Origin of the sequence: Pseudomonas sp. CHM02 (assembly GCF_000612585.1) — a bacterium.
Lineage (GTDB): Bacteria > Pseudomonadota > Gammaproteobacteria > Pseudomonadales > Pseudomonadaceae > Aquipseudomonas.
Window position 1 is genome coordinate 1 of record NZ_JFCA01000023.1, and the last position, 57,671, is coordinate 57,671.

At 58.9% G+C, this 57,671-nt stretch carries 46 protein-coding genes and 2 pseudogenes (1 of these 48 running past the window's edge); 23 read left to right on the forward strand and 25 right to left on the reverse strand.

What is annotated here, in order from left to right; all coding sequences use genetic code 11:
• Positions 1 to 588: 588 nt before the first annotated feature.
• From BM70_RS0114770 to tssB, 13 genes are all read right to left on the reverse strand, one after another.
• Entirely contained in the window at positions 589 to 1,569 is a 981-nt protein-coding gene (locus BM70_RS0114770) for a hypothetical protein (protein ID WP_025856725.1), read from the reverse strand.
• A 12-nt stretch (positions 1,570 to 1,581) separates the two neighbouring features.
• Positions 1,582 to 2,217 (reverse strand): hypothetical protein, encoded by a 636-nt coding sequence (locus BM70_RS33090; RefSeq protein WP_155952161.1) that lies wholly within the window; start codon positions 2,215 to 2,217, stop codon positions 1,582 to 1,584.
• Positions 2,117 to 3,106: a type VI secretion system tip protein TssI/VgrG gene (gene tssI / locus BM70_RS0114775; protein ID WP_025856726.1), complete on the reverse strand. Its 990-nt coding sequence runs from the start codon at positions 3,104 to 3,106 to the stop codon at positions 2,117 to 2,119. The genes BM70_RS33090 and tssI overlap by 101 nt, the downstream gene beginning before the upstream one ends.
• 25 nt (positions 3,107 to 3,131) lie before the next feature.
• Positions 3,132 to 3,389 carry a PAAR domain-containing protein gene (locus BM70_RS0114780; protein WP_025856727.1) on the reverse strand — a complete coding sequence of 86 codons (258 nt, stop codon included), beginning with the start codon at positions 3,387 to 3,389 and terminating at the stop codon, positions 3,132 to 3,134.
• Positions 3,390 to 3,459: 70 nt separating this feature from the next.
• A complete protein-coding gene (locus tag BM70_RS0114785) occupies positions 3,460 to 3,972 on the reverse strand; it encodes an Hcp family type VI secretion system effector (RefSeq protein ID WP_025856728.1) in 513 nt (170 codons plus the stop codon).
• A gap of 103 nt (positions 3,973 to 4,075) precedes the next feature.
• Positions 4,076 to 4,924 carry a type IVB secretion system protein IcmH/DotU gene (icmH, locus tag BM70_RS0114790; protein ID WP_025856729.1) on the reverse strand — a complete coding sequence of 283 codons (849 nt, stop codon included), beginning with the start codon at positions 4,922 to 4,924 and terminating at the stop codon, positions 4,076 to 4,078.
• Positions 4,917 to 6,263: a type VI secretion system baseplate subunit TssK gene (gene tssK, locus BM70_RS0114795; protein ID WP_025856730.1), complete on the reverse strand. Its 1,347-nt coding sequence runs from the start codon at positions 6,261 to 6,263 to the stop codon at positions 4,917 to 4,919. Before tssK ends, icmH begins: the two co-directional genes overlap by 8 nt.
• A gap of 37 nt (positions 6,264 to 6,300) precedes the next feature.
• Positions 6,301 to 7,656, reverse strand: a complete 1,356-nt coding sequence (gene tssJ, locus BM70_RS31885; RefSeq protein ID WP_051556763.1) for a type VI secretion system lipoprotein TssJ — start codon at positions 7,654 to 7,656, stop codon at positions 6,301 to 6,303.
• Entirely contained in the window at positions 7,653 to 8,675 is a 1,023-nt protein-coding gene (tssG, locus tag BM70_RS0114805) for a type VI secretion system baseplate subunit TssG (protein ID WP_025856732.1), read from the reverse strand. The genes tssJ and tssG overlap by 4 nt, the downstream gene beginning before the upstream one ends.
• The gene (tssF, locus tag BM70_RS0114810; RefSeq protein WP_025856733.1) at positions 8,639 to 10,405 is read right to left on the reverse strand and encodes a type VI secretion system baseplate subunit TssF; all 1,767 of its coding nucleotides are present in this window, start codon (positions 10,403 to 10,405) and stop codon (positions 8,639 to 8,641) included. Before tssF ends, tssG begins: the two co-directional genes overlap by 37 nt.
• A gap of 7 nt (positions 10,406 to 10,412) precedes the next feature.
• Entirely contained in the window at positions 10,413 to 10,826 is a 414-nt protein-coding gene (tssE, locus tag BM70_RS0114815) for a type VI secretion system baseplate subunit TssE (protein ID WP_025856734.1), read from the reverse strand.
• A complete protein-coding gene (tssC, locus tag BM70_RS0114820; protein ID WP_025856735.1) occupies positions 10,827 to 12,299 on the reverse strand; it encodes a type VI secretion system contractile sheath large subunit in 1,473 nt (490 codons plus the stop codon). It lies immediately after the preceding gene.
• A 37-nt stretch (positions 12,300 to 12,336) separates the two neighbouring features.
• Positions 12,337 to 12,840, reverse strand: a complete 504-nt coding sequence (gene tssB / locus BM70_RS0114825) for a type VI secretion system contractile sheath small subunit (RefSeq protein ID WP_025856736.1) — start codon at positions 12,838 to 12,840, stop codon at positions 12,337 to 12,339.
• A gap of 288 nt (positions 12,841 to 13,128) precedes the next feature.
• Here tssB and vasI point away from each other — a divergent pair, with 288 nt between their 5' ends.
• From vasI to BM70_RS31310, 10 genes are all read left to right on the forward strand, one after another.
• Positions 13,129 to 13,839 (forward strand): type VI secretion system-associated protein VasI, encoded by a 711-nt coding sequence (gene vasI, locus BM70_RS0114830; RefSeq protein WP_256220910.1) that lies wholly within the window; start codon positions 13,129 to 13,131, stop codon positions 13,837 to 13,839.
• Positions 13,827 to 15,245 carry a type VI secretion system protein TssA gene (tssA, locus tag BM70_RS0114835; RefSeq protein WP_025856738.1) on the forward strand — a complete coding sequence of 473 codons (1,419 nt, stop codon included), beginning with the start codon at positions 13,827 to 13,829 and terminating at the stop codon, positions 15,243 to 15,245. The genes vasI and tssA overlap by 13 nt, the downstream gene beginning before the upstream one ends.
• A gap of 5 nt (positions 15,246 to 15,250) precedes the next feature.
• Positions 15,251 to 17,773: a type VI secretion system Vgr family protein gene (locus BM70_RS0114840; RefSeq protein ID WP_025856739.1), complete on the forward strand. Its 2,523-nt coding sequence runs from the start codon at positions 15,251 to 15,253 to the stop codon at positions 17,771 to 17,773.
• Complete coding sequence (locus tag BM70_RS0114845) at positions 17,770 to 19,566, forward strand: triacylglycerol lipase (RefSeq protein WP_025856740.1); 1,797 nt, start codon at positions 17,770 to 17,772, stop codon at positions 19,564 to 19,566. Before BM70_RS0114840 ends, BM70_RS0114845 begins: the two co-directional genes overlap by 4 nt.
• Positions 19,554 to 20,798, forward strand: coding sequence for a T6SS immunity protein Tli4 family protein (locus tag BM70_RS0114850; protein ID WP_025856741.1), 1,245 nt, complete (start codon positions 19,554 to 19,556; stop codon positions 20,796 to 20,798). Before BM70_RS0114845 ends, BM70_RS0114850 begins: the two co-directional genes overlap by 13 nt.
• Positions 20,799 to 20,887: 89 nt before the next feature.
• Positions 20,888 to 24,511 carry a type VI secretion system membrane subunit TssM gene (gene tssM / locus BM70_RS0114855; RefSeq protein WP_025856742.1) on the forward strand — a complete coding sequence of 1,208 codons (3,624 nt, stop codon included), beginning with the start codon at positions 20,888 to 20,890 and terminating at the stop codon, positions 24,509 to 24,511.
• A gap of 63 nt (positions 24,512 to 24,574) precedes the next feature.
• Positions 24,575 to 25,897 (forward strand): hypothetical protein, encoded by a 1,323-nt coding sequence (locus tag BM70_RS0114860; protein ID WP_025856743.1) that lies wholly within the window; start codon positions 24,575 to 24,577, stop codon positions 25,895 to 25,897.
• 216 nt (positions 25,898 to 26,113) lie between these two features.
• A complete protein-coding gene (locus BM70_RS0114865) occupies positions 26,114 to 26,791 on the forward strand; it encodes a VWA domain-containing protein (RefSeq protein WP_025856744.1) in 678 nt (225 codons plus the stop codon).
• Positions 26,781 to 27,539 (forward strand): PP2C family serine/threonine-protein phosphatase, encoded by a 759-nt coding sequence (locus BM70_RS0114870; protein WP_043274268.1) that lies wholly within the window; start codon positions 26,781 to 26,783, stop codon positions 27,537 to 27,539. The genes BM70_RS0114865 and BM70_RS0114870 overlap by 11 nt, the downstream gene beginning before the upstream one ends.
• Positions 27,536 to 29,716: a topoisomerase DNA-binding C4 zinc finger domain-containing protein gene (locus BM70_RS31310; RefSeq protein ID WP_025856746.1), complete on the forward strand. Its 2,181-nt coding sequence runs from the start codon at positions 27,536 to 27,538 to the stop codon at positions 29,714 to 29,716. The genes BM70_RS0114870 and BM70_RS31310 overlap by 4 nt, the downstream gene beginning before the upstream one ends.
• Before the next feature lie 342 nt (positions 29,717 to 30,058).
• On the opposite strand, the gene rarD is transcribed toward BM70_RS31310, so the two are convergent.
• The 3 genes from rarD to BM70_RS0114890 form a co-directional block, all read right to left on the reverse strand.
• The gene (gene rarD / locus BM70_RS0114880; protein WP_025856747.1) at positions 30,059 to 30,940 is read right to left on the reverse strand and encodes an EamA family transporter RarD; all 882 of its coding nucleotides are present in this window, start codon (positions 30,938 to 30,940) and stop codon (positions 30,059 to 30,061) included.
• Between the two features lie 215 nt (positions 30,941 to 31,155).
• Positions 31,156 to 32,166 carry an aldo/keto reductase gene (locus tag BM70_RS0114885; protein WP_025856748.1) on the reverse strand — a complete coding sequence of 337 codons (1,011 nt, stop codon included), beginning with the start codon at positions 32,164 to 32,166 and terminating at the stop codon, positions 31,156 to 31,158.
• Between the two features lie 81 nt (positions 32,167 to 32,247).
• Positions 32,248 to 33,150: a LysR family transcriptional regulator gene (locus BM70_RS0114890; RefSeq protein WP_025856749.1), complete on the reverse strand. Its 903-nt coding sequence runs from the start codon at positions 33,148 to 33,150 to the stop codon at positions 32,248 to 32,250.
• A gap of 101 nt (positions 33,151 to 33,251) precedes the next feature.
• Between BM70_RS0114890 and BM70_RS0114895 the strand changes: the two genes are divergently transcribed.
• Entirely contained in the window at positions 33,252 to 33,956 is a 705-nt protein-coding gene (locus BM70_RS0114895; RefSeq protein ID WP_025856750.1) for an SDR family oxidoreductase, read from the forward strand.
• A 43-nt stretch (positions 33,957 to 33,999) separates the two neighbouring features.
• Here BM70_RS0114895 and BM70_RS0114900 read toward each other — a convergent pair whose 3' ends face one another.
• Positions 34,000 to 35,310 (reverse strand): MFS transporter, encoded by a 1,311-nt coding sequence (locus BM70_RS0114900; protein ID WP_025856751.1) that lies wholly within the window; start codon positions 35,308 to 35,310, stop codon positions 34,000 to 34,002.
• Positions 35,311 to 35,472: 162 nt separating this feature from the next.
• Between BM70_RS0114900 and BM70_RS0114905 the strand changes: the two genes are divergently transcribed.
• The 4 genes and pseudogenes from BM70_RS0114905 to BM70_RS32400 all read left to right on the forward strand — a co-directional run.
• Positions 35,473 to 36,579, forward strand: coding sequence for a sugar diacid recognition domain-containing protein (locus tag BM70_RS0114905; RefSeq protein WP_025856752.1), 1,107 nt, complete (start codon positions 35,473 to 35,475; stop codon positions 36,577 to 36,579).
• 91 nt (positions 36,580 to 36,670) lie between these two features.
• Positions 36,671 to 37,807 (forward strand): glycerate kinase, encoded by a 1,137-nt coding sequence (locus BM70_RS0114910; RefSeq protein ID WP_025856753.1) that lies wholly within the window; start codon positions 36,671 to 36,673, stop codon positions 37,805 to 37,807.
• An 80-nt stretch (positions 37,808 to 37,887) separates the two neighbouring features.
• Positions 37,888 to 38,160 carry a fibronectin type III domain-containing protein gene (locus tag BM70_RS33950; RefSeq protein ID WP_371262153.1) on the forward strand — a complete coding sequence of 91 codons (273 nt, stop codon included), beginning with the start codon at positions 37,888 to 37,890 and terminating at the stop codon, positions 38,158 to 38,160.
• A gap of 113 nt (positions 38,161 to 38,273) precedes the next feature.
• Positions 38,274 to 38,402, forward strand: a pseudogene (locus tag BM70_RS32400) (GNAT family N-acetyltransferase); the annotation flags it as partial.
• Here BM70_RS32400 and BM70_RS0114920 read toward each other — a convergent pair.
• From BM70_RS0114920 to ccoN, 3 genes are all read right to left on the reverse strand, one after another.
• Positions 38,399 to 39,091 (reverse strand): aspartate/glutamate racemase family protein, encoded by a 693-nt coding sequence (locus tag BM70_RS0114920; protein WP_025856755.1) that lies wholly within the window; start codon positions 39,089 to 39,091, stop codon positions 38,399 to 38,401. The pseudogene BM70_RS32400 and the gene BM70_RS0114920 sit on opposite strands and share 4 nt — an antisense overlap.
• A gap of 90 nt (positions 39,092 to 39,181) precedes the next feature.
• Complete coding sequence (locus BM70_RS0114925; protein WP_025856756.1) at positions 39,182 to 39,391, reverse strand: cbb3-type cytochrome c oxidase subunit 3; 210 nt, start codon at positions 39,389 to 39,391, stop codon at positions 39,182 to 39,184.
• A gap of 1 nt (position 39,392) precedes the next feature.
• Positions 39,393 to 40,820 carry a cytochrome-c oxidase, cbb3-type subunit I gene (ccoN, locus tag BM70_RS0114930; RefSeq protein WP_025856757.1) on the reverse strand — a complete coding sequence of 476 codons (1,428 nt, stop codon included), beginning with the start codon at positions 40,818 to 40,820 and terminating at the stop codon, positions 39,393 to 39,395.
• Positions 40,821 to 41,058: 238 nt separating this feature from the next.
• On the opposite strand from ccoN, the gene BM70_RS0114935 reads away from it, so the two are divergent.
• The 3 genes from BM70_RS0114935 (at position 41,059) to BM70_RS0114945 (ending at position 44,080) form a co-directional block, all read left to right on the forward strand.
• Positions 41,059 to 42,723: a nitrite/sulfite reductase gene (locus BM70_RS0114935; protein ID WP_025856758.1), complete on the forward strand. Its 1,665-nt coding sequence runs from the start codon at positions 41,059 to 41,061 to the stop codon at positions 42,721 to 42,723.
• Between the two features lie 84 nt (positions 42,724 to 42,807).
• Complete coding sequence (locus BM70_RS0114940; protein ID WP_025856759.1) at positions 42,808 to 43,302, forward strand: hypothetical protein; 495 nt, start codon at positions 42,808 to 42,810, stop codon at positions 43,300 to 43,302.
• Between the two features lie 106 nt (positions 43,303 to 43,408).
• Positions 43,409 to 44,080 (forward strand): DUF3313 domain-containing protein, encoded by a 672-nt coding sequence (locus tag BM70_RS0114945; RefSeq protein ID WP_025856760.1) that lies wholly within the window; start codon positions 43,409 to 43,411, stop codon positions 44,078 to 44,080.
• 31 nt (positions 44,081 to 44,111) lie between these two features.
• Here BM70_RS0114945 and BM70_RS0114950 read toward each other — a convergent pair whose 3' ends face one another.
• The 4 genes and pseudogenes from BM70_RS0114950 to BM70_RS0114965 form a co-directional block, all read right to left on the reverse strand.
• Entirely contained in the window at positions 44,112 to 45,512 is a 1,401-nt protein-coding gene (locus tag BM70_RS0114950) for a DUF1254 domain-containing protein (protein WP_025856761.1), read from the reverse strand.
• A 63-nt stretch (positions 45,513 to 45,575) separates the two neighbouring features.
• Positions 45,576 to 45,842, reverse strand: a pseudogene (locus tag BM70_RS31315) (hypothetical protein); the annotation flags it as partial.
• Positions 45,843 to 45,906: 64 nt separating this feature from the next.
• Entirely contained in the window at positions 45,907 to 46,272 is a 366-nt protein-coding gene (locus tag BM70_RS0114960) for a response regulator (protein WP_025856762.1), read from the reverse strand.
• Between the two features lie 242 nt (positions 46,273 to 46,514).
• Complete coding sequence (locus BM70_RS0114965) at positions 46,515 to 50,396, reverse strand: hypothetical protein (RefSeq protein ID WP_025856763.1); 3,882 nt, start codon at positions 50,394 to 50,396, stop codon at positions 46,515 to 46,517.
• Positions 50,397 to 50,674: 278 nt separating this feature from the next.
• Between BM70_RS0114965 and BM70_RS0114970 the strand changes: the two genes are divergently transcribed.
• From BM70_RS0114970 to BM70_RS0114990, 5 genes are all read left to right on the forward strand, one after another.
• The gene (locus BM70_RS0114970; protein ID WP_025856764.1) at positions 50,675 to 54,172 is read left to right on the forward strand and encodes a response regulator; all 3,498 of its coding nucleotides are present in this window, start codon (positions 50,675 to 50,677) and stop codon (positions 54,170 to 54,172) included.
• Complete coding sequence (locus BM70_RS0114975; protein ID WP_371262154.1) at positions 54,173 to 55,003, forward strand: protein-glutamate O-methyltransferase CheR; 831 nt, start codon at positions 54,173 to 54,175, stop codon at positions 55,001 to 55,003.
• On the forward strand, positions 55,000 to 55,605 hold the full coding sequence (locus BM70_RS0114980; protein WP_025856766.1) for a chemotaxis protein CheB: 606 nt from the start codon (positions 55,000 to 55,002) through the stop codon (positions 55,603 to 55,605). The genes BM70_RS0114975 and BM70_RS0114980 overlap by 4 nt, the downstream gene beginning before the upstream one ends.
• Complete coding sequence (locus tag BM70_RS0114985) at positions 55,599 to 56,792, forward strand: hybrid sensor histidine kinase/response regulator (RefSeq protein WP_025856767.1); 1,194 nt, start codon at positions 55,599 to 55,601, stop codon at positions 56,790 to 56,792. Before BM70_RS0114980 ends, BM70_RS0114985 begins: the two co-directional genes overlap by 7 nt.
• A gap of 78 nt (positions 56,793 to 56,870) precedes the next feature.
• Positions 56,871 to 57,248, forward strand: coding sequence for a response regulator (locus BM70_RS0114990; protein ID WP_003217591.1), 378 nt, complete (start codon positions 56,871 to 56,873; stop codon positions 57,246 to 57,248).
• Positions 57,249 to 57,290: 42 nt separating this feature from the next.
• Here the strand turns inward: BM70_RS0114990 and BM70_RS0114995 are convergent, their stop codons facing one another.
• A protein-coding gene (locus BM70_RS0114995) for a YopT-type cysteine protease domain-containing protein (protein WP_025856768.1) crosses the window boundary here: on the reverse strand, positions 57,291 to 57,671 show its 3' end. Its footprint extends 4,413 nt past the window's final position; 381 of the gene's 4,794 nt are visible here — the last part of the coding sequence; the start codon falls outside the window, past its right edge; its stop codon occupies positions 57,291 to 57,293.

Genomic DNA, 57,671 nt, shown 5'->3' on the forward strand with positions numbered 1-57,671 from the left:
GGCCGAGGGATGCCCCGGCCGGGCTTTTTTAAAATGGCCCGGATCGTCTGGGCGCTGTTGACCAAAGGTGGCAACTATAACGGGCATTTCAGCGCGTAATCCAGTTTTACAACCGGCTTTTGCGACGTCAGTAAATGATGGCGATACACGACAGATACCCTGGCTGAGAACCTGATGAGCAAAAAAGCTTTCGAAGCTGTAGCGCTTTTAAGGACAGGCAGGAACGAATACTCATCAAGGGCCGAGTGCGTACCCGCGCTCACATGGCGCCCGGATACATTAGCGCAAGCCTGATTTACCGTTCATCGTGACTGGATAGCAGAAGGTGGGCTGACCATACATTTGCTTAGAGACTCTGGCTGGAGGTTTTTCCATTGCTGCCAAAACTCCCGGTTATTTCTAATGCCGCCATTTGAGTTTTTTGTCCCGCTAGTGAATGTTCGTGTATCTATTGAGAATTTTGGATCCGGTCGTCCTGGCGTCCTAGGGTCGAACCTAGTCTGATATGGGTTGTCGCCGCGACCGCTGCTATTTGTGTTTTGTTTGAGTTAGCCCGCATAAATTTTGCAATAAGAGTTATGGGTGCCATTAATTGTCTATGTGGGTGAGCACTTCCCAGCGACACCCATCAAAACGCAGTAATTTTTCAGATGAAAGTGCCCACATCACACCGTCTTTTGATTCGATAGAACTGACTTCTTTAGCCGTAATATTGACTTTCTTGATTTTATTATCGGTGATTATGTAAATCCCGTCACTGGCCCCTATATAAATGTGGTCTTGGAATTCAGCTGCTGAGTAAAAATCAGCATCTATATTTTTTCGTGAAAGCACTTTAAAGCCCAGTCGTGCGCTTCCACTAATGATTGTCCCTTGTGAACCTGCTATCCAGACAGTGCCGGAGGTTGAAATACATATACAATGAAGATCGGCGGCCGTGAGTCGGGGTAATTTATGCCATTGGGTTCCATCGTGATTTGCTAGAAAACCATCGGTTCCGACGACGTAGATATCGCCTCTTGAACCGTCTATATCAAACAAGTCGATTGTTTCATCTATGGAAAGCTTGACGCTTTCCATAAAACTCATGTCAGGGTCTTCTGTGATTAATTTGTTTTTTTGAAGTATGTGGTCGTCAAAATGCTCCCAGGTAGATTCATTTCGTCTATAGATCTGTCCCCTGTGGCCACAACTATACATCTGGCCATCTATGAATTTTAGTTTATTGACGTATCCATACATTTTGCTGGATGGATCTAGGCCTGCGTCTTGTATCTTTTCAACGCTAATTGCATCTCTGCTAAAGCATTCAATATAGCCTTCTTCGCTTAGTGCGTAGATTTTGCGTGTTGCTCCTAAAGTCGGAGGCGGGAAGCAGGTTGAGACCACATGCCAGTCTGGCCGGTCATGATAAAACCACTTGTCCTTATTTTTATCTTGGTAGAAAAAAAGGCGAGAATAAGGTTCATCCAGAGCGCGATCAGTGAATGAACATGACATGTAGTACATGTCCCTGTCGATTGCTGAACCCGTATTCATGATTAGGGTTTTTGATTGTTTTGAGGTCATCTCTGTCTTCCTTTAAAAGTTGCCGGCGCCGATTTTACCAAGCGAGCCTGGCGGGGTGGATTTTATAAGTTTGCCTGACTTATCAGCCCTGACTCTGAATTGTGAAGGTAGTCCTTTGGTTTCGTGATAAGCGCGTAGTTGAGCTGCCAGTAGTCCAGAGTTGCACCCAGTAACTCGTGCAGCTGCCAATGCACCCATTACTTCAAGCTTTAACAGGGTAGTGGTTCCGGGTGGTGTTTCAGATAGTCCAAGCGCCGTTTCAAGAGGGTCATAAATCTTATGTATTTTTCCGTGCTGATCCGTAAGTCCTTTTCCTCTTACACAAATAACTAATCCCTCTGACTCGGAAAGACCTCCAGGGATTTGTTTTCTGTTGGGGCCCTGGCGTGGGCCTTGTCTGAATGCGCGATCTGGTACGACATGATGTCCTGTTAAACCTTTCGCTTTGCATGTGTCTGGTTTGAAAGGGCGTAATAAACACTTTTCATTGCCTAAAAATTTCCCGCCATTTTTACCTTTGGATGAAGGTGGATCTATTGCTTTTGTTTCAACGGCACGTGCAGCTCTTTCGGATGCGCCAGCGGTCGTTGAAGTCTTCGCGGGGATGATCGTTAAGGTCGAACGCCAACCCCGGTTGTAGACGCTCATCGTCGCCTTCCAGATGGGCCAACTTGGCGTCGTTGCGCTGGGCCGCCAGTCGCGTTTTGGTAAAGGGCTTGCCAGCGATGTCGCGCTTGTAGCGGCCGGGGTAGTCGTAGCGTTCGTAGTCTTTGTGTTGGTTGTTCAGGTCCTGATCGCCCGTCGCGGTGTGCTGCTGGTTGTAGCGCGGGTGGGTGAAGGTGTAGTCGCGCTGCACCTGCACGGCGGTGCGCACCTGCTCGGTGTAGTGGAACCGGTTCAACGCCGGTTCCAGGGCGTCGCCGCCACTCATGGGCTGGTAGATCACCGGGCAATCGGTGTGTGTGCCAATAGTGCCCAGCCCGCCGACGCGGTCGGTGAGGACAAGGGTGTGGCCGTCGACGCGGTGTTCGAAGGTGTAGAGCAGGCCTTCTTCGGCGGCGAGGCGGGCGATGAAATCGAGGTCGGTTTCGCCAGCCTGCACGCAGTATTCGCGCGGTTGGTGCTCGAAGCAGATTTCGCTGCGGATGTCTGTCAGCTTTTGCTCGGCCAGCACGCTGGTAATGATGTCGGGCACGGTCTGGGCCTGGAAGATGCGCCAGTTGGAGCGCAGCCGGAAGCGCGCCAAGGTGGGTTCGACCACGGCGGTGTAGCGGGTGCGGCGGAAGCCGGTGTCGCCCTGCTGGAACAGGCTGACCAAACCGTGGACGTAGCGCACTGGGGTGTCATTGCGCCAAATGGTGAATACGGCAGCCAGGTCGAGCATGCGGTAAAAATCGATAGCCGGGTGATGGCTGACCAGCTCCAGCTCAAGTTTGAAAGGCTGGGAGAGGCCTTCTTTAAGGGTGAACGAGACCACTTCGAAGGGATCGCCCCGCAGCGGTTCGAAGGTGTAACGCAGGTCGCTTTGACGGGGCATGAAACCTCCTTGTGGTGAGTCCGGATCAGTTGATCAGCCAGCTGGCATCGCCGTTTTCCAGCACGCCTTCGTGGTCGGTGGTGTCACCGACACGGGCCACGGCTTTGCCGTTGATGACCATTGAGGGCGAGCCGCTGATGATCACGGCACCGCAGCCAAGGGTGTCGCCGACGCGGGCAATTGCGCGGCCGTTGACGGTGACGTTTCGCGTACCGCTTTTGACGGTAGTAGGGCCGCATAAAGGGCAATCATGGTCGTGTCCGACCAGAACGACGGCAGGCATAGAGCCTCCTGATAACTATCAAGTCAGTGAACGTTCCACCGCCTGTGCGACGGAACGTGCTGGTTGGCGATTAAGCCGGTTTGCGCCAGTCATCCGAGGCTTCGGTACCGGCCACGACATGGCTCCAGCTGACCTTGCGGTAGGCCAGGCTGGTCTTGATTAACTGGGTGTAGTTGGCGTTGTCGCTGTCCTGAGCGTGGGGCAGCACGGTGTCGATCTCGACGACAGTGGCGTCCTCCAGTTTGGTGGTGAAAAAGTGCTCCTGTTTGCCGTCCCCAGAGGTACGAAACCACTTGACCTCGACGGTCGGCAGCATTTCGCCGGTGGCCAGCGCCTGGTAGAGCATGGGCGAGGCTTTGCTCAGAGCGCTGGTGAAGATCAGTGGCTTATGCACGCGCTGGCCGGCGGGCTGACCGCTTTGCGGGTCGGTAGGCGTGGTGATCTGATGGTCGATTGCCTGTGCAAGGATTTCGTCCTCGTGGCCTTCGACATAAACGTTGCCCACCGAATCAGCGGTGAACGCGCCCTGGGTGATATGGCCTTGGTTTTGGCCGTGGATGCTGATGTACGCGGGTGTTGGCATGACAAACTCCTTGTCGCGATGATTAAACGACCCTGAGGTCGTGGGTTATGGCCCAAGAGGCCATGGCTTTGCAGGCGCTCGGGAGGAGCACGCTGAAAATCGGTTACAGGTTGAGAATCCGCTCCAGGGAGGCGAGTACTTCTTGGGTAATGCTGTTCAGGCGCATCGAGTAGATCGTGTAGGCGCAGGTCAGCACGACAGCGGCCAATGCCCATGGCGTCCACAATGGCCAGGCGCGCTTGATGCGGTAGTTGCGCGGCGCGACGTTTTTCAGCGGATCGGTCAGGCGTTTGGGCGTCTCGCCACGCAATGGACGCAGCAGGCCGTGCAGTTGGTCGATGATCTTCTGTATTTCGTCATCGCCCTTGCTATGGGCGCCGTATTTGCCCTTGAGGCCGGAGATCAGGCACTGGTACATGAACTCCAGCACATGCTGGTACCGCGCCGCTTCGGGGATCATGTTGTTCATGATGGTGAAGAACCGCTCACCGCCTCGGGTTTCCCCATGGAACTGGCTGAGCAATGAGCGGGCGCTCCATGTGGAGAGCCTGCCCCAGGTGGTGCGCATGACCACCTCGTCGATCAGCAGGCACAGGCTGTAGGAGTAGGCCTTGAGCATGCCGGCGTCGTAGTCGAGTTGGCTGACTTCTTCCATGATCGTGGTGATCTGGTTGCTGACGCTTTTGTACAGCGTGGTCACATCATCGTGATGGTCCAGGCGGCGCAGACGGATGACCAGGCCGATCAGGGGCGTGGCGGCGTCGCAGAGCGGGTTCCAGGCCAGGCCACGCATGTCGAATTCAGGGTCTGCGAGCAGCGGTTCGGGTTTGGGCTTGGCCGGTTCCTCTATGGCATCGGCCTCCTTACTGCTGGTGGCCTGTTGCAGATAGCTGAATATCAGGTTGCCGTCATCTGCTGGGGGCGTGGTTTTGGTGGGCATGGACTCACTCATCTTTCTCACTCCTGATCGCCCAGAACTGCAACTCCAGCTCCGGGAATTCACCGGCAATATGGAAACCAAACCCGCTGCCACTGCTCAGGCCTTGCCAAGCAGGGTGATGGCGGTCGAGTTCGAAGTAGCTGAAGCCGGCATGGAACGGCAGGTGCCGTGGCGCCACCGGTAGCGGCAGCAGCGGGATACCCGGCAGTTGCAGGCTGACCAGTTGCTCCAATCCTTCGGTGGAGCTGATCTTGATCTGCTTGGGCAGTTGCTGGCGCAGGGTCTCCGCGGGCAGTTCGGCCCGCACGGCGAGGATGAATTCGGCGTTGTCCAGCAGGCGCTTGTCGTTCAAGGCAGCGGTGCGTACGCCGTATTGCTGCACGACAATCGGCAGCGACACCGCACGTGGTTGCAGCACGGTGCCCAAGGCACGGCGCAGGGTGTGTTCCAGAAGCTGGAAAGACTCGTGCAGGTTGTCGTGCTGGTAGGCCGGGTATTCCTGGGGCAGGTGACCTTCATCGGTAAAGGTCACCAGTTCGCCGCAGGCCTGGGCCAGTGCGATATATAGCCGTTCCGGGTGGACCTGGCGCTGGCGAGCCAGGTGCTGGAACAGCGGAAACAAGCGGTTGAGGGTTTGCAGCAGGTTGAAGTCGGTGACATCGGCCACGCCGGACTGCCCCGGTGAGCCGATGCGCTGGGCCAGGTTCTTGGCCCGCTCGCGCATCAACCCGGCCACTTCACCCAGGTAGCGGTGCAGCGCCGGCACCGCTTGCAGGGATAGGCTGGTGGGGTAGAAATGCTCGTCCATCACCAGGCTGCCATCCGGGCGCTTGTCTTTGATCCTGCCCAGGGCAATGCCGGTGAAGGCACTGCGGTCGCTGCGTTCGAGCATCAGTTGCAGGTTGGGCACGGCCAGGTCCATGCCGACCTGATCGCCGTCATCGCTGTGGGTATCGCGGATTTCTTCGCGCCGGGCGATATAGCGGCTGTTGCCGTACTGGTCGGGCCAGCGCACTTCGAGAGCGCCATTGGAGCGCAGCGGCAGAGCCAGGTAGACGATCTGGCCAACCGCGCTGCTGTCAGCGATCTCCAACGGGGAGGGCGGTGCCAGGTCGTGGGGAATGTCGAAGACGCTGCCGTCGGGCATGATCCCGCGTGCCCGGGTGATGGCGATTTTGCCGAAGCTCAGGTATTCGTCGTTCAACGCCAGCTCGCTGAAGCCATAGAGCGCGTCGTTGAGGCTGTGCAGGCGCTGGTGCACGGCGGCTTCGGCGGCGCGCGCCTGTTGCTGGAAGTGCTGGGGTTTGACGAACAAACCTTCATGCCAGATGACGAGGTTGCGTGAACTCATCGGTGGTTACTCGGGGCAAAAGCGGCTGAAAAGGGCGTCATCGGATTTCTCCTTTGAGGCTGACCTGGGCGGCATCCAACTGCACCAGCACGGCGTACTGGCGGCCCTTGGGCTCGACCCGTAGATGCTGTTTCCACTGGCCGACTTCGCTGCTGTGATAGTTGGCGATCACCGCGATAAATCGGGTGTCTTCATCCAGGGGACGCAGGTCGACGAACTTGAATTGGCCGGGTTGAAGCAGGTAGTCATCGGCGCGGATATAGGTGCTGCCCAGGGTCTTTTTCAGGTCCTCGGCCAGGGCCTGGGGGCTGGCGTTGACCAGCAGCGAGTCATCGGTCAGTTGCAAGACCTTGAAGGCGATTGGCGTGGCGATCTGCTGCAATGCCGGGTTGCCCTGTGGCGTGGTGAGACTGATCCCCTGGTCGTCGTAGTCGCCCAGCAGCACGCCTTCGAGAGGCGACATGGGGATCGTGGGCGCAGGCTCAAAACCCAGCAAAGACTGAGCCGGAACGGTTTCGTAGAGGTGATTGAGCAGGGTCTGCACTTTGTCGGTCAGTGCCTGCGGGCTGGCGGCCTGAACGTTCAGGTTGTAGGGCAAGCGACCCGGCTCCTCGTCGGCAGTGGGTGCGGTGCCGGTACTGATCAGCCGCTGATTAACATTGTCACTGGCATGCAGGCTCAGGGAATAGCGGCTGGGTTGATCGTCGGGGCCGCCGACCGGAATCGATGGGGTCCAGATCACCTGGCCGATCTTGCTAAGCATGGTGCAGCCGCCCAGAGTCAGACAGGCGAGCAACAAGGTGGCCAGGCGCAGGTTGCTGAACAGGCTGGCGGGCTTCCTGGGGGCAGGCGCACCACTGTCAGGCAGTGGCTTTGGCGGTTTTGCCGCCTTCATCGCTTGCAGCGGATCACCTTGTTCCGTCAAGTCCACGGGCTGGCAAAGGCGCTCGAATTCCGGGCACGTGGCAGGTCGTGGATCGGGTAGGGGCAGGCCCGGTAAATCCTCCAGTTTCCAGGCTTGCATATCTTCCGGCTGGCCCGAGAACAGCTCATCGAGCGACCGCTGACCTTGCGCGTGCTCACCGAGCTGCACCGCGACCCGATACGCCCCAATCTGCAACAGGTCGCCGTCGTTGAGGCTCACCGCCACATTGCGGCCCAATGGCAAGTTATGACCGTTGGCGTAGGTACTGCCGCTGCGGTCGATCACGCAGAAGCGCCCTTCGATGACGCGGATGTCGCAATGGTTGGGCTGCACGCTGTTGTGGCGATCTTCCAGACGCCAGTCCGCCGCTGCACTGCCAATGCTGCCACCCTGTGGGCCAAACCGGTGAAGGGGCAAATACCCGTGCAGCAATTGCGCGGGATTATTGATAACCAGGGTCAGCTTCATGCGCGCCCCCGAATCCGCACCACGGCGGGATGACGTTGTTCCTGGTGTTCGATAAAGCTGGTCCAACCCAAGTGGGTGCCGCTGTCGCGTTGCAGGTTGAAGGGCGGCACGTCCTCTTCGCGTAGCCCCAATTCCAGGTCGTAGGCGGTGGCATCGCGCAGCAGAAAGTCCATCAATTGGCGCAACCGCCCGAATTGCTCGCCACTGGGCAAGAACTGACGGAAGCGCGCCTGGGTCAGATTGGGAATGACGAGGGTGAATTTGCTGGCGCGGGTCTTGCTGCGGTCACCCACCACAAAGTCGTTGCCCAGGGTGCCGTTGGCCTTGCCCAACGCCAGGCGCTGGCGCTGCGGTAAGTTCACCGAACGCACCTCGAATTCACGGATGTACACGCCGTGCAGATCAAAGCAATGCTCGACGATGCCGGACACTATCGAAGGTGAACGGCTGCGACTAGCGATCAACCCGGCAAAGCTCAGCAGGCGGCCCCATGGCAGCGGCGTCGCGCCACGCAGGTCGTTGTCGTTCAACCCGATCATGGAAAACACATAACGCGAAAAGCGGTCGCTGGCCTCGACCTGAAAGCGGATGTAGTAGCGGTACTTGCGCCAGCTGTGGTGCAGCAGGGTCAGCAGACGATGGTTGAAAAAGTCCATGAACGCTGGACGAATTCCGCGCTCTTGGGCCTGCTCATAGGCCAGGCGGTCGAGGTAATAGCCAGGTAGCGGTGAGTCGGTGCCGTGTAAACCAAAAAAACTGGTCTGCAGGCGATAGCGCATCTCTTCGCGGTTCTCCTCAAGGCGTGCCGCCTCGACCACGTCGGAGGCCGGAAAGCCCAACCCCGCGTGGCTTTGCAGGCGCACACGACGGCGCGCCGCCGCACTCAAGGGCTGCGCTTCAAGGTCGTCACCATGCAAAGCGTGCAGATGCTCCAGCAGACGGTGAAACGAATAGTTCCGCGCGTCGGCCAGCAGCACATCGGCTAGATCACGGGTTGTCTGCCGGTCAACAGTGGCCATTCATAACGCTCGTTGTTAGTGGTATTGATCACTTCCAGGCGATGGAAGGAATTGATGCTCGCGTACAGGGCAAAGAAGTGCGAAAGCACGCTGGCGAACAGGTACAACTCGCCCTCACAGAGAAAGGCGTTCTGGTCCAGTTTCAGTTGGGTCTGCAGGCCGCGCACCAGCTGGCCTTTCATCAGCCAGTCGATGGGCGTGGTCACCGCCTCGTGGATGCCGTTGAGGCGCTTGCGGGTGGCGCGGGCCTGTTGCAGATCGTGCAGGGCGGCAAAGTCATAGGCGCGGATCACCGCCTTGAGCGGCTCGGCCGACAGCAATGACAGATAGTTCAGCGACAGGTTGGAAATCAGTGTCCAGTGCAGGCTGCTGTCCAGCACAGGCCGGTAGCTGCGCGTCGGTGCAATCAGGTTGGTGTAGGTGGCAAACGACGGCGTGACTTCGGTGGACAGCGACACATCGCCCACACCCAGCATCTGCGGCAGGTCGCGATTGGTGCAGGTCAGTTCGATGGACGCCGCTTCATGTTCGCCGATGTACAGGCTCTCATCGCCACGCACGAAGGCGATGCGATGACGCAGGCCCTCGCGGCCGTGGGATTTCTCGATATGCGTGCGGAAATACAGTGCCGTGCGGCCCCGCGCGTGTTCGATCTCATGCTGGAACGACTCAAACGGCGTAAAGCGTCGCAGCGGATCGCCCTTGCGCTCCTTGTCGGCGGCATCCCAACCGGCCACCTGGTCGACACTGAAAATCTCGTAGGCCTCAGGGCGTTTGCCACTGGGGCTAATACGCCGCTCCAGGCTGCGCCCGTCCAGCGCGATAGGGTTGGCATCGTGGCGGAACAGGTTGACGGCCGGTGCGCAGTACAGGTGCAGGTCGCCGGTACGCAGGCGGATGTCGGGTGGCATGGGCCGGGTGAACTGAAATTCAAAGCGCAGCTTGGTGGCGCTGACATCCGGCCAAACGTGAGCCAACCGAGTCAGGCTGAAAAAATGGAACCGCTGCGGGAACACAAAGTACTCCTGCAGGATGCGGTAGCCATCGAACACATTACGCGGGTAGGGCAGCAGTGCCTCTTCGGCGGTGAAACCAGGGAAGCCAATGTCCTTGGCCGACAGGCGATAGCTTTGCTTCTCAACGTGCAGCGTGACGCTGTCCAGGTAATGAGCAAGCCACAGGTACAAGGTCAGCGCGGTGGCGTTATCGCCGCCCAGATGAAAATCCAGCTGGTCACAGGCCATGCTGGTCAGCGGTTGCTCCGTCAGCACCTTGAGGTCGATGCGCATCACCGAAGCCTCACGGCTGTGGGCATCGCTGACTTCCTGCAGGGCTAGTGGGTACAGGTTGACGTCGGTGCAGGTGCGGAACTGGCAGGAGATGCCATCCACCGGTTTGGCAAACAACGGCGTGCCTTTGGGAATCAGCTGACGTTGGCTGGTCGCATCCGACAACGGTGTAAAACGGATGATGGTTGCGCTGGGCAACGGCCGCAGGTAGTTGGGCCAGAGCATCTGCAACAGTGGATGGGTCAGCTCCGGCAAATCGTCGTCGATCTTCATCCCCAGCTTGGCGGTGAGGAAGGCAAAGCCCTCCAGTAGCCGCTCCACGTCCGGGTCGCCGGCCTGATCACCGAGAAATTGCGCCAGTTGCGGGTTGTCCTCGGCAAACTCGCGGCCGAGTTCGCGCAGGTAGCGCAGCTCCTCGGCAAAGCGTTGTTTCAAGTCCATCGCATCCTCATCTCACGCGGGTGTAGCCGTCGCGGCCATGCATGGCCACCTCGATCTGCACCAGTTCTTCCTTGTGGTTGACCCGCACCTGGCAATCCAGGCGAAAGTTCAGCTCCAGCGGCAGGTCCGGGTCGGGCTGATAACGCACGCCCGTGACCTTGATGCGCGGTTCAAACGCTTCCACCGAACGCCGGATATCGGCGCTGATGGCGACCACCAGATCATTGCTGGCCTGGGTGACCCCATTGAAGTCGCGCAGGCCCAGTTCAGGGCTGCTTTGCGAGCAGCCCTGGCGTGAGTTGAGTACCTGTTCCAGGTGGCGTTTGATCGCCTCGACACGCTGGCGCGCCTGTTCATCCGCGCTGCCGGGGCGGTAGCGCGGTGCATCAGGTTCCAGGCGTTCGAACAGGCTGCCGCCCACTTATTGGGTGTCCAGCCGACCGACCAACGAGATCTCGAAGTTGGCGCCCATGTACTTGAAGTGCGGGCGCACCGCCAGCGACACCTGGTACCAACCCGGATCGCCGGCCACGTCCTGCACAACGATCTGCGCGGCGCGCAAGGGACGACGACTGCGTACATCGGATGAAGGGTTCTCCTGGTCGGCGATGTACTGCTTGAGCCAGGTGTTGAGTTCGCGCTCCAGGTCCTGGCGTTCTTTCCAACTGCCGATCTGTTCGCGCTGCAGCACCTTGATGTAGTGGGCCAGGCGATTGACGATAAATAGGTACGGCAACTGGGTGCCGAGCTTGTAGTTGGTCTGGGCTTCCTGGCCTTCGCGGGTCTTGGGGAAGTTCTTCGGTTTTTGCACCGAGTTGGCGGAGAAGAACGCCGCGTTGTCGCTGTCTTTGCGCATGGTCAGCGGGATGAATCCGGCTTCGGCCAGCTCGAATTCCTTGCGGTCGGAAATCAGCACTTCGGTAGGGATTTTGGCCTGCAATTGGCCGAGGGATTCGTACAAGTGCACCGGCAAGTGGTCCACTGCACCGCCGGATTGCGGGCCGATGATGTTCGGGCACCAGCGGTAGCGAGCAAAGCTGTCGGTGATGCGCGAAGCCATCAAGAACGCGGTGTTGCCCCACAGGTAATTGTCGTGGTTACCGTCGACGGTTTCGTCATAGCCGAAGCTGCGGGTCGAGTTGTCTTCGGTGCTGTACGGCGTGCGCAGCAAGAAGCGTGGCAGGGTCAGGGCCAGATGGCGGGCGTCTTCGGACTCGCGCAGGCCACGCCATTTGGTGTGGCGTGGGCCGTCAAAAATGTCGCTTATTTCCTTGAGGTCGGGCAGGCCCTGGAAACCTTCGAGGTTGAACAGCTCTGGGCCTGCTGCCGAGACAAACGGCGCATGGGACATGGCGCCGATGGACGCTACATAGCTGAGCAACTTGATGTCCGGCGAGCTGGGGCCAAAAGTGTAGTTGCCGACGATGGCACCCACAGGCTCACCACCAAACTGGCCGTAGCCGGCGGTGTAGACGTGCTTGTACAAGCCACTGCGGGTGATGTCGCCGGCATTGTCGAAGTCGTCCAGCAGTTCCTCTTTGGTGACGTGTAGCATTTCCAGCTTGATGTTCTCGCGAAAATCCGTGCGATCCACCAACAGCTTCAGGCCGCGCCACGCCGACTCCAGTTGCTGGAACTGCGGTTGATGCAGAATCACGTCCATCTGCTTGCTCAACGCACGGTCGATTTCGGCAATCATCTGGTCGACCCGGTGCTTGTTCACCGGCTGCTGGTGATCGCCGCTTTGCAGGATCTCACTGATGAACGCGGCCACGCCTTGGCGGGCAACGGCATAGCCTTCCTGGGACGGGCGAATGGTGGTGTTGGCCAGCAGTTGGTCAAGCAGCGACGGTTCTTCGTCAGCCACCAATACTTGGGCGGCGGCGCTTTCCATAGGCATGGGGAATACTCCGTTGAGAAGGGCGTTCAAATCAATTGCTTGGCGCGTTGAGCACCAAGTTGAGTTCGCTGGCCAGGCGTTGGCGGGCGGTTTCATCAGTCAGCAGGTTTTGCAGGTGTTTGCGAAAGGCCGGGACATTGCCCATCGGGCCTTTGAGCGCAACCAGGGCTTCGCGCAGTTCCAGCAACTTGTTCAATTCCGGTACTTGGCGGGCAACCGCGTCGGGGCCGAAGTCATTGATGTTTTTGAATTGAAGTTGCACGTTCAAGTCGGTGTCGTGATCGTTGTTCAGAACAGACGGAACCGCCATATCCAGAGAAACTTCGGCTTTGGTCAGAACTTCATTGAAGGTGTCTTTGTCTATTCGAACGGATTGTCTGTCTTCCAGGGCGGTTAGTTCACCGTGGCCTTTGAAGTCGCCCGTTATCAACAACTTCAGGGGCAGCTCAACTTCGGCCTGTTGATCGCCCGTGGCCGGGACGTACTTGATGTTGACGCGTTCTTTGGGGGCGACAGAACCATGAGATTTCGACATGGGAAAAATCCTTTTTCGTAAGGTCGGCGTATTAGAAACAGCTGTTGCAAGGCTTGTCATGTAGGACGAAATGGACGCGATTCGTGGGCTTTGGATGTAGGAAATTGCGTTTTGAAGGGGGTTTCTAAATTTCCTACGTTCGCTGTGGATGCTTCTGAAAGACACCTCTTTTTATTCGGGATTTAGCACTGTGTTGCTCGTCTTTTACTTGCCTAATTCATTGGGCGCAGGTGACGCTTTGTAAGTTAATTGATTTAACTTTCGGTCTAAATAGCGTGAGTTCGAAAGTTGAAAAATATCCGGTTTGGATTCGACGAGGCATATCAGGAGGCGTTGATGCGCAACGGATGGCGAGGATGGAAATGGGGGCTCTGCTTGACGGTTGTGGCGGTAGTGGACGCGCAAGCAGCGACCCAAGATTGCCCTTCCATCGTTTCACCCTTGAAACGCCTGGAGTGTTTTGATCTGGCCGCCGGCACGCCTATTCATCACACACCAGCGCCGCCGCGTGCCATTGGCCGGATATTGCCGATTGTCGATTTGGTCCAGCGCAATGAGGCCAAGCGTCCGCCCGAAGATCAACGTTTTCTGTTGTCGTCATTCCCTGAGCCGGACAATGACCAGCAACACCGTCTGGTGATTTCCGCCCCAGCCTTGGGCGCGTTGCCGCCGCGGCCTTATCTGGCCGTCAGCTGCGAGTCGAAAATTTCGCGCCTGCAACTGGTGCTGGATGAGCCGGCCAAGCCCAACAAAATTCGCATTCAACTGTTCAAGGACGAGCGACCGGTGTCCGAGGCCTACCAGTGGCAGGTCTTGGACGACGCTGGTCTGGTGGTGGATGCCGGACGCGGGCTGCAGGCCATTGCCTTGTTGCGCAATATGGGCGGCGGCCAGCGCCTGCGGCTGGAGAGCGACTATCCCCGGCTGCACGGCCTGGTCTTCGACGCCGAAGGGCTGGGCGAACTGATCGAGCAGGAGCGCCAAGTATGTCGCTGGTGATCGACGTGCCGGCAGACACCGTCAAGCTGCTGCTGACCCCCATCGACCCGGAGCAACCCGCCGGCCATTTCGATGTTGAGGACGAAACCTACCAGGCCATCGACCAGGAAATGGTCAAACTCGGCGGTCTGCGTGAAGGCGACATCGACTGGCCTTATATTGACGAAGCCTCCCGCCAATACCTGGCGACCCAGTGCAAGCACTGGCGCATCCTTGGCCATCTGCAAGTAGTTTGGTTGCGCACCCGCCAATGGGCGCGCTGGGCCGATGCCCTGGGCCTGATAGCCGGCATGGTCGAACTGTATTGGGACAGTGCCTACCCCAAGCCCGGCCCCACCGGCTATCTGAACAAACGCAAGCAGGTCCAACGCCTGCTGGGCGAGCTTGTGCAGGTGTTGCCGACGTTGGAACGCAGCAGTTTTGAACCGGCCTATCAAGCCGCGGCGGAACTGGCCCTGGCCAATCTGCAACGCTGCGTCGAAAGCGCCAAGCTCGACCCCGCACCGTTGGACGCGTTGCAACGCCAACTGGACAAATATAGCGAGCCGGTCGTTGCCACGGAGCCAGCCCGTGCGGCCACCTCCGGCAGCGCGCTGGAGTCGGCCTTTTTCCCCAGTCTCAAACCGCAAGCGCCGAGTAACGAGCGCGAACAACGCCGCGCCGTGTTGAATATGGCTGAGCAGATCAACCAGCAAGACCCCTACGACCCCACCGGTTACCAACTGCGACGCTTCGGCCTGTGGTCGCATCTGCGCACCGCGCCGCCCATCACCCGCGACCGACGCACCGAATTGACCGCCGTGCCCAAGGACATCGTCGACGGCTACCAGGACGCGCTGAACCACAACGCCATTGAGCCGAACCTGCTGCTGCGCATCGAAAAAAGCGTCTGCGCCTCGCCGTACTGGCTGCGCGGCAGTTACCTGGCGGCCCAGGTCGCTTCGCGCCTGGCGATGGAAGAAGTGGCCGCCGCCATCCGCCAGACCTGCGAGCGGTTTGTCTGCCGCCTGCCGGCGCTGCTGGAGTTGTGTTTCAGCGACGGCACACCGTTCGTGGATGCACAAACCCAGGCCTGGATCACCGGCGCCGATCAGGCGCAAGCCACCAGTAGCCCGGTGCAGGAATATGCCGGGCTGCGCGACGAACTGACCACCCAGCTCAACACCGAAGGCGTCGAAGTGGTGTTGCTGCGCCTGCAGGACCTGCACGCCACCCATGACACCCCGCGCCAACGCAGCTACGCCACGGTGATTGCCGCCGACCTGTTGGCATCCCGTGGCCTGTCTTGGCTGGCGGACGATCTGTACGCCAGCGTTGCCCGGCTGATGCGCGAGACCACGGCGCAGGGGTGGGAGCCGGAGTTGTACCGGAAGGTGGCGGCTGTTATCAGTGAGAGTAAGGACTAGCCACGATGCCCCGTCAAAGTGACCTGCGTTTCACCTTTGAACCCTTGAAGGGCGATGCCTTCGAGGTGGTCTCTTTCACCCTTGAAGAAGGCCTTTCCCAACCGTTCAAACTCGAACTGGAATTGGCGAGCCATAACGCCGCTATCGACTTCAATCGGGTGCTCGATCTGGCAGGGCTTTTCACGCTCTGGCGTGGTGAGGCTCCGGTACGTTACGTCCACGGGCTGGTCAGCCTGTTCACCCAAGGGGACACCGGTTTTCGCCGCACCCGCTACACCGCCGTGGTCGAACCGACCCTGAAGCGTTTCGACCTGCGTTCCAACTGGCGCATCTTCCAGGCCCAGACCGTGCCCGACATCATTACCAGCGTGCTGGCCGAACAAAAGCTGACCGACATCCGCAGCGAAATCTGCTTCGAGCACCAACCCCGCGAGTACTGCGTGCAAGCCGGTGAAACCGACCTCGACTTCATCGCCCGCCTCGCCGCCGAAGAAGGCCTGCTTTACACCTTCGAACACCGCGTCGACGGCCACACCCTTGTCCTCACCGACCGCGTCGGCGGGCTGGGCACTATCGGCACCCACACCGATTGCCCGGTGATCTACCAGCCCATGAGCGGCGGCGACTCGATGGAACCGGCGTTAAACCGCTTTCACTACACCGAACAAGTACGCACCGCCGTGCAGGTGCAGCGCGACTACACCTTCACCCACCCGCGCTACAACCAGCAGCACACCGCCACCGGCGACCAGGACCTGAACAACCAGCACAAGGATTACGAACGCTACGACTACCCCGGCCGCTACAAACGCGACATCGCCGGCAAGCCCTTTACCAAGACGCGTCTGGCCGCCCTGCGCAACGACGCCAAGCTGGCCCATGTGGAGGGCGACGATGAACGCCTGCAACCTGGGTTGGCGTTCGACCTCAACGATCATCCGCGTGAGGACTTCAACGACCGCTGGCGCACCATCGCCATCAAGCACGAAGGCAAACAGCACACCAGCTTGCAGGAAGAATCGTCAGGCAGTGGCGTCGGCACCTCTTATGAAATGAAGGCCAGCGCCATCCGCTGGACCTCGGAATGGAAAGCGCCGCTACGTGACAAACCCTGCATCGACGGCCCGCAGATCGCCACGGTGGTCGGCCCGCCTGGTGAGGAGATCTATTGCGATAAATGGGGCCGGGTCAAGGTGCAATTCCCATGGGACCGCGCTGATAAAAACAACGATCAGAGTTCGTGCTGGATTCGCGTTTCGCAAGGCTGGGCCGGCGCGACGTGGGGTGCCATGGCCGTGCCGCGCGTGAATCAGGAACTAATTATCAGCTTTTTGGATGGCGATCCTGACCAGCCTATCGCCACGGGGCGGACCTACCGCGAGACCAATCTGCCGCCCTATGAACTGCCCAAGCTCAAGGCTGTGGCGACGACCAAGAGCCGTGAGTTCAAGGGCACGCGTGCCAACGAGCTTCGCATCGACGACACCACCGCACAAATCAGCGCGGCGTTAATGAGTGATCACGAGCATAGCGCGCTGCACTTGGGCTACCTCACTCATCCACGCCACTACGGTGGCGGTAAACCTAGGGGCGAAGGTTTTGAGTTGCGCACCGATGGTCACGGCGCGTTGCGCGCAGCCAAAGGTTTATTGCTGACCGCCGAAGCTCAACTGAAGGCTGGCGCGGGTCAACTGGAGCGCCAACAGGTGATCGAGGTGTTGCAAGCCGCCCTGACATTGGCCAAACAGCTGGGGGCATCTGCCGAAAACGCCCAAGGCATTGCTCAGGATCCGCAGCCGCAAAAATCCCTGACCGATGCAGTCAATGCGCTGGGGCATGGCGCTAATGATCAAGCCGATGGCACCGGCAATGGCGCGCAACCCATCATCGCGTTAAGTGGGCCTGGCGGGATTGCTGCCGCCACGTCCCGCAGCATCGCCATGGGCGCAGGCGAGCACATCGACAGCGTGGCACAACAAAACCAGCAACTTAGCGCCGGCCAAAAAGTGGTGATCAATGCAGGTGATGAAATCGGCCTGTTTGCCCAGGGTGGCGACATGCGCCATATCGCCCACAACGGCCAACTGCTGTTGCAGGCCCAGCACAACAGCATTCATGTGCAAGCCGACCAAAGCGTGGAAATCAGCGCCAGCCAGCAACATGTGTTGGTGGCCGCCGACAAGCACATCACCCTGTTGTGCGGTGGGGCTTATATCAAGATGCAGGGCGGCAATATCGAGTTGGGGATGCCCGGCAACTTCACGGTGAAGGCTGCGAACAAGTACTTCATTGACCCAGGCAATGCCGCTGCAGAACTCAATAACTGGCCCAGCACATCGTTCAACGAACGCTTTCAAACGCTCCTCGCCGACGGGAAACCTATCCGCAACCGCGCCTATGCATTGGTTCGCAAGGATGGCGCACGTTTTGAGGGCCGTACCGATGCTGAAGGCTTCGTCACCCTGCAACAGGGCATGACGCTGGAAGGGCTTGTACTGGAATGGCTGGATAACGGAGAACCCGCATGACCGAGAATCCATCGGCGCCTCGTGTTGCGCCCATGACCTACAACGCCCGGGGCAACCCCGTGCATACCTGGACCCTGACGCCCAGCCATATCACCGACCCGGTGCAGTGCATATTGCCGCCGGACGGGATATTGCCGGTAATTTTTGTGCCGGGGATCATGGGGTCGAATTTGAAGAGTAAGCCTGATAAGCGCAATAAAAAGGAAAAGGCCGTTCCCGTATGGCGGCTGGATGCGGGGTTCATGGGCAAAAACATGTGGCTGGCCTTGAACTGGATCAACAAAAAGGCTGGCATACGACAAAAACTGTTGCACCCGGCCAGGGTGGACGTCGACAACCAGGGCGCGGTGCCTGAACGTGCTGCCGGTACGGTATTGGCACAGCCAGGGCTGGACAGGAAAAAGACCCTTTTGGCCCTGAAAGAACGCTATGAAGAGCGTGGTTGGGGAGAGGTGAGCGAAACCAGCTATCACGCTTTTCTTCTTTGGCTGGAAGAGGCTCTGAACAGCGGGTTCTTGCCTCATCAATGGCCACAGTTCGACATCTTGCCGGAGCACTTGCATACCGTCGCCGTCGAGCCTGGGTCGACTCATATCACTCGGTTAAAACCCGAAACTCCGATTGGCATGCCAGGGCTGGGTGCCAACCTCGCCAGCCAGTTGCCGTCGATTGTCTCGGATGAGCTGGTGGCGCGAGCTGGTTACCGAATGCCGGTGCATGCTTGTGGTTATAACTGGTTGGACTCCAACAAAGTCGCTGCACAGCGTCTGGCCGAACGCATTGACGAACTGCTGCACCAATACGGTCGCAACTGTCAGCAGGTGATACTCGTCACTCATTCCATGGGCGGATTGGTGGCGCGTCGATGTGCCCAGTTGCCCGGTATGGCCGCCAAAATTGCCGGTGTCGTGCATGGGGTAATGCCCGCCACTGGGGCACCGGTTGCTTATCGCCGTTGCAAGGTCGGCATGGCCGATGAAGATCCTATTGCCGGTGCGGTGATTGGTCCGACAGGCCAGGAAGTGACCGCCGTGTTTGCGCAGGCTCCCGGTGCCCTGCAATTGCTGCCCACACAAAATTACGCTCCAGGTTGGCTGCGGCTGATTGACGACCAAGGCGTTTCGGCGATGCCGCGCCAGCCCGTGAAGGATCCTTACGACGAGATCTATTTACGCCGCGACCGGTGGTGGGGGTTATTGCGCGAAGAATGGTTGGCGCCCAAGGATGGTGATGCGATCACGTGGGAGATTTTTGAGGAAAACATATCGGAAGCGAAGCAGTTCCATCTGACAATCGCGGGCTCCTATCACCCTCAAACCTACGTCTACTACGGCAACGACGACAAACATCGCAGCTTCGAATCCATCACTTGGCAAATGCAGCGTGGGTCTCGCCTCAATGGTCCCTACGGCTCACACCCTGATAGCTTCACGGTTTCAAACCTCGAGATGCATCAGGTAAGGGATGATGGCCGTAGCCCTGTGTATGTGGGCGGGCACAACCAAGCCATACCTCCCATGCGTGGCGACCCCGATGCGCCAGTCAAAACCGTGCAGACCAGCTACTGGGAGTTGCATTGCCAAATGCAGGACGGCTCCGGCGACGGCACCGTCCCAGTGAGCTCGGGCAGCGCGCCGGTCAAGCATGCGCGTAATGGCGAGGTCCGCCAGCAAATCAAGGCGCCTGGTTTCGATCATGAAGCGTCCTATGCCAGCCCGGTCGCGCAGCATTTCACCCTCTATTCCCTTATCAAAATAGCGGCGAAAGCCAAGAGGCCCCTATGCGTCAGCTGATTCTTTTTTTTGCATGCATGGTGCTGGGTTCTCTCACCGGATGTGCCGCTTTCAAACAGCCCAGCGAACAGGAGAAAAATAACGTGAGCGAAATGACTACCCACATGCGTACCTGGGCGCTGGGCCGTGGCCTGATTGATGTGCCGGCCAACTGGACGGGCGGCGGGGATGTGAAATTGTATTACGGGCTTGGCGCCGATCACTCATCGGTAGAGGTGCGTGTATTGGGAGAGGGCGTGACACAAGAGCGGTTTGATGCTGCGTTGAATGAGCGGGCACGTCGAATCGCGGCAATCAAAAACGATGAAATGAATAATATACCGATGCTGGTTTCGGCTTTGAGGGAGACACCGCAAAGTGTCATGTTGCAATACTACATGCGTATGACTCAGCGCCAAACCTTCGTTCACGAACTCCATCTTCTTGTCGGTGACGCCTACGTCATGCTCCGCGCCGACTCCTTCAAAGGCAATACGGCGCCAGTTGAGGCACGCCTGTTAAAGCTGTCTAAAGAAATATTCAAGGTCAATGAGCCACAGAACGCAGGAGCAGGCTTCGCCTTGGGCCCCATCGTAATCAGAAGCCATCACGATCAGGAAATCGCCAGCTTCGATTTTAGTCCCCCTGCGTCTGACATATCGCTGAACATCTATATCAACGCGCTCTCACCTGATGACGAAGAACGCTTGCACGTCCGCACCCAAAAAGACACGAAGATCTTTCTCGCTGGCGATTATGAAAATTTGCGAGCAGGAAAAATCACTCTGGCCGATATGCAAGCGGAAGAGTCCCTGATTGGCTTCAGTGATGACACTCATCGTCAAATACTCTTCGTGAGCGAGAACTACCGCGATAATCCTTCCCTAAGCCGCCCGGCAATGAGTGTCCGTCTTTCGGCTGGTGGCATGAAAGCAGGCCCCATTGACCCTAACGAACCAGAAGACCTGGTGCGTTGGACCCTCCCCGAATTCGCCAACAAAGGCTACGAAATACCGCTCTGGCAACGCCCGAACCGCCCGGCGCGAGCAGAACCCGTCAACCCCTCACTCACCGACTACGAAGCCATGGCCGTCTGGGACGCGATCCTCAAGTCCGTGCGCATCCGCTACGGTGCGGTCGAACCCAAGCCGGATCCTTGGTTCAACCCCCGTGGACCTACGCCCGAAGACGCCGCCGAAAGCAAACGCATCCTTGATGAGTTTATTGCCAGCCTTGAGGCGCGCAAGCCATGACAACGGAAGGGGCTTTTGCGAGAGCGAAGGGGGGACATGTTCATCCTGTCCATGGGCAACGAACACAACAAATACGCTAGGAGCGATTCATGAAAACGGTCTGGAGTTACCTCAAACGCTGGGGCCTGCCGGTGCTGCGTCAGTTCAACCAGGCGGTGCCCTTACTGGTGCTGCTGGGCGTGGTGTTTTTGTTGATCGCCATCTGGTGGCTGGGGCCGCAGTGGGCTTGGCGTGAGCATCAGCCGCTGGGTGAACTGGCAATGCGCGTCTCGGCCAGTGTCGTCGCACTTGTGGTGCCGCTGCTGATCTGGGCATGGCGGGTGCGTAATCGTTACCACCGACTGCAGCTTGAACGCCAACATGAGGCCGCGGTGCAGGCCGACCCGTGCCTGCCTTATATCGAGGCGCAGGAGCGAGCACTGGACCGCAGCCTGGGCAATTTGCTCAACAACATGGAGCGACGTCGTTCGCTCTATCAGCTGCCGTGGTATCTGGTGCTGGGTGAGGAAAATGCTGGCAAGACCAGCCTGATCACGCGCTCCAACCAGAGCTTTGCCTTGTCCCATGTGACCAAGGCTGGGGTCAGGGCGCACCAAGAAGAGCAACTGGCCTATCCGGTGGATTGGTGGATCGGTGACGAGGCGGTGTTGATCGACCCGCCAGGTGAGTTCCTCAGTCATCCGGAGCCAACCGGTGACGATGCTGCGCAGTCGGGGGCGGTGCAGGGCAAGGTCAAGCCGGTATTACCCGCCGGCACCCACCCGCGTCTATGGCGACACCTGCTCGATTGGCTGGCGCGCAACCGCAGCCGTCGCGCATTGAACGGCGTGGTGTTGGTGATCGATGTGCAGGCCCTGTTGGCGCAACGTCCCGAACAACGCAAGGCCCACGCCAACCTGCTGCGCACCCGGTTGTTTGAACTGACGCGGCAGTTGGGAACGCGCCTGCCGGTGTACGTGACGCTGAGCAAGTTCGACCTGTTGGAAGGCTTCGAAGAGTTCTTCGCCCGGTTGTCGCGCAGTGGGCGCGAAGACCTGTTGGGCTTCACCTTCAGCCTGGACGCGGTGGATGATTTCGACGCCTGGCTGGCGGAACTGACCGGCCAATACCAAATCTTTGTTGCCTGCCTCAGTGAGCAGATTTTCGACGGCATCAGGACGTCATCTGGACTGACTGAACGCGATCGTTTACAGGCACTGGTGCATCAGATGGCGGGCCTACGCCCGGCGCTGTTCGGCTTCCTGAGCGAAATGCTCGGCAGCGATCGTTTCACCACTCCGGCGCTGGTGCGCGGGCTGTATTTCTCCTCGGTCTTGCAGCAAGGCACCCTGAGCAATGCCTTCATCAAAGAAGCAGGGCAAGCCTATCAACTGCCGCCTCCGCCCCTCGAGGTCAAACCGGCCGGTGGCACGGCGATCTACTTTGCCCAGCAACTGTTCCAACGGGTGATCTACCCAGAAGCGGGTTTGGCGGGCGACAACATAAAGGTAGCGCGCAATAAGCGGCGGCTGCTGATTGCCGGGTTCAGCGTCGCGTCCTTGGGTTGCTTCGTCGTCATCGCAACCTGGCAGTTTTACTTCAATATCAACCGCGACAAGGCTGCCAACGTCCTGGCCAAGAGCCAGGATTTCAGTGGCCGGGACATCGACGCCAGGATCGACACCACCGGTCGCAACCTGCTGGTGCCTCTGGACCAGATTCGTGATGCGGTGCTGGTCTACGGCGACTACCGCGAGGCGTGGCCGTTGCTGTCGGATATGGGGCTGTACCAGGGCAGGGCGATTGGCCCGACGGTGGACGAGGCCTATCTGAATTTGCTGTCCAAACGCTTCCTGCCGGCGATTGCGGGTGGCGTGCTGGAGGCGATCAACACGGCGCCTGCCGGCAGCAATCAACAACTGGCAGCCCTGCGTGTTTACCGCACGCTCGAAGAACGCCAAAACCGCCGCCCGGCCATCGTCGAAGAGTGGGTCGCCAAACAGTGGCAGCGCGCCTATCCGGGCCAGGGCCAGTTGCAGGCCGACTTGATGGGGCACCTGGGTTACGCGCTGAAATACGCCGACGCCGACCTGCCGCACTACCGCGAGCGCATCACCCAGGTGCAACAGCAATTGCGCCAGTTGCCCATGGCCGAACGGGTCTACATGAGCCTCAAACAGGATGCTCTGGAGCGCCTGCATCGTCCGCTGGACCTGCGCAACGAGGTCGGCCCGGCGTTCGATATCGTCTACCGCCCGCTTAACACCCACCAGGAGGGCAGCGGCTTGCTGCTGGCGCCGCTGCTTACCGCCAAGGGCTTCAAGGACTACTTCGAGCCCGGCACCGAGGGCATCATCGAACTGGCCATGATCGACCAGTGGGTACTCGGCGAACGCCAACGCCTGGACTACTCCGACGAAGACCGCAAAGTGCTGACCCAGCGGATCCGCGCCCTGTACAGCGCCGATTACGTCGACAGTTGGCGCCGGGCACTGAATCAGTTTGCGGTCACCGACTTCGATGACCTCAGCCACGGCGTGGCGGTGCTGGAACAAGTCACTGGCCCGGCCGCTCCCCTGCGGCGCCTGCTGGAAACCCTGCGCGACAACAGCGTGATCTACCCGTCGGTGCCCTTGGCCGAAGGGCAGGCACCGCTTTCGCTGGACAAGGTATCGGACGGCCAGCAACAAGCCGCTGGTATCCGGCGTGCGTTCTCCAGCCTGGCGGAACTGATCACCGCGCGAGGCGAGCAGCCGTCCTATTACGAAGAAACCCTGCGTTCGGTCAGTGCCGTCTACGACTATGCCAAAGCCGTGCACGACAATCCCGATCCCGGCAAGGCGGCGCTGAAAACCGTGCTCAACCGCTTCTCCCTGGGCGGTGCCGATCCCATCGCCAACCTGCAACGCGTCGCTGTGGGCCTGCCTGAACCACTGAACCAGCAGGTCAAAAAACTCGCCGACCAAACTTCGCAGGTACTGGTGATTGTCGCCTTGCGCGAACTGGAAAAACGCTGGGACAGTGAAATCTACAGCTTCTACCGCGACCGCCTGGCAGGCCGTTACCCGTTCAAGGCCAGCGGCGAGGACGCCTCGCTGGAAGACTTCGAAGCCTTCTTCGGCCCGCAAGGACGCCTGCAGCAGTTCCACGATCAGTACCTGAACGTGTTCCTCAAGGACAACCTCGACGCCCTGTACTCCGACAGCCTCGGCGGCTACCTGGTGCGTAGCGACGTGCTGGAGCAGTTGAAAAAGGTCGAGCGCATCCGCGACACCTTCTTCAACCATCGCGGCCACCTGGCCGTGCAACTCACCATCGAACCCCTGGCCCTCAGCGCCACCCGCCTGAGCAGCATGCTCAGCGTCGACGGCCAGTTGATTCCCTACCAGCACGGCGCGCCGCAACGTACCGGGTTGGTCTGGCCCAACAGCCTGGGCAACACCAATGGCAGCCAACTGACGCTGGTACACAGCACCGGTAACACCGCCAGCATGAGCTATCGCGGGCCGTGGTCACTGTTCCGATTGCTCAGTCGTGGACACCTCAATGGGCGGACCGACACCAGCGTGGACCTGACCTTTGCTCTCGCCGATGGGTTGATGCGCTACCGCATCGGCGCGGAGAAGGCTAACAACCCGATTACCCAGCGCAGTTTTGAAGGGTTTGTGTTGCCGAGGACGTTGTTGGAAGAACGACGGAGCAAAAAGATCGCCGTCGACGTGACTCAACGCTGAGCGATACCCCGAAAAACAGCCAATGCTGAGAAGTATTTACAACGAGTGAAATAGGACCTTTACATGGCAATCAGGCTACAAATGTTGACCGAAGACCCTAAAGAAATTGAGTTGATTGAACGCTATTGGGCCGTCGACGAGTTCGGGCAATACCTAGAAAAAGTGAGTGCTCTAGCGGGGCTCATTGAGATGGCTCAGGGCGTTACGCTTACCAGCTTCATACGGCAACGTTGCAATGCGTTCGATGAAAATCAGGTTTGCCCCAAATGCGCAGAGTTGATCGAAATAAAAAATCGCTCACAGGCTAAGAAAGTCCCCCAGCCATCCATCAAGCTTTGTACGTTGTGTCAGAAAGACCAAGATGCTATTGCGTTGGAAGCTCAAAAAGCGAAGGCTGCGGAGCTTGAGCGGCAGCTGACAGAATATGCCCGCAACCAGTCAGCGCGAACTGTGGACTACTCCGCTATTGCGGATAGGCACGTGCTCCTGCTGTTGGCATTAGACAGGGCCGTTACGCCGAGGCTGACCAATGGCGGCTTCACCATAGGTGACTGCCGAGGGCTTGCGCCTCGGTACGTCGGTGACTTTATGCAGCATTTGCGTGAGGCTGGATTGGTTCTTGATGATCCCAGTAAAGCAAGACCGGGCACCTACTACTGGGAAGGTGACGATATTTGGATGTTGCGGGACCAAGTGGTTTATCGTTTGGCACCAGATGCCGAATCAAGAAGAGCAGACGAGGTCATCCGGAGCCTGCTCGATAGGGTGTACACCGATGCCGAAGGGCTCTTTAGTCTGTGGCTCGATTACTCGGTCGCTGATGTGATGCGCTATTTGGAAGCTCAGTGCCAGCTCTACAACCATGAACTGTCCGAACAAGAGCTGGAGGAAATCAAAAGCACGATGCGTTCGGCACTCAAAACCTATAGTGTCTCGCAGCTCTGGTCGGTAGTCTGGAAGGTCGTCAGAGACGCTGCCAGTCTGGCGAATCGCGAGTACTACAACCGCTGGAAAGCGGCTGCGACCATTCCTGGAAAGATTCGGCGGAACTTGGAGAAGGTCCAGCGAGAGTCGATTGAACTCAAGGCGTGGAGCCGTCCGGAACAGCATCCTGCCGGCACATTGGGAATGGTATTGGGGGAAATCTTGGGCGTTGACGAAAATACCTCAGGACATAGGGTCTCCTCTCTTGTTACTTGGCTAACCGGACAGGCATGTTCACCAACTGTCGAAGCAGAGCTTGAAGAACCGATCCGGGAGTTGATGACCAGAGCGTTGGCCCAAGACGTCGGCTCCTCAGTGATGCTGCGGTTCGCGGAACTGATTCGTGCTGGCCATGAAGTTGGTTCTGCTATTGAGGAAATTGGTGAGGCGCTTCGGTCGTGAAGTTGGTGGGATGACTTCAGAGGTAGAGGGGGCAGGGAGCAATCCTCAGCTTACATACGGCGATGTCCAGCACATGCTTGCCCATTAGCGCGTCTGGATGGGGTGGAAGATACTTGGCTGCTGACGGCTGTGCCGATCATTTTGTGCGTTCTATGATCCGCAATGTTATCGTGCTATCACGTATGACAGCTTCGTCAGGGACTGAAAGGGGACAAGATGACCGATTTTGAGCAGCAACCTTTTGCGGACGCCGAGTTTGCAGAGAATCCGGAGCAACGATGCCCCTGCATACTGCTATTGGACACGTCATCGTCCATGAATGGCGCGCCGATCCGCCAATTGAATGATGCGCTGCAGTTCTTCAAAGAAGAGCTATATGCCGATGCAATGGCGGCGAAGCGGGTAGAGCTGGCAGTGGTGACCTTTGGGCCGGTCAACGTCCAAACCGAGTTCACAACCGTCGATGGCTATTTCCCAGAAGTGTTGGAGGCCAGCGGTGTCACGCCAATGGGGGAGGCTGTCGAGCGTGCGTTGGATTTGCTGCGTGAACGCAAAGAGCGTTACCGAGCCAATGGTGTCAAGTACTATCGCCCCTGGGTTTTTCTGATTACCGACGGTGCCCCTACTGATAACTGGCAGGAGGCGCGCCGGCGTGTTCATGAGGGCGAAGAACGAAAGGAATTCATGTTCTATTCCGTCGGTGTTGAGGGCGCGGAAATGTCGACTCTCACTCAGTTGGGAACGCGTCAACCTCTTAAGCTGAAAGGTCTGGCGTTTCGAGAGCTGTTTGCTTGGTTGTCGAGCTCGCTGAGCGCCGTATCGCAGTCGAGCCCTGGGGACGCCGTTCCTCTTGCCAATCCAACGGGGCCGACGGGGTGGGCAGTTGCAGAGTAGCCTTCATTGGCGCTGGGCCGCGGCGTCCTGTATTGGCACATCGCATCTACGAATGGGGACACGGAAGCAGGATGCATTTAGTGTCATGCGCGTCCATTCAGATGCAATGTGTGCGGTCGTTTCCGATGGCGCGGGCAGTGCCAGCCACGGTGGGCAGGGCGCTGCATTAGTCTGCCGCAACCTGATTGTCAATCTGCGCAACTGGTTTAAGCAACATGAGGTTTTGCCAGACGACGAAACGATCATGTGCTGGATTGATCAACTCCGGGATCATCTTTCTATGGTCGCGGAAAAGCGGGAGTTAACTCGGCGACAGTTTGCCGCCACGTTAGTCATGTTGGTGGTATTCAAAGACCAAATCCTGGCATTACAGATCGGCGACAGTGCCCTAGTGGCGCGCAAGGCCGGTATGTGGGAAGCCATATGCTGGCCGGAAAACGGGGAGTTCGCCTCGACGACCTATTTCGTTACCGATGATCCTGAAGTTCGTCTGCACATCTATCGCTTTGATCGGGAGCACGACGCGTTCGCTCTTTTTTCAGATGGGCTTGAGTCAGTTGCGCTGGAGCAGGCTACGCGAAAACCTTTTGCTCGCTTCTTCGACCCGATGATCAAACCGGTGGATCAAGCACGGGCGGATGGGCGTCTTGCCGAATTATCAGATGCGCTCGGGCGTTATTTGCATAGCCCTGCGTTGTGTGACCGTACGGATGATGACAAGACGCTCATCCTGGTGTCATGCCAATGAGTTTGCGGTCGGTCAAGATCGGCGGTAAAACCGAGCGACTCGACAAGCAATTGGGTAAAGGTGGCGAAGGCGACGTGTACGCCTTGGTGGGCCAAGGTGATTGCGCGGTCAAGATCTACAAGTCGGAGCTGCGAAGCTCCCGCGAGAACAAAGTCCGAGCAATGATTGATGGACGGTTGGCTGGTGCGACCACCTTGGTCGCTTTTCCGTCCGAAGTAGTGACTGATTCCTCTGGCAATTTTCTGGGTTTTACCATGCGGCTGGTAGCGGGGTACCGCGCGCTGCATGAGTTATACAGTCCGAAATCGCGCAAGATGCATTTTCCCAAGGCGGATTACCGGTTCCTGGTGCGCGTCGCCCAGAATGTCGCACGTGCTGTCGCCACTGTGCATCAAGCAGGGTGCATCATTGGTGACCTCAATCACTCTGGGGTTCTGGTGGGGCCGGATGCGACGGTTGCGCTGATTGATGCCGACAGTTTCCAGTTCAGTTTGAAAGGTCACGCATACCCTTGTGTCGTCGGCACTGAGGACTTCACACCGCCTGAGCTTCATGGAGGTAGCCTTGCGAAGGTAACCCGTACTCAGGCACACGACAATTTCGGGCTTGCAGTTGCTATTTTCCAGCTGCTGGCGATGGGCAAGCACCCCTATGCAGGCCGTTACAACGGTCCGGATCTCTCTCTGGGCCAATCGATCGCACAGAATCGCTTTGCCTTTTCGATGGCTAGGCGTAACGAGACACGTACGACGCCGCCGCCCGGCTCCGTGCTGCTCGCGGATTTTCCTGGGTCGATAGCGGCGGCATTCGAGGCCGCGTTTGGCCTCGCACCTTCGTCACGCCCAGACCCAGCCATTTGGGTCAGCTTGCTCCAGGGACTCGAGACGGGATTGCGCCGCTGCGCGGATGTACCGACCCACTATTTTCCTGGCTCGGCGACTTCATGTCTGTGGTGTCGGCTGGCTAGTCAGTCGGGGATTGAAATGTTTCCCCAAAGCCTGGTTGTTGGCAGTGTACCGCTGGCAGGTTCCTTCGATTTGGAACGCGTGTGGGCGGCTATTCGAGCATTGCGTCTCCCGATGCCAGATGAGGTGTTACCGATTTGGACTGGCACTGTCGCTGCTCCCAGCGTTGCTGTGACACAAGCAAAGGGCAAGCGCCATGATCCCGCGATCTTCGGTGGTATCGCCTTGTTATTTGCAATTATTGGCTGTGTTCTCGCCCCAAAAGCCGCTCTGTTGTGGGGTGGGCTCGGGCTATTTGGTTTAGTGCGGATGTTTGCTACCAATAAGGTGGATTCGACGCCTTTTCGCAAGGCCTACCAAGATGCAGACGGTAAGGTGCGCTTAGCGTCTCAAGCCTATCTTCAACGAATTGGCCTGCGGGAAATGCATATCTTGCGCGCCGATTTGGAGGATACAGTCATTCGATATCGGCAAGTCCAAGAGGGGCTTGCTCAGGCGCTCAATCAACTAAAGTTGACACGAGAGGAGCGCCAACGCGCAGTTTTCTTGGATCGATTTTTGATAAGACGCGCGTCGATACCTGGCATCGGGGCGGGGAAGACCGCCACGCTTGCGTCTTTTGGTATTGAGAGTGCTGCGGATATCACTGCTTCAGCAGTTCGCGCGGTGCCAGGTTTTGGAGAAGCACTGACAGCGAAGATGTTGGCTTGGCGTCAGGGGCATGAGGGAAAGTTCCGCTACAACGCCACACCCGATCCGTCCGATCTACAAGCGGAGCAGTCCACTCGGGTAGCGTTTGCAACGAAACAGATCGAACTCCAAAGAAAAATTCAATCGGGTTTAGCTGCTTTGCAAGCGGCTACACCACGCTGCCTAGCGGCCAAAAATGCACCAGATCAGGTGCTCACGCAAGCACTCCAAGAGCGAGCCATTGCGGAGCACGATTGTGTTGCGCTGGGGATTAGCGTACCTGCACCGGTTGCGGTTTCCATCGATATTCCCAAAAGAACGCAGACACAGCCGAGCAGAGCCCATCCAACGCCGGTGATCACTCGTTCGTCGGTGTCGACCACCACGAGCTCATCTGCAATGAACTCTTGCCCGAGCTGCGGTGCGTCCATGGTGCGTCGTACCGCACGAAAAGGGAAACACACAGGGCGTCAGTTCTGGGGGTGCTCCAAGTTTCCTGCCTGTAAGGGCACACGAAGCTAAGGCTCGGCTCAATAGTCAGTTGTTGTCGGTGGGAGTTGGATAAGCACCGGTAAGACGCTCCTTATGAGCGCGGCATGACTTGATGCTGGCAGGGCGTCAATTAGCCACGTCGCGTAAGGCACTCCGCTATCTGGCGAAACGCTGAATCACAGAGTGGAACAATGTTCTCATCACGGGCTTGCCATGCCTAAAGAAGAAGTCCGTAATCTTGTCCATCGAAAGCGATTAGGGCAATAAGAATTCAGCTTCTTCAATGGGATAGGTGTTTAGTCAGACGCTCGTTTCCCGCTCCAAACACAGATAAAAAGCCACTCAATAGAGTGGCTTTTTATTGCCTGCGCATCAGGTTTTGCGCTGGCGCACCAAATGCTTGAACCCTTCAAAGACCAGCACCATCACCGCCAGCCAGATCGGAATGTAGGTCAACCACTCACCGCCCTTGATCCCTTCCCCCAGAATCAGTGCCACGCCCAGCAACAGCACAGGCTCAACGTAGCTGAGCAGCCCGAACAGGCTGAACGCCAGCAGTCGGCTGGCAATGATGTAGCTCACCAGTGCCGAGGCACTGATCAGGCCCAGCATGGGAATCAACGCGTACAGCTTCGGGTGGGCCTCCATCACCGCGAAGCCTTGCTCACCGCTTTGCACAAACCACCAGGCCACGGGCAGCATCAGCGCCATGTCCAGCCAGAGCCCGCCGAGGTGGTCGGTCTTGAGGTATTTGCGCACGATGAAATAGATCGGATAGCCGATGATCACCACCAGCGTTGCCCAGGAGAACCCGCCCGCCTGATACAACTCGTTGAGCACCCCAAGGGCCGCGAAAAACACGGCGATCCGTTGCAGGTAAGAAAGCTGTTCGCCCCACACCAGGCGCCCGGTCAGCACCATGGTCAGTGGCAACAGGAAGTAACCCACCGATACATCCAGGCTGCGCCCGTTCAGCGGTGCCCACATGAACAGCCACAGCTGCACGCCGAGCAATGCGCAAGACAGCAACACACCCGCAATCAGGCGGGGACTGTCTGCCAGCATGCGCACCAGTTCCCACACGCGCCGCCATTCGCCACTGACAATCATGAAGACCGTCATGCAGGGCACGGTGAGCAACATGCGCCAGCCGAAAATTTCCAGGCCGCTCAGTGGCGTGAGCAATGATGTGAAGTAATACATCACCGCAAACAACACCGACGCCAAGACCGATAACACAACACCTTTAGACACACTGTCCTCGCGAAAAACCATTGGTACACAAGAAGGGGGATTTCAGGAGGGGATTATGGTGCTTTTGGCGGGAGAGGGTTGCGCTGTTTTGGGGCGTTTTTCAGGAAAATTTCTCACCTGATCTGTTTGAACCAAGACCTGTGGCGAGCGGGTCTATTGTCCCAAGCCCGCTCACCACCGTAGGTCTTTACTGCCCAGCAACAGGTGTTCCCTGCTTAAGCGCGGGCTATGCGACCGGAAACAAAATGGCCTACATCGTTGAACCCCGGCGTGGACGAATGCCCCGGTGTCACCAACGAGTCGATGAACGCCTCATCCTCCGCCGTGATCTTCACGTCCAGCGCGCCGATGTAGGCATCCCACTGCGCCTCGGTGCGTGGCCCGACAATCGCCGAACTGACCGCCAAGTTGTTCAGCACCCAGGCAATCGCAAACTCCACGATGCCCACGCCACGCCCTTGGGTGTACTGCTGGATCTGCTGGGCGATGCGCAAGGACTCCACGCGCCATTCGGTTTCCAGGATGCGTTTGTCCTGGCGCGCCGCACGGCTGCCGGCCTCGGGCGTGACGTCCGGAGCGTATTTACCACTGAGCACGCCACGGGCCAAAGGACTGTAAGGCACCACACCCAACCCGTAGGCGGCCGCGGCAGTGATCTGCTCGACCTCCGCCTGGCGGTTGACGATGTTGTACAGAGGCTGGCTGATCACCGGTTTGTCCACGCCCAGGCGTTCGGCCACGCGAATCACTTCGGCAATGCGCCAGCCGCGATAATTGGACAGGCCCCAGTAACGGATCTTGCCCTGGCGAATCAGATCGCCAATCGCCGACACCGTGACTTCCAGCGGCGTGTTGTGGTCTTCGCGGTGCAGGTAGTAGATGTCGAGATAGTCAGTGTCGAGGCGGCTGAGGCTGGCTTCCAGCGCATTGAAAATGCGTTTGCGGCTCAAGCCACTGCGGTTGGGCAGGCCATCGGCAGGGCCGATCGCCACCTTGGACGCCACCACCCAATCCTCACGGTGACGAGCGATGGCTTCGCCGACGATTTCCTCGGAGCGCCCACCGGTGTACACATCGGCGGTGTCGATAAAGTTGATGCCCTGGTCCCAGGCCTTGTCGATGATGCGCAGCGAATCCTCGGTGTTGGTCTGTTCGCCAAACATCATGGTGCCCAGGGTCAAGGCGCTGACCTTCAACCCGGACTGGCCCAATGTGCGGTAAATCATGGATAACTCCTCAAGGCAGGGAAACGTACCCCATGCAATACCAGAGTCAGAGGCTCTGGGACAAGCCCTGCGCGCGTTTCTTCATGTGCTCAGCAGGGTCTGGCAACGCGCCTGTAAAAAGCGATGCAATACCTTCACCCGTTCCGACACTTGCAGGCGGTGAGGGCACATCAGGTTGAACGGCGTGGGCTCGCCTTGCCAATCCGGCAGCAAAGGCACCAGCCGCCCGGCCTTGATGTCCCGGGCAATATCCAGGTTGGCCTTGTAGGCGATGCCGTGACCGGCCAACGCCCAGCGCCGCACGATTTCACCGTCATCGCTCAGGTAATCGCCCGACACCTCCACTTCCTGCAGCACCGCGCCCTGGCGAAAATACCAGGTGTTGTTGGCCCGGCCCTGGCGCATGTAGCGCAGGGTGTTGTGCTGCGCCAGCTCGGCCGGGGCAAGGGGCGTGCCATGGCGCGCCAGGTAATCCGGGCTGGCGCAGGGGATGCGGTGATGATCAGGCACCACCGGCAACGCCACCAGGCTGGAATCCCTGGGCACGCCAAACCGCAAGGCGATGTCGACGGTGTCGCGGAACAGGTCGGCATTGCTGTCGTTGAGCAGCAATTGCAGGCGGATATTCGGGTGTTCGAGCTTGAATTCATCCAGCCAGCCCAGCAGCACATTGCGACCGAAATCCGAGGGCGCCGCCAGTTGCAGCAACCCGCTGAGGCTCTGGTCCTGCTGCTTGATCGCCTGTTCGCCCTCGGACAGTGCTTCCAGCGCGATGCGCACGCTTTCAAGGTAGCGCCGGCCTTCTTCGGTCAACCGCATGCTGCGAGTGGAGCGTGCCAGCAGGCGAATGCCCAGGCGGGTTTCCAGGCGCTTGAGGGCAATGCTGGCGGCGGCTGGTGTCAAGCCGAGTCCGCGTGCAGCGGCAGATAAGCTGCCGGTGTCGGCGGTGCGCACGAAGACTTCAAGGTCGAGGGTTGAGCTCATTTGTAAAAATCCTTTAAAGATCTTGTCGTTTTACCGGGATTTTTCGCCGATTGCCAAGCTGTGAAGATGAACGCTCACTTTATCCATCAGGAATCTTCCCCATGACTTCTCCCCTCAACGGCAAAACCGTCATCGTCATCGGCGGCAGCAGTGGCATCGGTGCTGCCGTGGCCAAGGCCGCTGCGGCGCGGGGTGCACACGTGGTACTGGCCGGGCGTCGCTTGGCCCGCGGCGTGGAAAACGGCCTGCGCAGCGAACCGGTGGACGTCACCGATGCCGCCTCCCTGCAGCGTCTGTTCGAAAACGTCGGGCGCTTTGACCACCTGGTCTACACCTCAGGCCCCAGCGTAAACGCCAAGACGCTGGTCGAAACCGACCTGGTCGAGGCCCAGGAAAACTTCAATGTGAAGCTCTGGGGCTCGTTGCGCGCGATTCAACGGGCGCTGCCATTTCTGGACGAACACGGCAGCATCAGCCTGACCTCCGGGCAACTGGGGCGTAAATTGGCGCCGGGCCAGTTCATCAAGACCGGCATCAACGCCGCCACCGAAGCGCTGGGCAAACAGTTGGCCAAGGAGCTGGCACCGCGACGGGTCAACGTGATCAGCCCAGGGGTGATCGATACGCCGGCGTATGCAGGCTTGAGTGAGGAACAGCGCCTGGCGATGTTTGCCAAGGCGAGCGGCGCATTGCCGGTCGGGCGAGTGGGGCAGGCAGAGGAGGTGGCGGCGGGGTATGTGCTGGCCATGGAGAATGGCTTCATGACCGGCGCCGTGATCGACATCGACGGCGGCGGCCTGCTCTGACGCAATTGCAGGAGCCGGCAAGCCGGCTCCTGCAGGGTGAGGGTTACGCCTTCAGGGTTCGGGTCATTCGCAACGCCAGCACGCTACCGGCGACGATCACCGCTGCCAGCAGGTACAGCGCCATATCCGTGGACCCGGTGGCATCTTTCACAAAGCCGACGATATACGGGCTGAGGAAGCCGGCCATCTGGCCCATGGAGTTGATCAACGCCAGGCCACCTGCCGCCGCGCCGGCACTGAGCATGGCGGTGGGCACTGGCCAGAACATCGGCAGGCCGGTCAGCGCGCCCATGGTGGCGATGGTCAGGCCGAGAATGGCGATGGCCGGGGTGGTGGCGAAGTTCACCGCGATCACCAGGCCGATAGCGCCCATCAACATCGGCACCACCAAGTGCCAGCGACGCTCCTTGCGCAAGTCGGCGGAGCGACCCACCAGCAGCATGAACACGGCCGCCAGCAGATACGGGATCGCACTCAGCCAGCCAATCACCAGGTTATCGCTGAACCCCAGGTTCTTGATGATCGACGGCAGCCAGAAGTTGATCGCGTACACGCCGCTCTGGATGCAGAAGTAGATCAGGCCGAACGCCCAGATCGCGGGGTTCTTGAACACTTCGGCCAGCGAATCGGTGGTGGTTTTCGGCTTGTTGGCCAGGTCGGTCGCCTGGTCGGCTTCCAGTACCGCGCGTTCGTGAGGTTTGAGCCACTTGGCGTTGGCAAAGCTGTCGCTGAGCAGGAAGTAGGCGAGGGCGCCCAGGATCACGGTCGGGATGCCTTGCAGCAGGAACATCCACTGCCAACCGGCCAGGCCGCCTTGGCCCGCGGCGAAGTGGTTGAGGATCCAGCCGGAGAACGGGCTGCCCAGCAGGCCGGACACCGGGATGGCCGACATGAAGAACGCCATGATCCGCCCACGGCGGAAGGTCGGGAACCATTGCGAGAGGTACAGCACCACACCGGGGAAGAAGCCGGCTTCCGCGGCACCGGTAAACAGGCGCAAGGTGTAGAAATGCGTCGGCGTGGTGACGAACAGCAGGCAGGTGGACAGTGTGCCCCAGACGATCATCATCAACGCAATCCAGCGTCGCGGACCGAACTTGGTCAGTGCCAGGTTGCTCGGCACGCCGCACAGCACGTAGCCGATAAAGAAGATCCCGGCACCGAGGCCGTAGACGGTTTCGCTGAACTTCAACGCATCGAGCATCTGCAACTTGGCAAAGCCAACGTTTACCCGGTCGAGGTAATTGAACAGATAGCAGATGAAAATGAAGGGGATCAGGCGCAGGGTAATGCGCTTGTAGATGGCGTTTTTATCGTCATCGGTGGCCAGTGTGGCTGCGGCGCTCTGTGACATGGGAGTCTCTCTTTATTATGATTTTTTGCGATGCGCAGGTAACGTTGATCGCCCAAAGAGTCTCGACCACCTTGCAGGCCGCTGTCTTTGTGCTTGCGCACAGTCAAGCAGCCATTGCGCTGTGCCAGTGAACAACCTAACGCTTTCCAGGAAATTAGCCCCATGTTCGAGCTGGATCATGACTTGGCGCAGAACATCGTCGATCGCACCATGGCGATCCTGCCCTATAACGTCAACGTCATGGACAGCCAGGGCCTGATTCTGGGCAGCGGCGAGCCCGAACGCATCAACACTCGCCATGAGGGCGCGCAACTGGTACTCGCCAATGGTCGCGTGGTGGAAATCGACGGCCAGACCGCCAAACACCTCAAGGGCGTGCAGCCGGGCATCAATCTGCCGTTGCTGCATGATGGGCGCCTGATCGGCGTGCTCGGCATCACCGGTGAACCGGAAGGCTTGCGCACTTACGCCGAGCTGGTGCGCATGACCGCCGAAATGCTGGTGAGCCATCGCCACCAGCAGGCCGAGCAACAATGGCGGCGCCAACGCTGTGACGATCTGCTGGCCTTGCTGCTGGCTGAAACCGGTGATTCACCGCGCCTGGTGGACGAAGCCCAGCAACTGGGGCTCAAACCGCAGATGGCGCGGACGCCGTACCTGTTCGAACTGGGTGCAGGGCAATCGGCGGACGCCTTGAGCACCTGGTTGACCTCGCGTTATCCGGACAGTTGGTGCGTCAGCTCCGCGCAATATTCATTGCTGTGGTGCCGACCGGCAGCCGTGCAGGTCGACAACCTCCGGCTGCTGGAAAAGCTCGATGGCCTCGGTTGGAACATCCTGCGCGTCGCCGTGGGCGGGCAAGCGGATGGGCTGGCGGGGCTGCGCCGCTGCTATCGACGCGTCGGTGATTTGCTCGCTTATGGCCGTGATGTCCTGCCACAGTCACGCCTGCTGACCCTCAACCGCTATCGCCTGCCGGTGATGCTGTGGCGCCATCGCAACGAGGATGCCCTCGACGAACTCCTCAACCCATTGCGCAAAGTGTTGGCCAAGGACGGCAACGGCCAATTGCTGGCCACGCTGCGCAGTTGGTGCGAACACCATGGCCAAAGCCAGGCCTGTGCCGATGCGCTGGGGATTCACCGCAACAGCCTGCGCTACCGCATGGAGCGCATTGCCGAACTCAGCGGCGTAGACCCGCTGACCCTGGACGGCATGCTGGCGCTGTACCTGGGCGTGCAGTTGTTGCCCCAGTCTTTGTCGGAATGAACAACAAACCTCATCCACACTTGTGCATCGGACCGGCGTCAGCGGCGATGCCAACTGGCAGCATGGGCGTCATAAAAACCGGAGAAAGCCCATGAAAATCATCATCGCCCCCGACTCGTTCAAGGACAGCCTGAGCGCCGAAGGCGTCGCCCAGGCCATTGCGACCGGGTTGGCCCAGGTCTGGCCGGATGCACAATTGATCCAGTGCCCGATGGCGGACGGCGGTGAAGGCACGGTGGATTCGGTGCTCGCAGCGTGCAATGGCGAGTTGCGTCACCAACGTGTGCGCGGCCCGCTTGGCGCGGCGGTGGAAGCGCGCTGGGGCTGGTTGGCCCACAGCCACACCGCGATCATCGAAATGGCCGAGGCCAGCGGCCTGCAACGGGTGCCGCCAGACCAGCGCGATGCGTGCCGGACCACCACTTATGGCACCGGTGAACTGATCCGCGCGGCCCTGGATGCCGGCGCTGAGCGCATCATCCTGGCGATTGGCGGCAGTGCCACCAACGATGGCGGTGCCGGCGCGATGCAGGCGCTTGGCGTGCAACTCTTCGACGTCGAAGGCCAACCGCTGCCACCCGGCGGCCTGGCCTTGGCGCGCCTGGCCACTATTTGCCTTGAACAACTCGATCCGCGCCTGGCCCAGGTGCGTTTCGATATCGCCGCTGACGTCAACAACCCGCTGTGCGGCCCCCACGGTGCCTCTGCGATTTTTGGCCCGCAAAAAGGCGCGAGTCCCGAGCAGGTCCAGCAACTGGACGCCGCCCTCGGCCATTTCGCCGATCACTGCGCTAACGTCTTGCCCAAGGACGTACGCGACGAACCCGGCAGCGGCGCCGCCGGCGGCCTCGGCTTCGCCGCCAAGGCCTTCCTGGGCGCGCAGTTCCGCCCTGGGGTCGAAGTGGTAGCCGAACTGGTCGGCCTGGACGAAGCCGTCCGTGGCGCGGACCTGGTGATCACCGGCGAAGGCCGCTTCGACGCCCAGACCCTGCGCGGCAAAACCCCGTTCGGTGTCGCACGTATCGCCCAGCAGCATAAAGTGCCCGTCATTGTGATTGCCGGCACGTTGGGCGAGGGCTACGAGCAGATGTACGCCCACGGCGTGGACGCGGCCTTCGCGTTGCCTTCCGGGCCGATGACCTTGGAGCAGGCCTGTGCGCAGGCACCGAGACTTTTACGTGAACGCGCTGCAGATATTGCACGGGTTTGGGTATTGGCAGCGGGTTGAGGGCACGTGTTATGCGGATCCTCATCGCCATAGCATTTATCGAATGCCGGGTGTAACTGTGAATTCTGACAGTAGACGCGTTGTCGCTTTCGGCGCTAGCTCATTACTCTTCTGAGTTAGTCAATTTCGCTCATGAAAATGGACCTCAAGATATTATCTGGAGTCCGACAGCACGCGCTGAGAGCTATGAAATCTCTCATGACAAAATGGACAGACCGAGTATTCAAACGGAGAACTCAGCCAAATTTGACAATCTTGTGCCGGGTACCGGCTATGAGTTCCGAGTGGCACCTTTGAGTCGATCGGGTGTTGTAGGGGGAGGCTTCTACTGGGACGTGTATACCCTCAGTTGAACGTTTTCGTTTGATGGCGTTACGGTGAATGGAGCCTTGAAAGGGATGGACGTACACTGGCCGGCCATTTGTCTTTCAAAGGATGAAACACAATGCACACACCTGACCCCCATAATGAAGCGGCGCAGGCGCTGTACCGCAAATTCGGCTTCGAGGTCGAAGGCGTATTGCGCGACTACGCCGTGCGTGACGGTCGGTTTGTCGACACCGTCAGCATGGCGCGGCTGCGCCGGTCGGCTTAGTCCTGCAAGGCAAACGCCACCGCAGCCTGCGCATGCAGCTCGGTGGTGTCCAGCAGTGGCAGGTCGCTGTGTTCGGGCTTGATCAGCAGGCTGATTTCCGTGCAACCGAGGATGATCGCCTGGGCACCGCGTGCGGCCAGGGACTCGATCACACCTTGGTACACCTTGCGTGACGCAGCACTGATCACGCCCACGCACAATTCCTCATAGATGATCCGATGCACCGCCTGGCGTTCGTCCGCCTCGGGCACCAGCACAGTCAGGCCCTGGGCTGCCAGGCGCGATTTGAGGAAATCCTGCTCCATGGTGAACGCGGTACCGAGCAGGCCGACCGTGAGCGTGCCGGCTTCCACGGCCGCCGCGCCGGCCGCATCGGCGATGTGCAGGAATGGAATCGAGACGGCCGCTTCAATACGCGGCGCGACCAAGTGCATGGTGTTGGTACACAGCACCACGCACTCGGCGCCGCCAGCTTGCAGACGGCGCGCGGCATCTTCCAGGATCAATGCGGTGTCATCCCAGCGGCCGGCGTGTTGAGCCTGTTCCACCGGGCCGAAATCCACGCTGTACATCAACAATTGCGCCGAACGCAGCGGGCCCAGTTGGTCGCGCACGCGCTGGTTGATGATGCGGTAGTACTCGGCGCTGGACTCCCAGCTCATGCCGCCGATAAGGCCGATGGTACGCATGCGATGCTCCTGACGAGGAAAGTCGCTTCACCTTACGCATCAGCCGTGGATTAGTCATACGCAGTTATCGGCGAAATGACCGGTGCAGTTTCACATGTCGAGGGTGACCCAGCCCGGCCTGGGCTCCTCCGGCGCCACGGCGTTGATCGACTTGCCGGTCGCCGCCTCCACGCGTCGCGCCACTTCCGGGTCATCGGCGAAGGGGATCAGGCTGGCGTCATCCAGGCTTTTGTCGGACTGACCGCGCAAGCAGTACTCCACCGCGCCATACAGGCACACCACCATCAGCAGGCCCCACATATCAGGCGATCCGTGCATCAAGCTGGGCCGTGTGCAGGTCGGCGACCCGCACTGTGCGCCAAGTGTTGTAGGCCATCAGCAGCATCCCGCCAAGAAAGAACACTCCACCGGCAAAGCGCACCACGAACCCCGGATGGCTGGCCTGCAAGGCCTCGACAAACGAGTAGGTGAGGGTGCCGTCATCGTTGACTGCCCGCCACATCAGGCCCTGGGTAATGCCGTTGACCCACATCGAGGCGATGTACAGCACGGTGCCGATGGTCGCCAGCCAGAAATGCAGGTTGATCAGCGCTACGCTGTGCATCTGCTCACGGCCGAAGACTCTGGGGATCATGTGGTACAGCGAGCCGAAGGTGATCATCGCCACCCAGCCCAGGGCTCCGGCGTGCACGTGGCCAATGGTCCAATCGGTGTAGTGGGAGAGCGCATTGACGGTCTTGATTGCCATCATCGGGCCTTCGAACGTCGACATGCCATAGAACGCCAGGGACAGCACCAGGAAACGCAGGATCGGGTCAGTGCGCAACTTATGCCAGGCGCCGGACAAGGTCATCATGCCGTTGATCATCCCGCCCCAGCTCGGCGCCAGCAGGATCAGCGACATCGCCATGCCCAGTGACTGCGCCCAGTCCGGCAGGGCGGTGTAGTGCAAGTGGTGGGGCCCGGCCCAGATGTACAGGGTGATCAGCGCCCAGAAGTGCACGATGGACAAGCGATAGGAGTACACCGGCCGCCCGACTTGTTTGGGTACGAAGTAATACATCATGCCCAGAAAACCAGTGGTCAGGAAAAAGCCTACGGCGTTGTGCCCGTACCACCATTGCACCATCGCATCGGTCGCCCCGGAATACACCGGGTAGGACTTGAACCAGTCCACTGGGATCGCCAGGTGGTTGACCACATACAACATGGCGATCACCAGGATAAAGGCGCCGAAAAACCAGTTGCCTACGTAGATGTGCCGGGTCTTGCGCTGCACCACTGTCGTGAAAAACACAACGGCATAGGCTACCCACACCACCGTCATCCACACCGCGCCGGAGAACTCGATCTCGGCGTATTCCTTGGTGGTGGTGTAGCCCAGGGGCAAACTGATCAACATGATCACGATCACCGACTGCCAACCCCAGAAGGTGAATGCAGCGAGGCGGTCGGAAAACAGCCGCACCTGGCAGGTGCGCTGGACTGCGTAATAGCTCGCGGCAAACTGCGCGCTGCCGGCAAAGCCGAAGATCACCAGGCTGGTGTGCAAGGGGCGCAGCCGGCCAAAGGTGGTCCAGGGCAGATCGAGGTTCATCTGCGGCCAGACCAGTTGCGAGGCGATCCACACGCCCATGGCCATGCCCAGCACGCCCCAGACGATGGTCGCGATAACGAATTGGCGTACGACTTTATAGTTATAGGCCTGCCCGATTGATGCAGTGCTCATGCTCAGTCCTCCCACGGTTCCAAGTGGCGGCACTGTAGGAAGCGTGGGTAAAACAAAACAGACTCAGAAAAACTTCAATACAGCGGATCAGTTGCTTGTGCTTGAAGTGCGTGCTTTCAGCCCATCTGATCCGCTTTATATGAGCAAACCTGACTCTTAAATGCACTGCGCCGCAAGCGCATAGTCGCTCCCATAGAAGCCGCGCCCTGCACGCGGCCAACCCTGATGAGGCGGTGATATGTACCAGTACGACGCATACGACCGGGCGCTGGTGTTCGAGCGCGTGGCGCAATTTCGTGACCAGGTAAGGCGCTTTATGGCAGGCGATTTGAGCGACGCAGAGTTTTTGCCGCTGCGTCTGCAAAACGGCCTGTACCTGCAAAAACATGCCTACATGCTGCGCGTGGCGATTCCCTACGGCACTTTGAGCGCCGAGCAGTTGCGCACGCTGGCCGGCATCGCCCGGGACTACGACAGGGGCTACGGGCACTTCACCACGCGACAGAACATGCAGTTCAACTGGATCGAACTGCATCAGGTGCCCGACATCCTTGAGCGCCTGGCGCAAGTGAACATGCATGCGATCCAGACCTCCGGCAACTGCGTGCGCAATATCACCACCGAAGCCTTTGCCGGCGTGGCCGCCGATGAGCTGCTGGACCCGCGCCCCTTGGCGGAAATCCTGCGACAGTGGTCCACCATCAACCCGGAATTTCTGTTCCTGCCGCGAAAATTCAAGATCGCCATCTGCTCGGCGCGTGAAGACCGGGCAGCGATCATGATGCATGACATCGGCCTGTACCTTTACCGTGGTGATCAGGACGAAATGCTTTTGCGCGTGATGGTCGGCGGCGGCCTGGGGCGCACGCCGATCCTGGGTGTACAGATTCGCGAGGATTTGCCCTGGCAGCACTTGCTGTCTTACGTCGAAGCGGTGCTGCGCGTGTACAACCGGCATGGTCGGCGGGACAACAAATACAAGGCGCGCATCAAGATCCTGGTCAAGGGCCTCGGCATCGAAGCGTTCTCCAAGGAGGTAGAGGAGGAATGGCAATACCTGCGCGATGGACCCGCGCAACTGACCGAGGCGGAATACGTTCGTGTCGCTTCGGCCTTCGTGCCGCCGGCTTACGCAACCCTGGCCAACACCAGCCTGGCCTATGGGACGCACCTGACCGACAGCCCGGCATTTGCCCGTTGGGTCAGCCGCAATGTGATGCCCCATAAAATGCCGGGCTATTCCAGTGTGGTGTTGTCGACCAAGCCCGGTATCAGCTCGCCACCGGGTGACGTGACCGCACAGCAAATGGACGCGGTAGCCGAGTGGTCGGAGCGTTTCGGCTTTGGTGAAATCCGTATTGCCCATGAACAGAACATTGTGTTGCCGGATGTGCCCAAGGAGCAGTTGTTCGCGTTGTGGAAGCAGGCCTGTGAACATGGCCTGGGCGCGGCCAATATCGGCCTGCTGACCGATATCATCGCGTGCCCTGGCGGGGACTTCTGCGCACTGGCCAATGCCACGTCGATCCCCATCGCCCAGGCGATCCAGCAACGTTTCGATAATCTGGATTACCTGCACGACCTGGGTGACATCAGCCTGAACATCTCCGGCTGCATCAACGCCTGCGGCCACCACCATATTGGCAATATCGGCATCCTGGGTGTCGATAAAAATGGCAGCGAGTGGTACCAGATCACCCTCGGCGGCGCCCAGGGCAACCACAGCGCGCTGGGCAAGGTGATCGGGCCGTCGTTCAGTGCCGCCGAGGTTCCGGAGGTGATCGAACGGGTCATCAGCACCTTTGTGCGCTACCGCGAGAGTGAGGAGCGTTTTGTCGACACTGTGCAGCGTATTGGCCTGGAGCCGTTCAAGGAACGGGTGTACGCGGGGCAGCCGGCGTGAGCCGTGCGGGCGTTAATCATACGCAGTGCCTGCGCATCTGCCATGATCAGGCTTCGCAACCTGGCTCACCCAAGGGAATCCGCAATGGACGATGTACAGCAACTGGGCGAGATGCTTCGTCATTACGCCGATAGCGAAGCGCATAAAAAACAGCAATTCGACCTGCAGTCGGCCCGTTGGGCACAAAAGCTCGGCGAGTTGTTCGGGCAGATCGAGCAGTGGCTGGAGCCGGTGAAGACCGTAGGGTTGCTCGAAGTTCACCGTGAACCTTACGTGGCCAGCGGCCCGAGCGTGCCGCTGGAAGCGTCGCCATTCAAGACCGAGAAACTGACCGTCCAGATAACCGGCAAACCGGTGGAGTTCGTGCCGGAGGTGATGGGCGCTGGCGGGCTGATCTCGGTGTCCGTCATGGGCTTGACCGCCGCGCGGCACGGCAGCGTTTCACTGGTGCTGCCCGTGGACAAGAACGATTGGTTGTGGAAGAAGACCAACGGCCTCAAGGACCCGGACACGTTTGGCTTCGACGCCAACTTCCTGGCGTCGCAGTTGCAAAGCCTGATTCCGCGCGAGCGCGGCTGAAACACCCCAGGTGGTGGGGGCAGGGCTATTTCTCCAGGATTGGCTATACCTAGAGTTCAGTGTTACAACGCCGACCGCCAGGGAGTTCGAAATGAAACTTTCGAAAATGAAACTAAGGCAATTGATCAGCACGCTGTGCATCGTCTCGCTCGGGCTGGCCGGATGTGCCAGCAAGGTTCCGCAACCGGATGAGTATTCCGGTTTTCTCTCGGACTACAGCCAGTTGAAGGAGGCCAAGTCGCCATCGGGGGCGCAAGTGATGCGCTGGGTCGATCCCAAGCTGGACTTGAGCCGCTACAACGCGGTGTACATCGAACCCACACAGTTCTACCCCAAGCCCCAGGCCACCGCGAAGATTCCCGACAGCACCCTGCGCGGCATCGACGATTACTTCAATCAGGCGCTCAAGCGTGAGCTGGCCAAGTCGCTGCCACTGGCAAACGGCCCCGGCCCCGGCGTCATTGTGGTTCGCGCCGCGATTACTGCCATCAGCAGCAAGACCGAAGGCCTCAAACCCTATGAATTCGTCCCGGTTGCGCTGGTAGCGGCGGCGGTCAGTGCCGGTACCGGCATCCGTGACCAGGAAACCACCCTGGGCACGGAAGCGCAGTTTCTCGACGGCGCCAATGGCAAGGTCCTTGCCCAGGTGGTGCGCAAAGGCACCGGCAAGCCGCTGTCGAATGACAGCCAGGTGATGCAGGCCAATGATGTGAAAGGCGTTATCGACGGCTGGGCGTCAGACCTGCATCAGTCTTACCTGAAGCTGAAAAAACACTAGCTTGCGGCACTGAGGCCCAGCCATTTCAGTGTTACTTGAGCGGCGTCAACGGCGGCAGGCTCCATTGGCCATTGACCACCTCAGGCTTGGGCAGATACATGCGCAGCACGGCGTAAAACGGACCGGGAGGGGCGGGCAACCAGTTGTTTTGCTCGTCCTTCGGCGGTTCATGATGCTGCAATGCCAGGGTCAAGCCGCCATCGGCATCCCGCTTGAGCCTGTCCAGCATCCGCGAATTGATCAGGTAGCGCTTCTTGTGGTTGGGCACCAGCAATCGGGTCTTGGCGTCGTACATGGTCAGCGACCAGAACGCATCCGCGGGAGGCAGTTGGTCCTTGGCAAAATGCACGGTGTAGCTGTGCCGTGCACCGTTGGCGGGCTTGCCCTCGCTGTCGATGGTGTAGCGCAGGTTCACGGCTTCACTGGGTGAATTACCGAAAATGCCCAGTTCGGCGCCGGCGAAACGGTACAGGTAGTTGTTCTGCAGGTGATCGCGATTGCCATAGAGGTCACTGCCGGACACCTGGTGCGTATCGACCTTGTCTTTCTTGAATGCGCTGTATTCGGTCCTGGCGTCAGCGATGCCTTCTTCCAGCGCCTTGCGTTGCTCGGCCGTCAACTGGCTGACCTTGAATGGCTCACCGGGGGCAATGCCGATCTTGGCAAAACGTGCCAGCAGGTCTTTTTCACTGTCCTGGGGCGCGGCGAAAGCGAGCATGAAGTTCAGATAGCGAAACAGCTGCGGGCCTTCGGTCATGGTGGCCGTTGGTTTGGGCCAGTCGATTTTCGGCGCCTTGGCCGCTGGCGCCTGCTTCACATAACTGCTCAGCGACTGCACTTTGTAGCCATTCTGGATCTGCTTGACCTTGTTCAGGTCTTTCTCGTCGAACAGCTGAGTGCGGTACAGGGCATAGGCGATTGTGCTTTCGCTGTAGACCACCCGGTCGACGTCCACCGGCTGCTGACCTTTCCAGTCGGGACCAGCGATCATGTAGTGGCCACCGTTGTTGCCGGTGCTGCGCGTCCCCAGGTAAGCAATGTTCTGCGTATAGAGGTCGATCAGTTGGACCGAGTAGTAACGGTTGTCCTCGATTTTCGGCAAGGTCAACACCAGCGGCTCGCTGCGCAGGTCCATCCATACAAAGGAGTAGGGCGTGTCCGCGTTCGGCGTGGGCAACGCGATGTCCTTGGGGGTGAACACCTGGGCGGTGTTGCCGATATGGTTGAACGGTGCCTTGTAATTGGCACCGCCTTTGTCAACGGCTTGGGTGTAGAGCCTCTTGTACATTTCCACCACCGGAAAGCCATACAGGTAGGCTTCCTTGGCAATGGCCCGCGCCTCGTCGGGCGTTGCCGTGAAGTCGGCCCAGACAGGGGTGGTCATGAATATCGAGAGGCTCGCCAACAGCAGGCGCGTCGGTTTTCCAATCATGTTGTTGCGTCCTTCCAGAGATCTTTTTTGAGGGCTTGGGATGAAACCGCCGAGTTAACCGGTTTATTTGCCGAACGTCACGTTAATCCCTGCGAACAAGGTGAACTGGGGCAAGCCGTCGCCTTTGCGCGCCACCGTCCATTGTGGCTCGACAAAGGCATTGACGATGTTGCTCCCGGCTTTCCAGGCCTTGCCCGCGCCGAACCCGATGGGAATGTAGTGGGTGTCGTTCTTCAAATCGAAGGTCCAGGTGCCCGTGGAACGCAGGTACCAGCCTTTCGGCAGGTTATGAATGATAAACGGCTGGAAAGTTGCACTCTCGACATGCGGGTCAGACTAGTGTAAAAGGCCGAAAATGGCCGCCCTGGCTGGGCGGCCATCCACGAAAGAGGGTTCAGGCAGGGGGCAGCATCGATTTGACTTTGTCGCGTAATTGATCGATCGAGAACGGTTTGGCGATCACCTGCATGCCGTCAGGCACGTCGATATTCTCGGCATAACCGCTGGCGAACAGGATCGGCAGTGCAGGGCGCAATTCGCGCACTTTGGTTGCCAGTTGCTGGCCGTTCATGTCCGGCAGGCCGACGTCGGTCATCATCAGGTCGATCACCTGCGTGGTGTTTTGCACCAGTGCCAGCGCCTCTTCAGCGTCGGCTGCTTCCAGCACAGTGAACTCCAACTCCTCCAAGACATCGACGATGAGCATGCGCACGATGGCGTCGTCTTCGACTACGAGGATGGTGGAGGAGGTAGCGGACATAAAGAAAATTCCCGAGAAGTGAAGAAGCAGGTCTTGTTCAGTTAAAAGACGGTCCTCTACAGAGTTGTCTCTTTCTCGGCAAGTTCCCGATACAGGAGGGTATTGTGCAGGCAAAGGGGGGGAATGTCTTGTGATCGTACGAAGTCACTCTCAGGCACGCTTGCGTTGGCTACTTCAGGCTCTGGTTGGTTATCGCTGAAAAAACGACAGCCAACCAGACGCCGATTTGGCCTGTTTTTGACTTAGATCTCCACTCGGTATAGATCGGAAACGTCGATGCGGGACGCTCGAGTTGTATCGTTCAGGTCCGCCGGATCAAACACTGAGATTTTATATTCGGGCACATTAGGGGTGTCGCCATAATGCTTGAATAGGTTCTTGGTGCGGCCGCTGTTCAAGGTGCTTTCCAGTGCAGAACGCATCTGCTGTTCGGTCGTAAACGTGGCTTTTCCAAAATTGGGGTCGAAGTAAAACCATTCTTTGCGATGCTTAATCGTTTCGATGCCGGCGACAGTCTCTTTATAGGGCGTCACGATAATGCCTGCTGTAATGCCATGTTCGGGGCCGCGAATCAAAAGGGTTTTTGAACTGTTGGCCCTGCTAAGCTCGGTCAGTATATCGGTATAGGGAACTTGCCTTGCCTGCACACCATTGTGGAAGTTACTGCCTAATAGGGCCTGCAATTGACCCAGCTTGGCGCGGAATCCGTTGATTTTCTGTGCCTTGAGTTGTTCGAGATTGGCTTTGGCCTGATCAATTTTACGCAAGTCGTCAATCTCGTTGACACTCAGTGGAGAGACCATCGAAGCGTACAGATTTTTGATAAACGTATCTTGCTTGCCCGCGTGGGTAGCGGCCGCCATGACATTGGACAGCGCCGCGCACTCGCCTCCCGATAGCAACGAGGCTTGACTGAGGTAGAAGCCTTGCGGAAGCGCCGTTGCCTTGCCGCCCGCAGCCGTTATTTCTGCGCTGAACACCCTGAAGTTCTCTTGGCTGACGGTAATTCTACGCCGTTCCATATACTTGACTAACTGACCCACCTCTTCGGGTGTTCGTCCGCGGATGATGGCAAGTTCTGCCAGTTCGTTGAGCGTCAACGTGGGCGAAAACCCAGCGATGCTTTCTGGGTTTCCGCTGCTATAGCCTTTTTTATAGGCATCAAGGCCAGCGGCTTTAGCAATATCCTGTGCCAAGTTGAATCGTTCCGGAAGAACCTCCAGTTCATCTATTCGTTTGACCAGGCTTCCGAGTTCGGCGGGGCTACGGCGTTCGGCGACTGCCAGGCGTTTGAGATCATCAATACCCAGTGCAGTGGAGTAACCGTAGATCGCCTCTGGCCTGCCTGTGTTCTGACCTCGAATGTAGGCGGCGTTGTCCTCGGCTTTTACCCGGAGGACTGCATCTATAAAGTCTTTGCGGAACGCTGGATTGTCTGCTGCAGGCGCCAACACCGAACCGATCATCCTTCCTATCCAACTATCAGTAAACGCGCGAACCTCTCCCTCCAAGGCAACGACCTTGGGCGTAAAACCTACAAGTGGCGAGCCGTAAGGCCGCATTTTGTCGGCATCGAACGCATACCATTTGCCATTTTTCAGGACGGCTGCGGATTCGATACTGTGTTCGCCAAGTTTCAGGCTGCCCGTCGCAGCGGCGGTGTTGTTTATGCTGACGGCTTTCAGTAGGTCATAACTACCGGCAGCTCCACGGAGTTTGTTGACCCCCTCAGCGATCTTGCTAACCCCTGTACCGATAAGTTTCCCGCCGCCCCCGAGAAGGCCGATCACACCATCCACGGGGTTGAGTTGCCCGAAAACAACCGCGCCAATGACTTTGGTTGCCCGTGCGACTTTGGTCGCGGTGGACACCGCGCTACCGGCGATCTTCGTCAGCTTTCCGGCCGTGCCCACACCTGCGGTCAGCAAGCCAAATATGTCCAGTCCGAGATCGAAAATACCCTCGCCAATTTTTCCCTGACTAAAATTCTTGACTGTCGAAACAAAAGGGATCAAGTCCAGCATGAAATGACCGACGGTATTGGCTGCTCTGCGATGTTTATCGCCCGTGGTCTGCCCAAGTGCCTGCTCATGGATTGCGGGGTCATCGAGATTTATATGTTCAACAAAGGCGTCAGCGATAAGTTGAGTGCGCGTCGAAGCGAAGCTGTCCAGCCGCGGGTCGTTGGGCACTGATTGCTCAGTGCTCAGGTTTGTCGCGTTTACAGAGGGCGTGAACGCTTTCTTTTCATACTCGATATTTGCCGTTCGCCAAGTACCCGTTGTTGCGCTACTTTCCGGCACCTTTCGGATAGCGCCCCCATTGAAGTCAATTTCATACGCAGTAGGCACCCCGTCACGCTCAATCCTTACCAGCAACTTCGGGTTTTTAGGCAGTTGTGTCTTATCACTGAAACCCGTTCCCAGTTTTTGAGAGTAGGTTTGATAAAAACTGACCTTGCCATATTCAAAGTTTTCGCGATCTTGCAGAGGCAATTGAGAAATCAGGTGCTTGATGGAGGTACTGACCGCAGATTTCTTTTCTTCGATGGTGTTTTTGAATTGCGATTGAAACGCAGCGAACACTCCAAACCCTGGGTGCTCGTTCAGTTGCGCCAAGGGGGTACGGGGGTCGGTAGAGGTGTACGTTGAGTTAGCGTCAGCGTACATCATGGTGACGTCCAACAGGGAGTGTGGGCCGAACTCAGTGGCCGCCCCATGAGGGAGCGCTGTGATCACTTTGTTTTCAAACATTGATTCCTGGCCCGGAAAGCGTTTTTTAAGCTCCGCCAGCGCCATTTCTTTACGGGAGGGGATGTCTTTCTCAAAGGCCTGTGCTGCCTGCACCATTGACGGTTGGCGGGTTTTGAAGGTGGTCACCAGCGTATTTAGTTCATCGGCTGAGTATTGATGGTCGTGTTTTTTTTTCAGCACGCCATTGGCCACGCCCCAATCGATCAAGGCGTCACGCTGGGCCGCTTGGGTAACGACCGGATCGGCCAGGCTTGCACCCTCGGCCGCAAGCATCACCTGTGCGAAGCTCATGTTGGCCACTTTTCCAGGCGTCTCGGCTTCTATTGTCGCTGCAGCTACCGCCAGGTTGATCCAGGCCAGGCTGCCATAGGTCACGCTGCTCGGAATGTCTTTGATCAGGAACACTGGAGCGCGAGCTGCCAGCAGCACGTGGGCGGCTGCGCCCGCCAGTTCAGGACTGGTTTTTTTCTCCGCTACCAGGTGTTTGCTCAACGCATCAACCACCACCGACGCCGGCCTGCCCCAGTGTTTGTCGCTGGCGATGTCGAAGCCCGCGATGGTATTGCGCTGCGGGTTCCTGATGGACTCAGGGTCCAGTTGCAAGTTGATTGCAGCAAGGAGATAGTCCGTGGCGCTGTTCTCGGTGGCCAGGCCCTGCATCTGCTCCTGAAGGACTTTTCCCATTTGCTGTGCCTCAGGAGAACCGATCAGCGCGTTCAAGGTAGCGGTCGGATCCCTTAGCGTTTCAGGAGAGAGAGACACCCGCTGCTGCAAGAACGCCAATAAAAGCCCCCTGGTTCCGATGACCAAAGGCTTTTCCTGAGCGTCTCCATAATTAAGCGTAAAAAGGCGTAGGCGGCGTTGCTCATCCGTGTCCAAAGGCAACGGCCAGCTCAGCGCGCCTCCCAGGTTTCCCAAGGGGTGCTCAAGCGACTTGTCGATCAAAGCGCTCCCCAGACCGGTCAGGGAAAATTGGCTATAGGGTAATAATTTACCGTAGCTATTGATAAAACACTCGAGCGTGGTCACCTGACCCACCACTGCGTAGTAAGGCGAATCCGGATGAACCACCACACGCGTTTCTTTGAGTGCTGCCTCCACCTGTGTTTTTGAGGCGTTCGGCCCCAACAGCCTGGCGACTTCGTTAAGGCTGTCGCCGATTGCCTTCAAGTTGTGTTTATGGCCCAGTTTTTCGCTGAAGCTGACGGCTTCAGGGACGTTCACCCTGGTTGGCAGTGACGCCGTTTGTTCGTGCGTTTCTTCGTTCGACGCGGGCGTTTCGACCACCAGCGTGTTTACAGCACCTGCGGGTTGCTGGGAGGAGACGAAGTCGTATGTCGTGCGGGAAACAGGATCCGACGTAATGGTCATGGAGACACCTTAATCAGGAGGATGGGTTGCGTCTTTGAAACGGAACTTCCCTTTGCCAAGACTCCCTGTCTGTGGGGGCGTCTGACCTTCAGGTTCCGATCCTCCGGTCCTGGTATCTGTTTTAATCTGTGTAAATGAAGGGACGAAATCTGCCGGAATCACCGCGTGATATCAGACGCGGCAGGTAGGTTTCTGCTTCAAATCAACGCGAAAACATAGCCCTGGCGCCTGATATTCGGGCAAACTCTCGGTTTTCCGCACTTGGCCAAGGCATGCCCATGACTCCCGCGTCGTCTATCGATGAAAAGAGCTTTCGTAACCTCCTGAGCCGAAACGTCGCCCTGCCTTTGGGCGTGGGCGTGCTCAGTGCGGTGTTTTTCGTCGTATTGATCACCTACCTGTTGTCGGTGATTCAGTGGGTGGAGCACACCGATCGGGTTATCAATAACCTCAATGAGTCGTCCAAGCTGACCGTTGACCTGGAAACCGGCATGCGCGGGTTCCTGATCACCGGCGACGAGCATTTCCTCGACCCTTACGAGGTGGCCAAGCCGCGGATCATTGCCGACCTGCGCAACCTGCAGGAGCTGGTGGCGGACAACCCGCAGCAGGTGGATCGCCTCAAGCGCCTGGAAGCCCTGCAGATCGAGTGGAACAACTACGCCCAGTCGATGATTGACATGCAGCGCACCAGCGGCGACTACCGCAGCGCGGTCAAGGCGGGCCGTGGCAAGCGCCTGACCGATGAGATCCGTAAGGAATACGACGATGCGGTGGCGATGGAGCAGCAGTTCCGTATCACCCGCAATGAAGAAGTGACCCGCACCACCGTGGTCAGCGTGACCTTGTACTTGGCCTTCGTACTGGGCCTGAGTGGTTTCCTGGCCTACATCGGTCGCAAGAATTTAATTGCACTGTCAGAGAGTTACAGCGCAAACCTCGCGTCACAACAGAAGATCGCGCGACGTCTCGAACAGCAAGCCTGGCTGCGTAACGGCCAGACCGAACTGGCTGAACAGGTGCTCGGCCAACTCAGCCTGAATATGCTCGGGCGCAATATCCTGCAATTCTTTTCCCAGTACATGGGCTCGGCCGTTGCCGCGCTGTACGTGCGTGAAGAACACGGCGGCCTCAGGCGCGTCGCCACCTACGGTTTCTCCCGCGAGCAGGAGCAACTGGAGCAGGCGATCTACAGTGACGAAGGCATCGTCGGCCAGGCGGCCCAACTGGATCGCCTGATTCGCCTGGACGACGTGCCGGTGGACTACTTCAAGGTCAGCTCGGGCCTGGGCGAAGGTCATACCCGCAGCGTGCTGGTCATGCCCACCAGTGATGACGACCGTGTCAATGGCGTGATCGAACTGGGTTTCCTGCGCCCGCTGGAAGAGCGCGACGAAGAGCTGCTGGAGCTGATCGCCGGCAACATCGGCACCTCCATCGAGGCCGCCCGTTATCGCCAGCGCCTGCAGGAGGTGCTGGCCGAGACCCAGCAGCTCAACGAAGAGCTGCAAGTGCAGCAGGAAGAACTCAAGACCGCCAACGAAGAGCTGGAAGAACAGTCGCGCATCCTCAAGGAATCCCAGGCCCACCTGGAAACCCAGCAAGCCGAGCTGGAGCAGACCAACGAACAGTTGGCCGAGCAGACTCAGATCCTGGCCGAGCAACGCGACGCCATGGACCGCAAGAACGTCGAACTCAACCAGGCCCAGCTCGAGCTGGAAGACCGTGCCGAAGAGTTGCAGCGCTCCAGCAAGTACAAATCCGAATTCCTCGCCAACATGTCCCATGAGCTGCGCACACCGCTGAACAGCTCGCTGATCCTGGCCAAGTTGCTGGCCGAGAACGCCCAGGAGAACCTCAGCGCCGAACAGGTCAAGTTCGCCGAGTCGATCTATTCCGCCGGCAATGACCTGCTCAACCTGATCAACGACATCCTCGACATTTCCAAGGTGGAAGCCGGCAAACTTGAAGTGCGCCCGGAAAACTCCAGTGTGGCGCGCCTGGTCGACGGCCTGCGCGGGATGTTCGAGCCGCTGGCAGCCGAACGCAAGCTGAGCTTCCAGGTGGATGTGCAGGAAGGCTCGCCGACCATGCTGTTCACCGACCGCCAGCGCCTGGAACAGATCCTCAAGAACCTGCTGTCCAACGCGGTCAAGTTCACCGAGCAGGGCGACGTCAGCCTTTGCGTCTCGCGTGCGCCAGGGGAGGGCATTGCCTTCACGGTGCGCGACTCTGGCATCGGCATTGCCCCGGACCAGCAGGAAAGCATCTTCGAAGCGTTCCGCCAGGCCGATGGCACCACCAACCGCCGTTACGGCGGCACTGGCCTGGGCTTGTCGATCTCCCGCGACCTGGCCACGCTGCTGGGCGGTTATATCAGTGTGACCAGCGAGCCCGGCAAGGGCAGTGTCTTCACCCTGGTATTGCCGGAGCAGTATGTGGAGCGCGAAGAAGACGCTGCGCCGATCGAGCCGCCACGCCAGGCGGTGGTTGTGCCGGCCCCGGCCCCGGTCAGGGTTTCCCCGCTGCCGGTGGCCGATGCCAGCCAGATCCCGCGCTTTGCCGACGACCGCGACAAGGCCCCGTTCTCCACGCGCTGCATCCTGGTGGTGGAAGACGAGCCGAACTTCGCCCGTATCCTTTTCGACCTGGCCCATGAGCTGGGCTACCACTGCCTGGTGGCGCACGGCGCAGACGAGGGCTACAGCCTGGCCGAGGAATACGTGCCCGATGCGATCCTGCTGGACATGCGCCTTCCGGACCATTCCGGGCTGACCGTGCTACAGCGCCTGAAAGAGCACGCCAACACCCGGCATATCCCGGTGCATGTGATTTCCGTGGAAGACCGCGTCGAGGCCGCCATGCACATGGGCGCCATCGGCTATGCGGTCAAACCCACCACCCGCGAAGAGCTCAAGGACGTGTTTGCGCGCCTGGAAGCCAAGCTGACCCAGAAGGTCAAGCGCGTGCTGCTGGTGGAGGACGATGACCTGCAGCGTGACAGCATCGCCCGCCTGATCGGCGACGATGACATCGAGATCACCGATGTCGGTTACGCCCAGGCCGCCCTGGACCTGCTGCGCACCAATATCTACGATTGCATGATCATCGACCTCAAGCTGCCGGACATGCTTGGCAACGAGCTGCTCAAGCGCATGGCCACCGAGGACATCTGCTCGTTCCCACCGGTGATCGTCTACACCGGGCGCAACCTGACCCGGGATGAAGAGGCCGAACTGCGCAAGTATTCGCGCTCGATCATCATCAAGGGCGCCCGCTCGCCAGAGCGCCTGCTGGATGAAGTCACACTCTTTCTGCACAAAGTCGAATCCCAGCTGTCCCATGATCGCCAGAAGATGCTCAAGACCGCCCGCAGCCGCGACAAGGTCTTCGAGGGGCGCAAGATCCTGCTGGTGGACGACGATGTGCGCAACATCTTCGCCCTGACCAGCGCCCTGGAGCACAAAGGCGCGGTGGTGGTCATCGGGCGTAACGGCCAGGAAGCCATCGATAAACTCAATGAAGTCGATGATATCGACCTGGTGCTGATGGACGTGATGATGCCGGAAATGGACGGTTACGAGGCCACCACCTTGATCCGCCAGGACCCGCGCTGGAAAAAGCTGCCGATCATCGCGGTGACGGCCAAGGCCATGAAGGACGATCAGGAGCGCTGCCTCGCGGCGGGTTCCAACGATTACCTGGCCAAGCCAATTGATCTGGATCGTCTGTTCTCACTGATTCGCGTATGGCTACCGAAGATGGAACGCATTTAAGTGGAGCAATGTTTTTTGGATAAAAGCAGCGATATTGAGCTGCGCCTGTTGATCGAGGCGATTTACCTCAAGTACAGCTATGACTTCCGGGACTACTCCGGGGCGTCGGTGAAACGCCGTGTGGCTCACGCCCTGCGCCAGTTCGATTGCGCGACCATTTCCGCCTTGCAGGAGCGTGTGTTGCATGATCCGTCCGCGTTCATGCAGTTGCTGCAGTTCCTGACGATCCCGGTGAGCGAGATGTTTCGCGACCCGTCGCACTTCCTGGCGATCCGCCAGGAAGTGGTACCGCTGCTCAAGACCTATCCGTCGATCAAGATCTGGATCGCCGGTTGCAGCACGGGCGAGGAGGTCTACTCCATGGCCATCCTGCTGCGCGAAGAAGGCTTGCTGGAGCGCACGATCATCTACGCCACCGACATCAACCCGGCGTCGCTGGACAAGGCCAAGCAGGGCATCTTCTCGCTGGAGAACGTACGAGCCTACACCGCCAATTACCAGCAGGCCGGCGGCCAACGTTCATTTGCCGATTACTACACTGCGGCATACGATTACGCGATCTTCGATAAAACGCTGCGCGAGAATGTCACCTTCGCCGACCACAGCCTGGCGACCGATAGCGTATTCTCAGAAACTCAGTTAATTTCATGCCGCAACGTACTGATTTACTTCAACAAAAAATTGCAGGATCGCGCGTTTGGATTGTTCCATGAGTCGCTGTGCCATCGCGGCTTCCTGGTGCTGGGCAGCAAGGAGACGCTGGATTTCTCTGCGTTCGGCAAACAGTTCGAACCCTTGGTCAAACAGGAACGGATCTACCGCAAGCTATGAATCAAGCGGCTGCCAGCCCGGCATCGGTCCGGGGTATCGAGGCTATCGTCATCGGCGCATCCGCCGGTGGCGTGGAGGCGTTGCTGACGATATTCGGCGAGCTGCCCGCACATTTCGGGCTGCCGATCATCACCGTATTGCACCTGCCGGATGAGCGTCGCAGCCAACTGGCGGAGGTGTTTGACCGGCGCGTGGCCATGCAGGTGGTCGAGGCGCGCGACAAGGAAGTGCTCAAGCCGGGCACGTTGTATTTTGCCGGCCCTGGTTATCACTTGTCGGTGGAGCATGATCGCAGCCTCTCCCTCAGCCAGGAAGACCGGGTGCACCACTCGCGGCCGGCGATCGATTTCCTGTTTTCCTCCGCCGCCGATGCCTATGGCAAAGGCCTGCTTGCTATTCTGCTGACCGGCGCCAACCAGGACGGCGCCCGTGGCCTGGCCCACGTCAAGCAACTGGGCGGTACCACCGTTGTGCAAGAACCGACTGAAGCACGCGTCGCTGTCATGCCCCGTGCAGCCCTGGCGCTGCATACACCCGACCACATTCTGACGTTGAGCCGCATTGGCTCACTGCTGGCTTCCCTGGAATATTCCCCATGTTAAGTACTGTCCAGGCCAAACTGCTGATCGTCGACGATCTGCCGGAAAACCTGTTGGCCCTCGAAGCGCTGATCAAGCGCGAGGACCGCCAGGTGTTCAAGGCATTGAGTGCCGACGAGGCCTTGTCCCTGTTGCTGGAGCACGAGTTCGCCATGGCGATTCTCGACGTGCAGATGCCCGGCATGAACGGGTTCGAGCTGGCCGAATTGATGCGCGGTACCGAAAAGACCAAGAACATCCCGATTGTGTTCGTCAGTGCCGCCGGCCGCGAACTCAATTACGCCTTCAAGGGCTACGAAAGCGGCGCCGTGGACTTCCTGCACAAACCGCTGGATATCCACGCGGTGAAGAGCAAGGTCAATGTGTTCGTCGACCTGTATCGCCAAAGCAAGGCCATGAAGCTACAGGTCGAAGCCCTGGAGCGCAGCCGTCGCGAGCAGGAACTGCTGCTGACGCGCCTGCAGGCGACCCAGGCCGAGCTGGAGCAGGCCGTGCGCATGCGTGACGACTTCATGTCGATCGTCGCCCACGAAGTGCGCACGCCCCTCAATGGGCTGATCCTCGAGACTCAACTGCGCAAGATGCACCTGGCCCGGGACAACGCCGCGGCGTTCACCCTGGACAAGATGCACGCCATGGTCGACCGCGATGAGCGCCAGATCCAGAGCCTGATCCGCCTGATCGAAGACATGCTCGATGTCTCGCGCATCCGCACGGGCAAGCTCTCCATTCGCCCGGCGCGCTTCGACCTGGCGCAACTGGTGCGCAACCTGGTGGAAAATTTCGCCCCACAAGTGGCGGCCGCCAACTCTTCCATGCAATTGACCGCCGAAGAGCCGGTCGAGGGTAACTGGGATGAGTTCCGCATCGAGCAAGTGGTGACCAACCTGCTCACCAACGCGCTGCGTTATGGAGCCAAGAGCCCCGTGGATGTGCGGGTGTACACCGAACACGGGGAAGCGCGGATTGAAGTGCGTGACCGCGGCATCGGTATCAGCGAAGAGAACCAGAAACGTATCTTCCAGCAGTTCGAGCGCGTCTCGGCCAGCCAGGTGGCGGCGGGTCTTGGGCTTGGCCTGTTTATTTCCGAGCAAATCGTTGCAGCTCATGGCGGCACCATCGAGGTCGAAAGCCGGATAGGCGAGGGCGCCCTTTTTCGGGTGTGCCTGCCCCTTGAACAGCCGGCATGAAATCAATCGTCACCTCGACGCAACCTCTGCGTGACCCCATGGTCGTAATTGCAGCAATTGACCGGACAAAGGCTTCCCATGAGTGAAGATGCACAAGATGTCGTTCTGATCGTCGAGGACGACGAATCCATTATGTTTGTGCTGGGTGAATACCTGGCCGGCCTGGGCTATCGGGTGTTGAAGGCGATCGATGGGGAGCAGGCCTTCGAAATTCTCGCGACCAAACCGCACCTGGACCTGATGGTCACCGACTACCGTTTGCCGGGCGGCATTTCCGGGGTGCAGATCGCCGAGCCCGCGATCAAGTTGCGCCCCGAATTGAAGGTTATTTTCATCAGCGGTTACCCGCAGGAAATCCTCGACTGCAACAGCCCGATCACGCGTAACGCGCCGATTCTGGCCAAGCCGTTCGATCTGGATACGCTGCAAGAGCATATCCAGCGCTTGCTGGCATGAGCAGGGCGGCGTCTGTAACAGGACGCCGCACATTTCGCAGGGTTAGGCTTTCAACTTCTGCACGTTGGCATTGAGCGTACTGGCGGGTGTGTAGGCGAACTCCCAACTATCTTTGCCGTCTGCACCGTCAAGAAAACCTTGAAGGCCTTTGTGGTTGCCATTGCTAATGTTGTAGACGGCCATTCCCCCCACAACCTGCGGTGTATGTCCGGCTCTGGCCATAGCAATGTCCAGCGTTGCACTATTGGTATTAAAAACAAACAATTCGTTGTTATTCGTTCTCTGGATGTACACAGTATGGCTGAACGTCCCACCCTCATTGGCGTGTTTGAAATTTATAAGTCCAGATTCGCTAATGTCCACGGGGTCGAATGTTGTTTTTATATTGCTGGCTTTGATGCCCATGACATCCAGGTATTGAGC

Coding starts and splice junctions, on each gene's coding strand:
- BM70_RS0114925 (WP_025856756.1), bottom strand. CDS start 39,391: ATGTGGGGCCTGCTGATGGTGGTGTGCCTGTATGGCGCGGTGGAGTAC.
- BM70_RS0114865 (WP_025856744.1), top strand. CDS start 26,114: ATGACCGATTTTGAGCAGCAACCTTTTGCGGACGCCGAGTTTGCAGAG.
- tssC (WP_025856735.1), bottom strand. CDS start 12,299: ATGGAAAGCGCCGCCGCCCAAGTATTGGTGGCTGACGAAGAACCGTCG.
- BM70_RS0114900 (WP_025856751.1), bottom strand. CDS start 35,310: ATGTCACAGAGCGCCGCAGCCACACTGGCCACCGATGACGATAAAAAC.
- BM70_RS0114960 (WP_025856762.1), bottom strand. CDS start 46,272: ATGTCCGCTACCTCCTCCACCATCCTCGTAGTCGAAGACGACGCCATC.
- BM70_RS0114895 (WP_025856750.1), top strand. CDS start 33,252: ATGACTTCTCCCCTCAACGGCAAAACCGTCATCGTCATCGGCGGCAGC.
- tssB (WP_025856736.1), bottom strand. CDS start 12,840: ATGTCGAAATCTCATGGTTCTGTCGCCCCCAAAGAACGCGTCAACATC.
- BM70_RS0114990 (WP_003217591.1), top strand. CDS start 56,871: ATGAGTGAAGATGCACAAGATGTCGTTCTGATCGTCGAGGACGACGAA.
- BM70_RS0114905 (WP_025856752.1), top strand. CDS start 35,473: ATGTTCGAGCTGGATCATGACTTGGCGCAGAACATCGTCGATCGCACC.
- BM70_RS0114920 (WP_025856755.1), bottom strand. CDS start 39,091: ATGCGTACCATCGGCCTTATCGGCGGCATGAGCTGGGAGTCCAGCGCC.
- BM70_RS0114950 (WP_025856761.1), bottom strand. CDS start 45,512: ATGATTGGAAAACCGACGCGCCTGCTGTTGGCGAGCCTCTCGATATTC.
- BM70_RS0114935 (WP_025856758.1), top strand. CDS start 41,059: ATGTACCAGTACGACGCATACGACCGGGCGCTGGTGTTCGAGCGCGTG.
- BM70_RS0114845 (WP_025856740.1), top strand. CDS start 17,770: ATGACCGAGAATCCATCGGCGCCTCGTGTTGCGCCCATGACCTACAAC.
- BM70_RS31310 (WP_025856746.1), top strand. CDS start 27,536: ATGAGTTTGCGGTCGGTCAAGATCGGCGGTAAAACCGAGCGACTCGAC.
- BM70_RS0114945 (WP_025856760.1), top strand. CDS start 43,409: ATGAAACTAAGGCAATTGATCAGCACGCTGTGCATCGTCTCGCTCGGG.
- tssM (WP_025856742.1), top strand. CDS start 20,888: ATGAAAACGGTCTGGAGTTACCTCAAACGCTGGGGCCTGCCGGTGCTG.
- BM70_RS0114785 (WP_025856728.1), bottom strand. CDS start 3,972: ATGCCAACACCCGCGTACATCAGCATCCACGGCCAAAACCAAGGCCAT.
- BM70_RS0114840 (WP_025856739.1), top strand. CDS start 15,251: ATGCCCCGTCAAAGTGACCTGCGTTTCACCTTTGAACCCTTGAAGGGC.
- ccoN (WP_025856757.1), bottom strand. CDS start 40,820: ATGAGCACTGCATCAATCGGGCAGGCCTATAACTATAAAGTCGTACGC.
- BM70_RS0114850 (WP_025856741.1), top strand. CDS start 19,554: ATGCGTCAGCTGATTCTTTTTTTTGCATGCATGGTGCTGGGTTCTCTC.
- BM70_RS0114970 (WP_025856764.1), top strand. CDS start 50,675: ATGACTCCCGCGTCGTCTATCGATGAAAAGAGCTTTCGTAACCTCCTG.
- tssA (WP_025856738.1), top strand. CDS start 13,827: ATGTCGCTGGTGATCGACGTGCCGGCAGACACCGTCAAGCTGCTGCTG.
- BM70_RS0114940 (WP_025856759.1), top strand. CDS start 42,808: ATGGACGATGTACAGCAACTGGGCGAGATGCTTCGTCATTACGCCGAT.
- tssJ (WP_051556763.1), bottom strand. CDS start 7,656: ATGAAGCTGACCCTGGTTATCAATAATCCCGCGCAATTGCTGCACGGG.
- BM70_RS0114965 (WP_025856763.1), bottom strand. CDS start 50,396: ATGACCATTACGTCGGATCCTGTTTCCCGCACGACATACGACTTCGTC.
- BM70_RS0114770 (WP_025856725.1), bottom strand. CDS start 1,569: ATGACCTCAAAACAATCAAAAACCCTAATCATGAATACGGGTTCAGCA.
- BM70_RS0114780 (WP_025856727.1), bottom strand. CDS start 3,389: ATGCCTGCCGTCGTTCTGGTCGGACACGACCATGATTGCCCTTTATGC.
- BM70_RS0114910 (WP_025856753.1), top strand. CDS start 36,671: ATGAAAATCATCATCGCCCCCGACTCGTTCAAGGACAGCCTGAGCGCC.
- tssI (WP_025856726.1), bottom strand. CDS start 3,106: ATGCCCCGTCAAAGCGACCTGCGTTACACCTTCGAACCGCTGCGGGGC.
- BM70_RS33090 (WP_155952161.1), bottom strand. CDS start 2,217: ATGAGCGTCTACAACCGGGGTTGGCGTTCGACCTTAACGATCATCCCC.
- BM70_RS0114885 (WP_025856748.1), bottom strand. CDS start 32,166: ATGATTTACCGCACATTGGGCCAGTCCGGGTTGAAGGTCAGCGCCTTG.
- tssG (WP_025856732.1), bottom strand. CDS start 8,675: ATGGCCACTGTTGACCGGCAGACAACCCGTGATCTAGCCGATGTGCTG.
- tssK (WP_025856730.1), bottom strand. CDS start 6,263: ATGAGTTCACGCAACCTCGTCATCTGGCATGAAGGTTTGTTCGTCAAA.
- BM70_RS0114980 (WP_025856766.1), top strand. CDS start 55,000: ATGAATCAAGCGGCTGCCAGCCCGGCATCGGTCCGGGGTATCGAGGCT.
- icmH (WP_025856729.1), bottom strand. CDS start 4,924: ATGAGTGAGTCCATGCCCACCAAAACCACGCCCCCAGCAGATGACGGC.
- BM70_RS0114860 (WP_025856743.1), top strand. CDS start 24,575: ATGGCAATCAGGCTACAAATGTTGACCGAAGACCCTAAAGAAATTGAG.
- BM70_RS0114985 (WP_025856767.1), top strand. CDS start 55,599: ATGTTAAGTACTGTCCAGGCCAAACTGCTGATCGTCGACGATCTGCCG.
- tssF (WP_025856733.1), bottom strand. CDS start 10,405: ATGGACTTGAAACAACGCTTTGCCGAGGAGCTGCGCTACCTGCGCGAA.
- BM70_RS0114890 (WP_025856749.1), bottom strand. CDS start 33,150: ATGAGCTCAACCCTCGACCTTGAAGTCTTCGTGCGCACCGCCGACACC.